Source organism: Lysinibacillus sp. CNPSo 3705 (genome assembly GCF_028674935.1).
Lineage (GTDB): Bacteria > Bacillota > Bacilli > Bacillales_A > Planococcaceae > Lysinibacillus.
This window is the reverse complement of sequence record NZ_JAQZSD010000008.1, coordinates 1-57,671: the sequence shown is the minus strand read 5'-3', so window position 1 is coordinate 57,671 and position 57,671 is coordinate 1. Positions and strand designations below refer to the sequence as shown.

Sequence of the window (57,671 nt, the reverse complement as noted above, 5' to 3'; positions counted from 1 at the left end):
TTTATCCTTTGTTTTCAAACAAAAAACATCTGTTGCTGCCGCTACGTTACACTACGCTTTCGTACAAAAAACATCTGTTGCCCCAAACGGCTCATAGGGCGCTCTTAGGAAAGCGTTCAATCGAAACGAAAATCAACCCTTCGTTTTGCCGAAGGGTTATATTTTTGCATTAATTTCATTGACACAATAATTTTCAACTTATGTGCCACAAAACGTTCGATATGGTTGGTTAGAAGGCGTTGGTAATGTTGCATATTCCTGCTGCTCCACACAATGTGCAAAAGGTTGAGCAAGAGCATCCATTAATCGCTCCATTACGCTATAGTCCCCCTGCTCAACAGCAGCCTCTAATGCTTCTTCTACACGGTGATTTCGTGGAATAACTGCTGGATTATGATCGCGCATTAATTGTTGAGACATGTCTTTTGTTTCTTGCTGTCTTTCTAGCCGTGCGAGCCAATTCTTATGCCATTCTTTAAATTCATTTGTATTAAATAACGGTGAGTCCCCAAATTTATTGAAGGTTAATGCGATAAATGTATTCGTATAGTCTGCTTGATGTTGATGCAGCAACTTCAGAAGCTCTTCAATGAGTGGACCGTCCTGATCTTCTTCGTTAAATATCCCAAGTTTTGCCCGCATACCTGTTAGCCAGTTTGCATAATACAGCTGAGGATATTGCTTTAAAGTTTCCTGAGCTAAATGTATGGCAGCTTCCTGATTTTCATGAATTAACGGTATTAATGATTCAGCCAGTCTTGTTAAATTCCACCCACCAATATTAGGCTGGTTTCCATAAGCATAGCGACCTTGTCGATCAATAGAGCTAAATACTGTCGCTGGATCATAAGTATCCATGAATGCGCAAGGACCATAATCAATCGTCTCACCACTAATGGTCATATTATCTGTATTCATGACGCCATGAATAAAACCAACTAACTGCCATTTTGCGATGAGCGATGCTTGTTTCTTTATAACTTCTTGTAGAAGGGTCAGATAACGATTTTGGGTTACTTCAGCATTAGAAAAATGACGGTCCAAAGCATAATCAGCCAAAGCTTTTAGTTCATCCTCCGTTCCAAAGTTTGCTGCATATTGGAAGGTCCCTACTCGCAAATGACTGCTTGCAATACGGGCGAGAACTGCCCCTGGAAGCTCTGTTTCACGAAGGATCATTTCGCCTGTCGTTACAACAGCTAGACTTCGGGAGGTTGGAATGCCAAGTGCATACATGGCTTCACTAATAATATATTCACGAAGCATTGGACCAAGTGCTGCCCTGCCATCTCCGCCCCTGGAATAAGGCGTTCTTCCTGAGCCTTTTAGGGCGATATCAAAGCGTTCATGAGTTGGTGTAAGTTGTTCACCTAATAACAGTGCCCTTCCGTCTCCGAGCATATTAAAGTGACCAAATTGATGTCCTGCGTATGCTTGTGCAATGGGCATGCCACCTGTCGGATTGTCGTTACCTGCAAAAATCGCTACCGCTTCCTCGCTTTGCAACGTATCGACGTTTAATCCAAGTGAATGGGCAACTGATTCATTTACCATTATTAACTTTGGTGAACGAACTGGATTTAAATTGATTGATGTATAAAAAATATTTGGTAAACGGGCATAGCTGTTATCAAAATTCCATTTTAGTGTATTTTCCATGTTTTCTCCTTCGTTACGTTTATCTTTATTTTTGCTACTTCATCATAAACAATTCATAGCCATTTTTACCATTTGCAATTATCTTCTTTCAGCAAATGTTTTTTATAACGTAAGTGAAACGGTAGTTATACCGTATCCGCTGAAATACGCCACGTCCTGTGGCAAACAGAGACAGCAACAACGACTGAGTGACCAACATCGGTGCTGTTGCCGCTGACGCTGCGTTAGCACTACGCTTTCGCGGCAAAGTACAAAGCTGATTCCAGACGTAATTATGTAGAGGCATAATTGATTGTGGGATAAAACAAAAAACGCTTAGAGTTTCTAAACTTAAGCGTTTTTGTTTCATTATTTTCGCATAAACTTGTGGGTGGAAATACAGCTATTATCATCCGTAAAGAACTTTACTTCAAAATACGTGTCTTCAACCTTTACAAGGGCAAAGCTTTTTTCTTTACGACCACGTGGTTTCAATAAGCTTCCGGGATTTAAAAATAACACATCATCAATCATTTCCGCTCCAAGAATATGAGAGTGACCAAAGCACGCAATTTGCGCGTCTACCTCTTTGGCACGATAGGATAATGACAAAATCGAGGTTTTTACATTGAATAAATGGCCATGTGTTACGAAGGCTGTGACGTCCGCTAAATCGAATACCACTTCATCCGGAAAGGCTTTATCGATGTCACAATTTCCGCGTACTTTCTTCATGCCGGCCAATGCTTTATGCGAGAAAGGAAGCTCACTATCTCCACAATGAATGACAGCATCGACATGTGGGTAAAAGCCACGAACTTTTTCAATTACATTACTATCGCCATGTGTATCACTCATGACCAGTATTTGCATGGATATCACCTCTTATTTTATAAGATTAGGTAATTGTTCCTTTAACTTACGAATCGCATTTCCACGATGTGAAATTGCTCCTTTTTCATCGGCTGTTAGCTCTGCCATCATACGGTTTAAGCTTGGGACAAAGAAGACTGGATCATAACCAAATCCGTTTGTACCACGCTTTTCGTGTGCGATAACACCTTCACAAGTCCCAAAAACTGTTGTCGTTTCAAAATCAGGACCTGCAATAGCAATGCAGCAGCAGAAGCGTGCTGTACGCTTTTCATCCTCGACATTTTTTAAGTTTTCTAGTAGTTTAACCATGTTTGCTTCATCATCATGATCGCCAGCATAACGTGCAGAATACACGCCTGGTTCACCATTTAATGCGTCAACAGCTAAGCCACTATCATCAGCGATAACAATTGTACCAAGCTCTTTTGCTAATGCTTCTGCCTTTAAAATTGCATTTTCCTCAAAAGTAGTACCTGTCTCTTCTATTTCCATATCCGGGGCAACATCAAACATCGTTACTACTTCATAACCAAGTGGACCAAATAACGCTTCGAAATCTTTTGCTTTTCCTTTATTTTTAGTTGCAATGACTACTTGTTTCATGTTATTCATTTCCTCCCACTTTGTTAGCCAATTCACCTAGTGTTTCTTTTTGAAGTGCAATCAATTGTTGAATGCCTGCTTCACCTAACGCCAGCAGTTCATTTAATTCTTCACGAGAAAAGGTTGCTTCTTCACCTGTTCCTTGTAGCTCAACAAAGCGTCCTGCTCCTGTCATAACGATATTCATATCTACCGCAGCAGCGACATCTTCAACGTAGTTTAAATCTAAAATTGCTCCGTGATCCTCTACAATACCAACACTTGTTGCAGCTAAATAGTCTGTGATTGGGAATTTTGCTAATTGTTTTTCTTCTGCGAGCTTTGCAACTGCTTGTGTCATCGCTACAAATGCTCCTGTTATTGAGGCTGTACGTGTTCCTCCGTCTGCTTGAATCACGTCACAGTCAATCCATACAGTACGCTCACCAAGTGCTTCTAAATCAACGACAGCACGTAATGCACGACCGATTAATCGTTGAATCTCCATTGTGCGGCCATTAACTTTGCCGCGAGATGACTCACGTGCTGTACGCTGTGCTGTTGCACGAGGTAGCATCGAGTATTCTGCAGTGATCCACCCTTTGCCCTGTCCACGTAAAAAGCCAGGAACCTTATCCTCAATCGTTGCTGTGCAAATTACTTTTGTATTGCCTACTTGAATTAACACTGAGCCTTCTGGGTGCAATAAATACTCACTATCAATTTTCACGGGACGCAGCGCATCTACATTTCTTCCATCAAATCTTGTCATAATTTTCGTTCCTCCTAAAATCTTTCGCGCACTCATCTTAACATAATTTTCACCTTCAAAAAAGTGCTCGGGCCCTTATGTACAATGCTAAAAACTGCAAAAATCAGCCTAGCCCATAGCTAAGCTGATTTTTTATTTTAATGTCAAACGTTTTATTTGGAGAGTACCTTGCTCAAGCCAACTTTCAGCAATTGAACGGAAAATAGGCACTGAACCAGTTGCATAAAATTTATGGGCAGGCACAGCGTCTGGGTCAGCCAATGTGCCATTATATTCAAGCATTTCTTGAACATCCTTTGCTGTTTCCTCTGCAGAAGAAAGCACAAAAACTTCTTCTCCTACAACAGCTTCAATTTGTTTTTGCAGAATAGGATAGTGCGTGCATCCTAGTATGACCGTATCAAATTGTTCATTTTTTAACGGCTTTAAGCCTTCCGCAATTAATTTATTTGCAAATTCACCTTTATATTCGCCACTTTCTACAAGTGGTACGAATGTTGGACAAGCAAGCGGAATAATATGAGCCGACGTATTCAAAGATAATAAGGCTTCCTCATACGCCCCGCTTTTAATTGTTCCTTCTGTTGCAAGCACAACGACTTCATGTCGCTTCGTTTTCTTTACAGCTGCACGTGCGCCAGCATTAATAACGCCTAGTACCGGAAAAGGCATATTTCTTTGTAAACTTTCGAGTGCTACAGCAGTCGCTGTATTACAAGCAATGACGAGCATTTTGATATTCATTTTCTCTAGTGCTTTTGCCATTTGCCAAGTGAAATTTCGTACTTCCTGACGACTTCTTGGACCATACGGACATCTTGCTGTATCACCAATATAATAGATTGTTTCGTTTGGTAATAGCTTCATTATTTCTTTTGCTACGGTTAAACCGCCTACTCCTGAATCAATAACGCCTATCGGGGCATTCATACTTTCCGCCTCAATCCTGTTTCATGTGTACATGTAGTTTTTCTAAATAGCTTGATAATTGCGCGACTTCTTGTTCGTTAAAACCAACAAGCTTCTCTTGCAAATATTGCTGTCTTTTTTCAATAACCTCTTGAATAATGCGTTCGCCCTTCTCGAGAAGATGAACAACAACGACACGACGGTCATTTTCGTCACGCATTCGCTTGACTAATTCATTTTTCTCCATTCGGTCCACTAGATCTGTTGTTGTACTAAAAGCTAAGTATAATCGATTTGACAAGTCACCAATTGTTATATCTCCAAGCTCTTCTAACCACTGTAATGCAACAAATTGTGGCGGCGTAATCGCATACTGTGAAACAATCTCTCTTCCTTTTTGCTTCACAATCGCCGCTATATAGCGTAATTCCTTTTCAACCGTTGCAACGGTTTCAGGTGAGTGCTTTGTTACTTTATCCGACATATAACTATTTCACTCCTAAAAATACGTTGAATAGTTCTATTTTGTCGTTTTTTTTCTGAAATAGCAAGTGTCCAATTAGTCTAATTTGAATTCTTCTAAGCGTAACAGCTCAATTAACGCCTGAGATCGATTCGTTACACCTAACTTTTGAATTGTATTGGAAATGTGATTTCGCACTGTTTTTTCACTAATACCAAGTTGCTCTGCAATATCCCTCGTTGTTTTTTCAGCTAATAAAAGCGCAAATATTTCACGTTCTCGGTTCGTTAAAAGAGAACGATGATGAGAGCCATTCATTTTCAGTTACACCCTCCTCCCCCGCACGTATTGTAACTTATGTTAAGGAATGAGGAGCGGTGACGGCTATTTTCATGAATATCTCGTGTTTCCTAAAAAAATTCGGAAATTACTTCCACCAATTAATGATTTTATGTAAAAATGCATCATCACCATAACGAGTGGTTGCTTTCTTGTTTCGCTTAGGCGCTTTCCCGGGGACGTCCTTATGAGCGCTGATCCCCAAGGAATTGCCCAGTTTCCACTTCAATCAACTTATATATATGGCATACGCTTACCAAATGTCAACTACAACTTTTTGTAATGAGCCGTACATGTGCAATTTCAATCGTCGAAATCATTGTTTATATTTATTTCCTCGAATTGCAATATTGTTGAAAAATATAACGCTCAAAATTTCTGTCTTTGGATAATTAACTTTCGCCATCCTTTTCCAATACTATAGGAACACCAAACTTGCTAGGTGAGTTTTTTCTTCTTCAGATAATGGTATACTCTTGCCAGTTCGAGGGTTCATTTGCACTACCGTACCACGACCCGTAAAGCAAACTTCATCATGTTGGTTTTTCGCTAAGTAATGAATGTCCAATGATGAGTTGCCTACTGTCGCTACTTTCGTATAGATTTTTAGTACATCATCAAAGAAAACTTGTTTCACGTAATCACACTGTAAGTCGGCTACAATTGGAATACCCTCAACATGTTCGTCAATTGCTGATGGCATGAGAACACCTAAATGACGAAAATAATCAATTCGTGCTTGTTCAAAATATGTAAAGCTAACTGTATTGTTCATATGACCGTACATATCCGTTTCTGAAAAACGTACACGAACCTCAATAAAAAATGCAAAATCCTTTGCCCATTTCTGAAAATCTCCGATATAATTTGCTTTCATCTTAGCCATCCCCCTAGTTTTCACTCGCTTCTTCCCAAAACAACAAACGGCATTAGCAAGTTATAAATGAATATAGATTCATTATAAAGGAAAACACTATATTATCATAGAAAATTCACATTTTCACTCGTTAAAACTCACTTTCTGTACACCCTGATAATTGCTATTTTATTCCCCAATTCAATCTTTTTAATAAAGACATCATATTTAGTTTATTACTCTTTCTTGAAAATGCCCCTATCTGAACTCCCTATTGTACGAAACTTTAATGGCGAATTGGATAATCAAGCATTTTCAAGTTTTATTCTACAAAATTATTTTTTATTTTTCATAGAAAAAACTCCCTCACACATGCAGTGTAAGGGAGTTTCGGAGTAAAGCTTGTACTATTAGTCTACGTAGTGGTCAGAACCGAAGAAGTTACGGAACATTTGCACTGTAGTTGCACGGTTTAATGATGCGATAGATGTTGTTAAAGGAATACCTTTTGGACAAGCAGCTACACAGTTTTGTGAGTTACCGCAGTTTGCAAGGCCTCCATCACCCATGATTGCATTTAAACGTTCGTCTTTAATCATTGCACCAGTTGGGTGAGTGTTGAATAAACGTACTTGTGATAATGGTGCTGGTCCGATAAATGAAGCTTTTTCAGACACGTTTGGACATGCTTCCATACATACACCACAAGTCATACATTTAGATAATTCATAAGCCCATTGACGTTTACCTTCTGGCATACGTGGACCTTCACCTAAATCATAAGTACCATCGATTGGAACCCATGCTTTAACTTTTTTAAGTGCATTGAACATACGTTCACGGTCAACTTGTAAGTCACGAATAACTGGGAAAGTTTTCATAGGCTCAAGTTTAATTGGCTCAGTCAATTGGTCAACAAGCGTTGAACAAGATTGACGTGGGCGGCCATTGATAACCATTGAACATGCACCACAAACTTCTTCAAGACAGTTCATATCCCATGCAACTGGTGTTGTTTTTTCACCATTTGACATAACTGGATTCTTTTGAATTTCCATTAATACAGAAATAACGTTCATACCATGACGGTAAGGAATTTCGAATTTCTGCCAGTAGCCATTGCCACCTTGTGTATCTTGACGTAAAATTTCAACTTTGACCATTCTTCCAGTATTAGCTGCGATATTCATAATTCTTAGTCTCCTTTCGCAGAGTAATCACGTTTACGTGGTGGAATTAATGAAACGTCGACTTCTTGGTACGTGATAATTGGATCACCAGTAGTTGGGTCAAATTTCGCCATTGTAGTTTTTAAGAACTGCTCATCATCACGGTTCGGGAAATCTGGCTTATAGTGTGCACCACGTGATTCGTTACGTAATAATGCACCCTTTGTCATTACTTTCGCAAGGTAAATCATATTTTTCAACTGACGCGTAAAGTGAGCACCTTGGTTACTCCATTTTTGTGTATCGTTGATGTTAATGTTTTCCCAACGTTTTTGGAATTCATCAAGTTTGTTCAATGTATCTTCAAGTTGGTCGTTATAACGTACTACTGTCATAGTAGCTGTCATCATTTCACCAAGCTCTTTATGAAGTAAGTAAGCGTTTTCTGTGCCATCCATTTTCATGATAGCTTCCCACTTAGCTTGTTCTTCTTGAACGCGTGCATCATAGATTTCTTGTGGAAGATCTTCCGCATGCTTTTTAAGATGTTTAACATAGTCTACTGCGTTTGGACCAGCAACCATACCACCATAAATAGCAGATAATAATGAGTTTGCACCAAGACGGTTTGCACCATGTTGAGAGTAATCACATTCACCTGCTGCAAATAAACCAGGAATTTCAGTCATTTGGTTGTAGTCAACCCATAATCCACCCATTGAATAGTGAACTGCTGGGAAAATTTTCATTGGTAATTTACGTGGATCATCACCTACGAATTTTTCGTAGATTTCAATAATACCACCAAGTTTCACATCTAATTCATGTGGATCTTTATGAGAAAGATCTAGGTATACCATGTTTTCACCGTTAATACCTAGTTTTTGGTTCACACAAACGTCGAAGATTTCACGTGTAGCAATATCACGTGGTACTAAGTTACCATATGCTGGGTATTTCTCTTCTAAGAAGTACCATGGTTTACCGTCTTTATAAGTCCAAATACGGCCACCTTCACCACGAGCTGATTCTGACATTAGACGGTTTTTGTCATCTCCAGGAATAGCTGTTGGGTGAATTTGAATGAACTCACCATTCGCGTAAGAAGCACCTTGTTGGTAAACGATAGAAGCAGCAGAACCTGTATTGATAACAGAGTTTGTTGTTTTACCGAAGATAATACCAGGGCCACCAGTCGCCATAATAACAGCATCTGCACGGAATGATTTAATTTCTTCTGTACGCATATCTTGCGCTACGATACCACGACAAACGCCGTCAGGATCGATTACTGCACCAAGGAATTCCCAGTGCTCATATTTGTTAACTAGACCAGCTACTTCGTGAGAACGAACTTGCTCGTCTAGTGCGTAAAGTAATTGTTGACCAGTCGTCGCACCTGAGAATGCTGTACGGTGGTGTAATGTACCACCAAAACGACGGAAATCAAGAAGACCTTCTGGTGTACGGTTGAACATAACACCCATACGGTCCATTAAATGAATAATACCAGGGGCTGCATCACACATACCCTTAACTGGTGGTTGGTTCGCTAAGAAGTCCCCACCGTATACTGTATCATCGAAGTGAATCCAAGGAGAATCCCCTTCACCTTTTGTATTTACCGCACCATTAATTCCGCCCTGCGCACATACAGAGTGTGAGCGTTTTACAGGAACTAATGAGAATAAATCAACTTCAGTACCAACTTCAGCTGCTTTAATCGTTGCCATCAGACCAGCTAGACCGCCGCCGACAACAATTATTTTGCTTTTCGCCATGATTATTTCTCACTCCTCTTAAAAAATTGCAATGATTGCCATATGCTCTATAGTAGCTTCTATTACATTAAGCAAAAGCTAAAATAGCAGCCACACCAACTACACTTAGAATTACGAAAATAATGTTTGTTACATAAGTAGCAATCTTTTGAGACTGAGGAGATTGTGTAATACCCCAGCTTACTAGGAATGCCCATAAACCGTTAGATAAGTGGAAAGTTGCTGATATAATACCAACAATGTAGAATCCAAGCATGAATGGATTTGAAACGATATTTGCCATCATGTCGTAATCAACTTCTGTACCAAGTGCTTTTTGAATACGAGTTTGGAAAATATGCCATGCAATGAAGATCACTAAGAATACACCCGTGAAACGTTGTAATGAGAACATCCAGTTACGGTATGTGCTGAAACGTCCTGTATTTGGTGTAGCAGTGAATGCAATGTAGACACCATAAAATGCGTGGAACATTAATGGAATATAGATGACAATCCATTCAACTAGGATAAGGAATGGAATCTTTTCCATATTAGCGGTAGCTGCGTTGTAACTTTCTGCTCCGCCTGTTGCTGTAAAGTTAATGAACAGGTGCATCGTTAAAAACAGACCTACTGGAATGATACCAAGTAGAGAATGTAAGCGACGCCATAAAAACTCTCGATCTTTCGACAAGACTGTTACCCCCCTTAGTACTTAAAATAGCACAACTAAAGAAGTCATCATTTTGTAACTGATACTTCATTGACTGTGTATTTCATCATGGTACAATATTATGACATGTTTATTGTACTCTCAAGAGCTACGAGCGTCAAGGCAACTTAAAGTTTTTCACACTCCTTATTAAAGAAGCAATCTAGTACATGATGCATCGTTTTTTCTCGAAAAATCTATCTTTACTTTATCAGTGTCAAATTTTAAGAAAATTCAAAGAAAGAAGGCTTTCAATGTTAAACACTTCATCTCCTACAATCTCAGCTTTTGGGTATGAGATAATTCGCGATTATATTTTATCTTCCATTCTTGGTAAACACGAAGGTGATGTCCTTTACTGGGCAGGAAAAGATCTAGCTCGGAAGTTCCCCTGTACAAGTCAAGATGAACTTATCGCATTTTTCGCAGATGCCTGTTGGGGTAATTTAGAGCTTATCAAAGAGTCGAAGGATGGACGCATATTTCAGTTGACAAATGATCCAGAACTGTTACAAATCGGTCTTCGTAGCTTTAGACTTGAAGCAGGGTTTATAGCTGAGCAAATCCAGCAAGCAAAAGGTTATTTAACAGAATGCTATGATGAAAAACGTGAAAAGCAACAAAATGTTACGTTCACAGTAAAATGGGACGTGAAAGAAAGAATCATGAACACCGTTCCTACTGAATAAAACGAAAAGGATTGTCATCCCTAATTTATGGATAGCAATCCTTTTTATATATAATATAGAAGTTATTCCCTACGGAGACTGAGCAACTCCTTGGATTATCGTTATAGACGCGACAGCAAAGCAGCTTCCTTGTTAACCTTTATTTATAATTGAGCATGTCTTTTTTTTAAAAGTACATCTATGAACGAAATAAATGCCTCCAAAATATTAAGTGAGTGTTGAATCATTTCTTCTATGTTATGAATTGACAGTTCATTCACTAACTTTTGGGCGGCCATATGTACTAATTCGTGTGGTTGTTCAATATTACGATATTCTGGTAAGTTTTGATATTCCTCATAATGTCCGTAATACCATTTTCCAAACATACATTGATGATGCGTTTTTATCGTTTCTTTTTGACCAGCCTTGTGAATAGCATTTCGTAAAAAACTAGCATGATCCATTAACCTTGCTGCCAATTGGCTAACTACCGTTTGCTCTGATGGCCTTCTGATTGTCGGTGCAATAGCTTTTAACATTTCAGATACTTGATTTTGTATTAGATCCGAGAAGTCACTAGTACGTGATAATTCCGTCGTTGTTTCCGCTAAACGACCTACAGCTATTACATTTTCTTCTGAGGCAGCTGTTATTTGATGAATACCATGTGCTGCTTCTTCAATATTTCTACTTGTTACAGTCAGATTAGCAATATTGTCCTTCATGATCCTTAAAAAGTCAGTTAAATAATGTTCGACTTGCTTAATATTTGTTATTGTATTATGTAATTTCTTATCAATGACTGTTCGAATTTTTGTCATTTCTTGCAATGAACCTTTCGAACTGTTGGCTAACTTCCCTACCTCCATCGCAACAACGTTAAAGCCTTTTCCATGCTCACCAGCACGTGCGGCTTCAATTGAGGCATTTAAAGATAGTAATTGTGTTTGATCGGCAATCCCAGTTACACCAGTACTAATATTGTCCATTTTGGTCATTTCATTCTTCAGTTGCTCTGTTGAATGAGCTCCTTTGGCCAACAACTCCTGAACCATTTCACCTTTTGAAATAGATGATTCCATTTCCTCTACAAGTAGTAATGAATGCTGTTTTATTTCTTGAATGTTTGCATTAACATTTTGTTCAACCGCAAGCATTTCCTCTGTATTTGACGACATTTCTTCACTCATTGCTGAAATATCCCCTACACTCGTAGAGACATTTTGAACCTTTAAAGCCGTTTGAAAATTAATTAACTCCATATGCGCTAGTACAAAATCTAAAACCGCATTTTTCACATCAATGCTTTCCTGCTCAAGTTCCAATTCCAGAATTCGCTTTTTTAATATTTGTATTTCTAAATCGTTGTGCATCTCAACACTTTCATCCATTGGTTTTTGAAATAAACCGAATAACCCCATACAAACTTCCACCTTCCCCTTGGTAAAACATGTCACATTTTATTATATAACAATAGAATTGGATAAAATATTAAATTGATGTGAACAAAAAAAGATGTGCATTTTACTGGCACATCTTTTTCAATATTATATGTAAAGCGCTTGTTCTACAATCTCTATCCGTCGCTTTGGCTGCTCTATCCACGCCCCGCTAAAAAAAGTGACTCAAAACCGCATTATCTTTGTACCTGTCGCTACGCTTTCGGTACAAAAGACACTTCCTGAAATAAATTAAATTCATCATGTAATGCATTTGCTGCACGAATCATTTCGTCCTGAGGTACAACAACAGACACTTTTATTTCAGAAGTACTCACCATTTTTACAGGGATATTTTCACGACGTAGACGATCAAACATCCTCGCAGCCACCCCTGGGTTAGATGCCATCCCTGAGCCAATAATGGAAACCTTCGCTAAGCCAATTTCAAAATCAGCAAAACTAAACCCTAGTGATAATTTACTATCTTCTAGAACACGTAATGCTTCAGCGAACTCCTCTTTTAAAATAGTAAAAGATACCGTCGGCTTTAAACCATCAATTATTGCCTGTACGATTATATCGACGTTTATGCGATTTTCTGCAAGTATTGTGAACATATTTGCTAACGAAGCATTAGAATAAGCATCATAACCAACAGTTAAGCGAATAACGTCTGCCTCGTAGGCAACACCACGTACAATTAAATTTTTTTCCATTTCAACTTCCTCCTTCAATAAAGTACCTACAGTATCTATTTCGCTCGAGCGAATGATAACTGGGATTTGAAATTTCTTTGCTAACTCTACAGCTCGCGGGTGTAAAACTTGTGACCCTAAGTTTGATAGCTCTAGCATTTCATCATAGGAAATTTCTTTTAGTTTTTGTGCCCCAGCAACATGACTTGGATTAGCTGTATAGACGCCATCCACATTCGTGTAAATATCTACCCGCTCCGCCTTCAATTTTGCTGCAATTGCTAGAGCCGACGTTTCCGCACCACCTTTACCTAACGTCGTAATATTCCGTGAATTATCGATACCTTGTTCCCCAGCAACGATAACGATTTTCCCCTGTACAAAATGCTCTTCAATTCGACTAGCATTCATTTCCTCAATACGGGCATTGCTATACATAGCATCGGTTTCAATGCCTGCCTGCCAGCCCGTTAATGACACGGCATCATATCCTTTCTCCTGTATAGCAATTGCCACTAATGTACTTGTGAGTTGTGAGCTTGTTGAAAATAGTGCGTCTAGTTCACGCTTAGATGCATGGTCTGATAATTCACGAGCCATCTTCGCTAATTCTTTAGCCATACCCCTCATAGCTGTAGTGACAACGACAACATCAAAACCTCTTTCCTTTTCTGCAATCGCCTTTTTCGCAACATTTTGAATGCACTCTGTTGATGCGAATGCAGCACCACCAAATTTCATCACAACTCTCGTCATCTTTATCATTCTCCTTCGTATTCAATCATTTCGCTGATAAAAGTAGCGATACTTTTGCAACTTTAATAACATGACAAAAGCAAACGCCTAACAGCCTTGAAAAAATGTTGTTTCGAGAAAAATCTAAAAAGGCAGCTTTCACATAACGTGAAAGCTGCCTATAACATGTACAATAAAGTAACTTGCGCATGTGTGATAGCTCTCCGAAACGTATAGAATCGACAGTCTTACATCTCTTAAATGTAAAACCAGCACAGCATCGGAAACAACGATGCTCCACTTCGGCAAGTTCCCCTTTCACACATTTTCACCGGACTTGTTCGTCCTCGTATGTACTACTCTTGAACCTTGCACCTCTATCATCACTAAATAGTGATCGTATTTAATTTGAAACTTAGTGAAGAAATTCCCATTTTAATAAATAGAAACTACTAAAAAACATTGCTATATTAAAAAGCTATGTTATATACAACCTTAGCATACGCCTAATCCTTTGACAATGGATCTTATTGAATATCGATTTTGCCTTGGCGTAATTAAGTTCGGAGGCTTTGACCAGCAGATATTTTTTGCGCGAAAGCGAAGCGGCAGCGGCAGATATTTTTTGCGCGAAAGCGCAGCGGCAGCGGCAGATATTTTTTGCGCGAAAGCGCAGCGGTAGCGCAACAGCAAAATGTTGGTCACTCAGTCGTTGTCACAATACGTGGGGTTTTTAGACTGTAATTGTTTATACACCCATTGAAAAGGGGTTCCATCTGCATTCATCCCATCACCTTTAGAGGTGGGAGTCTTCTACTGGATGAAAATAATCATAAATATTGCTAGCCAGATTAGCAGGCATCCCTGCTTCCTGTAATGCTTGCACATTTGCCTCACGAATCTTTTTGACAGAGCCAAAATACTTGAGTAATTGTTGTTTTCGCTTCGGACCAATGCCCTCTATATTATCGAGGACAGATTGTATTGCATGTTTCTCATGCTGTTGTCGTAAGAAGGTAATAGCAAAACGGTGTACTTCGTCCTGGATTCGCTGTAGTAAGTAGAATCCATCGCTAGTTCGCTTTAACGCAATTACTTCAGCTGGATCACCAAATAGAAGCTGTGACGTATTATGCTTTTCATCTTTTGCTAATCCGGCAATTGGAATAACAAGGCCGAGTTCATCCTCTAATACTTCTCGCGCGACTTCCATTTGCCCCTTGCCGCCATCTATTAGTACTAAATCCGGTAAAGGTAGACCTTCTTTTAATACGCGTGTGTATCGACGGCGAATTACTTCTTGCATCGCCCCGTAATCATCATGCTTGGCGGCTGTACGTGTTTTGTATTTTCGATACTCCTTCTTTGCAGGTTTTCCATCGATAAAGACAACCATTGCAGATACAGCATCTGTCCCATGCATATGACTATTATCGAAAGCCTCAATCCGTAAAGGTGCAGAAATGCCCATAGCTTCACCGAGCGCCTCACATGCTCCTATTGTGCGTTCTTCCTGCCGTTCAATAAGCTGGAATTTTGCCGCTACCGCAATTTCAGCATTTTTTGTCGCTAATTCAACTAGCTCTTTTTTTTGCCCTCGTTTTGGTGTTAGTACCTTAACTTCTAGTAATTCCGTTAAAATTTCTGCATCAATGGTTTGTGGGATAAAAATCTCCTTAGGTTTAATGTGCTCTAGCTTGTCGTAAAATCGTCCAACGAATGTCAAAAATTCCTCTTCTGCCTCTTGATAAATCGGGAAAATCGAGACATCTCGCTCAATGAGCTTCCCTTGACGAACAAAGAAAACTTGAACACACATCCAGCCCTTCTCCACGGCATAGCCAAATACATCGCGATTCGTTGTATCACTCGATACGATTTTTTGCTTTTGCATGACTGTATCAATATGTGCAATTTGATCACGAAATTCCTTTGCACGCTCAAACTCTAAATTTTCTGCGGCCGCTAGCATTTTTACCTCTAGCTCCTTTTTGACTTCCTCAACCCCACCATTTAAAAACTTTGTCATATCCTCAATCATATTGTGGTAAATTTCTGCATCTATATCTTTCACACAAGGGGCTAAGCATTGCCCCATATGATAATACAAACAAACCTTGGTAGGGAGTTGTACACATTTTCGAAGAGGATATAAACGATCTAACAGCTTTTTCGTCTCACTTGCTGCATACGCATTCGGATATGGACCAAAATATTTTGCCTTATCCTTTTTCACTTTTCGCGTTGTAATAAGGCGCGGGTGTTTTTCATTTGTAATTTTTAAATACGGATACGTTTTATCATCCGTCAGCATAACATTGTACTTCGGGTCATGTAGTTTTATAAGATTAAGCTCTAAAATTAAAGCTTCAATATTGGAGGATGTCACAATGTACTCAAAATCTTCTATTTCACCTACAAGCCTCTGTGTTTTCCCTTCATGCGAACCAGTAAAATACGAGCGTACTCGATTTTTCAGCACTTTAGCTTTCCCGACATAAATAATGGTTCCTTGTCGATCTTTCATCAAATAGCAGCCAGGCTGATCTGGTAAAATTTCAAGCTTTCGTTTCATTAAATCATTCATCGCCTACCTGCCCCTTTTTCTTAAAGTAGCGTTTGTCCCTTTATTTTCTCATATTTATAAGGATAACTTCCGCTTTTTCTCTATATTATATAACGAAAAAAAGCCAAGCACATCTTATTGATGGCTTGACTCTTTTTTTCTTACAGGATCAATTATGCCTCGGCATAATTGCGTCCGGAAGCTTTAACTTCTTTCAACGGGTGTTTGGACACCCCTGAAAAGAGCTTAAATTCGCATTCATCTCACCATCTGTAGAGGTGGGAGACTTCTGTACCTGTCGCTACGCTTTCGGTACAAGAGAATTTGCTGAAAGAAGTTAAGCATGTTTTGCGATAAACGCTTCTAATGCTTCTTTTGGTTGGAAACCAACTGTTTTATCTACTAATTCACCGTCTTTGAATAATAGTAATGATGGGATAGACATAATTTGGTATTGTGCTGCAGTACCTTGGTTATTATCTACATCTACTTTTACAATTTTAGCCGCACTACCTGCAGCATCCATTTCTTCAAGAACTGGTCCAATCATTTTACAAGGTCCGCACCAAGCAGCCCAAAAGTCTACTAGTACTAACCCTTCTTTAATATCATCTTGGAAAGTTGCATCTGTTGCATGTACAATTGCCATTTGAAATCCTCCTTAAGCTTACTATGCTTGTAGTATAGCATGGATAAATTCTCTTGAGCGAACAATCTGCCTAGTATGCGAAATTTATGAAAAATAAGGTCGAAAAAGGCAATAAGTTGTTATGTTATTTTGCTTAATTTTCATGAAAACGACCTTTATAGACATACGTTAACGTAATAAAAAGATAAATAACTAATGTGATACCTGTTACGATAATCGATGTTGTGAAAATAATGCCAATTAGAATTGCACTTAATGCAATAATAGCGATCCAAGTTGTGTAAGGGAACCATTTCACTGCATAGGAACTTGTTTTTTCCGGCTGTATTTTACGCGATTTCAGATGCGCAATCGCAATAATTAACCAAATAAATAACACGGTATATCCAAGTGAACCCATTAGAAAATCAAATGTTTTGCTTCCCGCAAATAAAGAAAAGATTACAGCTATATATAAAGCTAAAGTACACATTAATATGGCATATACCGGAACTTTCCTTTTTGATAAATGTGCAAAGATTTTAGGAACACGTCCGTCTACAGCTTGTGTATACAGAACTCGTGATGAACCATAAAGCCCAGAGTTCATTGATGAAATAATTGCTAGTAAAACAACAGCGTTCATAATATGGTCAGCACCAGGAATCCCAATCATTTTAAAGACCATTACAAACGGACTTTCCGGCACCCCGTTTACTTCATTCCAAGGAATCAAGCTAACGATAATAAAGAAAGGAACTAAATAAAAAGTCACAATACGTACTAATGTACTGCGAACAGCTTTTGGCACTACTTTCTCAGGATTTTTCGTTTCAGCTAATGTAATACCAATAATTTCAGTACCACCATAAGAGTAAATAACTACAAGCATTGCAGCAATCAATCCCATTGATCCGTTCGGGAAGAAACCACCATGCTCCGTTAAATTAGAAAAACCAACAGCTGTATGATTACCAAAAGTAACAAGCAATAAAATTAAACCGGCTATGATGAATACCACAATGACAGTAATTTTAATTAATGCCAGCCAATATTCCGTTTCAGCAAAAACTTTCACAGATAGTAAATTAATAGCTGTAACTAACACCGAAACAGATAATGCAAGTATCCAGATCGGGTAATCTGGCAACCAATATTGAATAAAAATGGCCGCAACTATAGATTCTGCAGCAATATTTAATACCCACATTTTCCAATAGATCCAATCTAGGAAATAAGCTGGATACTTCCCTAAAACGGCTTGCACTAAATCTCTAAATGTTCTGGCTTCGCTATTTCGGACTGCCATTTCTGCTAAACCTTGCATAACAAATAGCAAGATAATCCCGCCAATTAAGTACGCAATAAGTACTGATGGCCCTGCCATATCAATAGCTGCACTACTTCCTTTAAATAACCCTGCACCAATGGCACCACCTAAAGCCATCATCGTAATATGCCGTGATGTCATCGTTCTTTTTAATCTCTGATTGTCATTTTCCATATCCTTACCTCCTAAAATCAAAAAAGGCATATCGTCAGTTCCTTCATTATCAAATGAAAGAAGAGACGATATGCCATAAGCAAACCGCGGTACCACTCTAATTGGTTCTTTAAGAACCCTGCTTAAAAACCTAGTAACGAAGGTTAACCGTTCAACAAATAGAATATTTCGTAAATTCCATCTATCTTACCGCTCCTAGGCAAGTTCAAAGTCTTATTGGACTGCGTTGCACCAACCCGCAGCTCTCTTCACCAAATAATGAGCTTTTACTACTCCTAATCTTTGCGTTTCTTTATAAAAATCACTGACTGAGTTCCTCTATTTCAGCGGATTTCTTTTGTACCGAAAGCGTAGCGACAGGTACAGATGGTTGATCCACTGAAAAAAGTTAAATTAATATTCATCACTATACGTTCTAAAATTAATTATGTCAACATTTTATTTTGCAATAACTTCAAAAAGTCAAAAAATTTGAACGTAAAAAAGCGGGGAAGACATATCTTCCCCGCGCATTTATTAGGCATTCACTTTTAACGCTTTAAATTCTTCGATTAGCAGAGGCACTACCTCAAATAAATCACCTACGATACCGTAGTCCGCAACTTTAAAAATATTTGCTTCTGGATCTTTATTAATCGCAACGATTACTTTTGAGTTTGACATACCAGCTAAGTGTTGAATTGCTCCTGAAATACCAGCTGCAATGTAAAGGTCTGGTGTTACTACCTTACCTGTTTGACCAATTTGAAGTGAATAGTCGCAATATTCAGCATCACACGCACCACGTGAAGCACCAACTGCACCACCAAGTAAATCCGCTAGAGCTTTTAATGGTTCAAAGCCTTCCTCAGATTTTACGCCACGACCACCTGCTACAACTACTTTTGCCTCAGAAAGATCAACACCCTCTGAAGATTTACGTACTACCTCTTTAATGATTGTACGAAGGTTTGTAATATCTACAGTAATAGAAGTGATGTCACCTGATTTACCGGCTACTTTTTCTAATGGTGCAATATTATTTGGACGAACTGAAGCTAAAACCATACCGTCTTTTACTTTAACTTTTTCAAAAGCCTTACCAGAGTAAATTGGACGGATGAATACAACATCATCGCCAGCACCCTCAATTGACGTTACATCGGATACAAGACCTGCTTGTAATTTACTTGCAATTTTTGGTGATAAATCTTTACCGTTTGCAGTATGACCAAATACGATACCAGTTGGCTTTTCTTCCTCAATTACCGCTAATAAAGCTTGACCATAGCCATCAGATGTATATTGTTTTAAATGTGGATGCTCCACTGTTACAACACGATCCGCCCCATATTCAAATAATGGACCTGTTAAGTTTGCCACAGCATCCCCTAAAAGAACACCAACAACCTCACCACCATCTGCTATTTGCTTTGCAGCCGCAATTGCTTCGAAAGAAACATTACGTAAGCTTCCTTCACGAACTTCACCTAATACTAATACTTTTTTTGTCATAGTATATTCCCTCCGTTACCCTTTAAGATTCGATTTTTGTCATCAGATGACTTAAACTACTTTCGCCTCTGTATGAAGTAGGTTTACAAGCTCTTTTACTTGTGCAGAAAGTTCGCCTTCTAGAATACGGCCTGCTGCCTTTTGAGCTGGTAAGAAAATATCAACTGTTTCTACCTTAACCTCTACATCATCTTCATCGATATCTAAATCGTCTAACTCAAGTTCTGCAAGCGGTTTCTTCTTCGCTTTCATAATCCCTGGTAAAGATGGGTAACGTGGCTCATTTAAACCTTGCTGAGCTGTTATTAAAAGTGGTAAAGATGTCTCAATAACTTCTGAGTCACCTTCAATATCGCGTACAATTTTCGCAGATGTTCCGTCAATCTCAAGCTTTGTAATTGTTGTTACACAGTTAATACCTAGTAAATCTGCAACACGAGGTCCAACTTGACCAGAGCCTCCATCAATTGCAACGTTTCCTGTTAAAATTAAATCAGCATCTTTATCTTTTAAATATTCAGCTAAAATATATGCTGCTGCATTTTGATCCAGTTCATCTAGATCGTCTTCTGTATTAATAAGAACTGCTTCATCTGCTCCCATCGCAAGAGCTGTACGCAATTGCTTCTCTGTATCTTCGCCACCAATTGACACAACTGTTACTTTACCGCCAGCAGCGTCACGTACTTGGATTGCCTCTTCAATGGCATATTCATCGTAAGGATTGATGATGAACTCTGCGCCATCCTCCTGGATTTTACCACCCGACACAACAATTTTTTCTTCTGTATCAAACGTACGTTTAATTAATGCAAAAATATTCATATATCCATACCTCCTGCAACGTTTTTTATTTCTAAGTAAACTTATAAATATTATATATTTTCAGTGTCGATAACGTCGATAACACTCTTTCAAGTCGCTATCGACACTGATGGAATATTATTTACCAGTAAACACAGGCTCGCGTTTTTCAATAAATGCTTGAATTCCCTCTTTTGCATCTTCCGAAACGAATACTGTGCCAAAGGATTTTGCTTCTGCCTCAATACCTTCATAGAACGAAGCATGCTTTGCATATTGCAATGTTTGAATAGCTGCTTTTAAAGCAACCGGGCTCTTCTTCGCAATTTTCTTCGCTACCTTCAGCGTTTCTTCCAATAATGCTTCATCTGTAAATGCACGATTCGCTAAACCCCATTGTACAGCTTCTGTTCCAGAAATCGGCTCACTCGTAAACATCATTTCCGCAGCTTTTGCAACCCCTACATATCGAGGTAGACGTTGTGTACCCCCAAAACCTGGAATAAGACCTAATTGTAATTCAGGTAATCCTAATTTTGCAGATTCTGTCACAAAGCGCAGATGACAACTCATCGCTAATTCAAGGCCCCCACCTAGTGCGGCACCATGAATTGCAGCAATTATAGGTTTAGAGAACGATTCAACTCGTTCAAAAACTTGTTGACCATTGTTCGCTAGCTTTGAAAATTCATCACCAGATCCAACCTCTGTAAATTCTTTAATGTCTGCACCAGCTGAGAAGAAACGACCTTCGCCATGAAGTACAAGGACACGTACAGTGTCATCATTTTCTACTTCATCTAGCACAGCATTTACTTCGGCAATGATTCCGCGAGATAATGCATTGGCTGGTGGGCGTGCAATTGTAATAATCGCTACTCCATCCTCTGCTTTCCAACTTAGAAATTCCATTTCTCCACATCCTTTTAAGCTTTAATGCCGTTCAAGATTAATGCCTGAACTTTTGGAACCTGTTCTATCAAATCATATCGATAATCATTCATAACCCACGACGTAATGGTTTCGTCAATTGTTCCAAATACCATTTGGCGTGCCAAGCGTACATCCATCGTTTGACTGAACTCACCTGATAGCATACCTTCGATTAAAATTTGATCAAGTAATTGTAAATACTCTCTTAACACCGCATTAATCTTTAGTCGTAAATCTTTATTCGATTGTCGTAGTTCCAATTGTGTAACGGTTGCTAGGTATCGATCTGTCGCTAGAACATTAAAATGATTTTCAATCATTCGTGAAAGTTTATCCTTAGACGTACTTCCATTTTCTATTATATCTTGTAATGACTCTACAAAAACAGCCATTTTTTCATTAAAGACAGAAATTAATATATCTTCTTTATTTTTAAAATATAAATAGATTGTTCCGTCGGCCACCCCTGCCTGTTTTGCAATCTTCGATACCTGTGCTTGGTGATACCCATTCTCTGCAATAACGATGACAGCTGCATCAATAATTTGCTTATATTTTGGCTTATCACGTTTCACTTCTATATCACCACCTAAAAAAACTTGCATGCACACGTCTAAATTCATGCTCAATACACGAATGTCATCCTTCAATATCAGCCATCTCAAACTGATATATTGGTAAGGATATGACGTGGTCACCTAAAAAAATACGAAAATATGAATGGTCATTCATTCATATTTTCATATTATAATTTACATCTTTACTTGTCAATACTTTACCACGTATTTATTTTGCTTCTTTATTCACCAATTTTGTTTTTTCTTCGTCAACTAGTGAACGGCGCAAAATTTTCCCAACTGCTGTTTTCGGTAGGTCATCTCTAAACTCATAATAACGTGGAACTTTGAAAGCAGCTAAGTTTTGACGGCAATATTTATTTAATTCGTCTTCCGTAATCGAATATCCTTCTTTTAAAACAATATAAGCTTTTACGGTTTCTCCACGATACGGGTCAGGAATGCCCGCAACTATGCATTCTTGGATTTCCTCACGCTCATATAGTACTTCCTCTACCTCACGAGGGTAAATATTAAAGCCACCTGCGATAATTATGTCTTTTTTACGATCAACTACATAGAAATAGCCTTCCTCGTCCATATAGCCAAGATCGCCTGTTAAAAACCAGCCATCTACGAACGCCGCTGCAGTATCCTCAGGGCGATTCCAATAGCCTTTCATAACCTGAGGTCCCTTAACAGCTATTTCACCAATCTCACCAACTGGAAGCGCCTCAGCATCCCCTGTACGTAAAATTATTGAATCCGTATTTGGCCAAGGCAAACCAATCGAGCCCATAACACGCTTACCCCAAATAGGATTTGAATGTGTAACAGGAGAAGTTTCTGTTAATCCATAGCCTTCTACAAGTTTCCCCCCTGTTACCGCTTCAAATTTCTCCTGCACCTCTACTGGCAATGAAGCGGATCCACTTATACATGCTTTAATGGACGATAAGTCGTACTTTGCAATATCCGGGTGATTTAATAAACCAATATATAAAGTCGGTGCGCCTGGGAACAGTGTTGGTTTTTGCTTATCAATCGTTTTCAACGCTGTTTCTGCATCAAACTTTGGTAATAACACCATCTTATTTTGCGTGAATACGGATAATAAAATAACAGCGGTCATACCATAAACATGGAAGAATGGCAGTATACCCATAATGGTTTCCTCACCATGTACACATTTATACATCCATGCATCACACATTGTTGTATTTGCAATTAAGTTTTTATGGGTCAACATGACACCCTTAGGGAAGCCAGTCGTTCCACCTGTGTATTGAAGCAATGCTACGTCCTCTTCAAAATTAACGGGAATATCAATCATTTTGAGGGGCGCTGAGCGCATAATTTCTGTAAATAAATGATTTTGACCACTATGTTCAACCTTCACACTAAAACCAAACTGCTTTTTTTGAATATAAGGATAAACCAAATTTTTAGGAAATGGTAAATAATCTTTAATAGCCGTGACAATGACATTTTCAAGTGCAGTTTCTTTTATGATTTTCATAACACGTGGATACAAAATATCCATCAATAAAATAACTTTCGCACCTGAATCAGCCATTTGATATTGAAGCTCACGCTCAGTATAAAGTGGATTTGTTTGTACGACAATCGCCCCAGCATACATTGCCCCGTAGTAAGCGATTACACTTTGCGGTGAGTTCGGCAGCATAATAGCTACTCGATCTCCCTTCTCTATTCCAAGAGCTTGTAAATAGTTTGCGAACCTTAGCGCTGACTCATATAGCTCAGTGTACGTCAAATCCTTTCCCATAAAATGAATCGCAACTTTAGATGGATTCTTTTTATAGGCACGTGTCAAAAACTCTTGCACAGGAATTTCCTCAAACGTTAAAGACGATGGTACTTCTTCAGGATAATTTTTTAGCCATGGTTTTGTTGTCATACGTCCTCTCCCCTTTGCCCCAAACTTGTAAACTCTTATTTTAATTATAATGAAAATGAAATACTCTTTCAAACACAAAATAGAAAATAAATGCATTTTCGATTAATTATTATGCATTTGACAACATTTATATAACTGTATCCCTTATGATTTTAGATTGATAGAGCGTATGAATACTCATTCATTCTATCTTTTTTTATGCACAGGACTGCGTTAATATTTCTATATTCCAAAAATAATTTTTTATGATGGCTTTTTAGGTAGTTGAAGGAATATTAATAGGTGTTAGTAGTTTTTTATGACGGTTTGAAACGAGGATGATGTAACTTTTGATTTTTTTCGAGAGTATTTTAGTTTTTTTATTTCACTTTGACTTTTCTTTCCGTTGCCTCGACTCTTCTTTCCGTCACTTCGGCTCTTCTTTCCGTCACTCCGACTCTTCTTTCCGTCACTTTGACTTTCCTTTCCGTCACTCCAGCTATTCTTTACGTCGCCCCAGCTTCTTCCGTACTCCGATTCTTCTTTCCGTCGCTAGCTCCCTTAGCATATAAAAAAACGCATCCTCAAAAGGATGCGTTTTTTGCTTAAAGGGTCATCATATAATAGACACCGACTGCCAAAAATGCGATGCAGACAACGATTAGTACTTTTGCTAATTTTTCCATGTCATTACACTCCTATGCAATACTTGCCCCAATCACAAACGATAGACCGAGTGAAATGGTAAAGGAAATGAAACCGACTGAGCGATTATCGTTAGCAATTTCTTGATCAACATTAAAACGGGGTGTCATAAATTCAAATAAGAAATACGCCACAATTAGTAATGTAAAACCAAAAAGGCCCCAGCCAATCATTTCACTTAAAGTGCTGTGGCGCGCAATGGAAAAGCGAAAAATATTACAAATCCCCAGTATTTTCCCGCCTGTTGCAAGTGCCACAGCGATATTACCATTTTTAATTTCTTCCCAGTTTTTATATTTCGTAACGACTTCGAACAATGCCATCGAGACGACTAAACATAATACAACAACACTAAAATATCCTGCCGTTTCGATAATTGGATATCGCCAAAAGCTAGAATTCAGCATTTTTCTCCGTCCCCTTTACTGCTTATTTCAATTCCACAACCGTGACACCTAATCCTCCCTCACCCGCTTCACCAAAACGGAAGGATTTTACACGCTTATGCTTTTTCAAATAACTTTGAATTCCCTGACGTAATGCACCTGTACCGACACCATGAATAATTGATACACGCCCATAGTTAGCAAGCAAGGCATCATCAATATATTTTTCCGTACGTATGATAGCATCCTCATACCGTTCACCGCGTAAATCTAATTCTAATTTTACATGACTATTGCGATTTTTTACACCAGCCATACGTTGAACAGGTTCTTTTTCGGGTTTAATGTACTCTAGATCACTATCCGAGATTTTCATTTTCAGAATACCCATTTGCACAACCCATTCGGTATCCGATACTTTTTCGAGCAATGTACCCCGTTGTCCATAGCTTAACACCTTTACCTCGTCTCCGACAACTAAGTTTTGTGCACGAGCCTTTACTTGTGCTGCTTTTTTCAACACTTTATTGTTTTCAAGCGGAGTAGCTTCTTCCAATCGTTTACGTGCTTCGATGAGTTCATGCTCTTTAACAACTTGGTCTGCATTTTTGCGCATTTCTCGCAGCTCAGCAATAATTGATTCTGCTTCTCTTTTTGCTTCATCAACAATTTTACGCGCCTTTTCTTTCGCTTTTTTATCGAGTGCTTCTTTGCGTTCCTCGTAAGCTTGTAGTTTTCCTTGTAGCTCTTTACGAAGTTCTTCAGACTCCATAAGTAATTCATGAGAGCGTTCTGCATCATCTTCAGATTGGCGACGAGTCTCTTCTAGTGAAGCAATCATTGACTCTACCTCATGGCGATCTGTACCTGTAAAGCTTTTCGCACGGTCAATAATCGATTCTGGTAAGCCCAGACGACTTGAAATTTCAAATGCATTGGAGCGCCCTGGTACACCAATAAGTAGACGATATGTTGGACTCAAGGTCTCAATATCAAACTCTACACTTGCATTGGCAACCCCTGGACGATTATAGCCATATGCTTTTAGCTCAGGATAGTGCGTTGTTGCCATAACGCGGGCGCCACGACCATGTACTTCATCTAAAATGGAGATGGCCAGAGCTGCCCCTTCCTGAGGATCTGTCCCGGCACCTAATTCATCAAATAGAACGAGTGATTCCAAATCAAACTTTTGTAAGATATCTACTATGTTGACCATATGGGAGGAGAATGTTGACAGTGATTGTTCAATTGACTGTTCATCTCCAATATCTGCAAAAAGCTGCTTGAAAACAGCAAGCTCTGAACCATCAAGTGCAGGCACTGGTAACCCAGCCTGTGCCATTAATGTACATAGTCCAACTGTTTTTAAAGTGACGGTTTTACCGCCCGTGTTTGGCCCTGTAATCACAATTGCCGTAATGTCTTTCCCAAATTCAATATCGTTAGGAACCGCTGTTTCAATTGGTAAAAGCGGATGACGTGCACGAACAAGTCGAATATAGCCATCGTTATTCATTTTAGGCATTGTACATTTGTTCGCTTGCCCATATTTGCCTTTAGCTAAAATAACGTCTATCTCACCTAGTACTTTTACTAAATTAAATAAATCTGGGGCTACTTCCTCTACCATTGCACTTAAGGCAAGTAAGATGCGTTCAATTTCAGCTTGCTCTTTCATTTTTAATCGATGAATTTCATTATTCGCTTGTACAATCGAATCTGGCTCGATAAATAATGTTTGGCCCGAAGAGGATTGGTCATGCACAATTCCACCATAATGATGACGATACTCTTGCTTAACGGGAATAACAAAGCGATCATTACGAATCGTTACAAGTGTATCTGACAGCATTTTTGAAGCATTGCTCCCACGTATAAGGCTTTCCAGCTTAGAACGTACTTTGGCCTCCTCTGCGCGTAAAGACTGGCGAATTGAACGCAAAGTTTGGCTTGCAGAGTCTAGCACAGAACCGTTGTCATCAATACAGTTATTAATTTCATGTTGTAAGCCTGTCAAAACAGGCATCGCTTCTTTTTTTGCGATGAAATGAGGAATCTCAATCACTTCTTCTGATTGTATATCTTCGATAAAATTGCGAAGAATTCTACTAGCTCGAATTGTACTTGAAACTTCCATTAGTTCCATTGCTGAAAGCATGCCACCGATTTGTGCACGCCTTGCAGCTGGTCGCACATCAAAAATCCCACCCATCGGCACATTGCCTTTAACACGTAAAATGGATAGTCCTTCATCCATTTCTTCTAATAATTGTACAACTTTTTCATAATCTGTCTGTGGTACAAGCTCATCAACCGCTGATTTACCGATTGAAGAAGTACAGTATGTAGCCACTTGCTGACGTACTTTATCATATTCTAGTGTTTTCAATGCGCGTTCTGCGATCACTGAGAACACCTCCTCAATCTATTTATTTCGTCGAATAAACGCTTCAAATTGTTCTCGCGTCCATGTATTCACAATCATATCCTTTTTTAACCATGCTCTGTTTGCATAGCGCACCCCAATATCCATAAAGCGTAAATGAGCAATATCATGGGCATCCGTATTGATTGCTACGGGCACACCAGCTGCCAAAGCCATTTCTAAATGCTCAACACATAAATCAAGACGATATGGATTCGCATTTAACTCTAAAATTTTACCATATTCCTTTGCCCACGAAATTAATTGTTCCATATCAGGATTATAGCCATTACGATCCTCAATAATGCGACCAGTTGGATGAGCAATCATATGAACGTACGGATTTTGCATCGCCGTAAGTAAACGTGCCATAATTTTGTCCTGCGATTGTGTAAAGCTAGAGTGAATAGAGGCAATGACAAAGTCTAATTCTTTTAGCACACCATCTTCAAAATCTAGGGAACCATCCGGCAAAATATCCATTTCTGTCCCCGCATATAAATGGAAATCAGGATGTGCTTCATTAAACGCCTCAATTTCAGCACGTTGCTTTGTTAAACGCTCTGGCGTTAGACCATTCGCTACTTTTAAAAATTGTGAATGGTCAGTAATAACACTATACTGATAGCTACGCGCAATCAATGCTTCGCCCATTTCAGCAATAGAGTATGCACCATCAGACCAAGTCGTATGCATATGCAAATCTGCTTTAATATCTTCTATTTTCACTAGACTTTTAATGTCATTCGTTTTGTCAAATTCCGATGTTCCTGTACGCAAACTCGGTGGGATAAATGGTAAATCAAAATGCGCAAAAAATGCTTCTTCATCCTTAAACGGTAATACGGTGCCATTAGCCTGCTCTACACCATATTCACTAATTTTTTCACCACGGGCTTTAGCAATTTGACGCATGCGTACATTGTGATCTTTCGAGCCTGTGAAATGATGTAAAGCTGTTGCATATTCTACATCTTTTACTAATCGAAAATCTACACTTACAGGCTCATCTAGATCTAAAATAACTGAAATTTTTGTATCACCAGCTGCTATGACTTCTTGTACAGAAAGCTTATTCAGTAACTTTTCACGTACAGTTTCAACTGCTTCAGTTACAACAATAAAATCAATATCTTTACTTGTTTCAGCTGCACGACGGAAGCTTCCTGCAACAGAAAAACGTTCTACTTCTTCCATACTACCTAGAAGAGCTTCAATTTGTAAAACAACTGGCTCCAGCTGCCAAATCGGTAAACGTTCTGATCGATTTGCTAAATTTGCAAGTTCCTTTAAAATTTTTTCTTCAGTCTTAGCCGCAAAGCCTGCTAGCTCACGAACTTTACCTTCCTCACAAGCAGCCTTTAAACTGTCCGCAGAATCAACCCCTAACTCTTGATGAAGCTTAGCAATTTTTTTACCACCTAAGCCTGGAAGTTTTAATAGCGGGAGCAATCCTTTTGGTACAATTTCTTCTAATTCTTTTAATAAGCTTGATTCACCATTCGTCATTAAATCCTCAATAACCGCAGCTGTACCTTTACCTATACCCTTAAGCTTTGTGACATCTTCCATCTCACTTAACGAGCGCTCGTCCCCCTCAAGTGCGGCAGCAGCTTTTCGAAAGGCAGACACTTTGAATGGATTTTCCCCTTGTAATTCCATATACAATGCAATTTTTTCAAATGTGCGAATAATTGTTTTTTTGTTCATTGGGAATTCCTCCTATCGTAAAAACACTTCCCTCAAAACCGAGAGAAGTGCACAGTTTGCTATTGCATATAAATATACCACCAATTTTGGAACATACTTGTAATAATTGGGGTGTGTTCCAAAATGAGACCACTTAACAACGACTTCGACATTAAACTTTGAATAGAAGCAACTGGCAATAAAGCAAGAATGTACAGCAAAATAAACATAATTAAATAGTTTTCAATCATGCCAAACAATGCTCCAAGCCAGCGATTCACTGTACCTAACACAGGTAAATACGCTATAAAATCAAAAATCGATGCCACAATTTGCAATGTAATTTTCACCGCAAAGAAAATAACTGCAAATGCAATGACACGGTAAAAAGTGCGGTCTAAATCCAGGCTATCAATAACTACTCCAAGACTACCTGAATCCGTTACACCTGGATACGGAACCCAAAACACAAATTTTTGTGCTAATGGTTTATAATAGATATACGCAACTATTAGGGCAACTATAAAGCTAACGATATGCATCATCTGAACAATGAAACCACGTTTTGCACCAACGATGAGCCCGGCTAATAGCACCACTAATATGATTAAATCTAACATTCACTTCAACCCTTTAATTTTTTCAATTCTTCTTCTAGTTTTTCCATTTGTTCTTTTAATAGTAAATAATCATGAACGGTATTTACTGCTGTAAGAACGGCGAGCTTTGTGCTATCAAGAGAGGGATTATGTACATTCATTTCGCGCATACGGTCATCAACAATTGAAGCGACAAGTCGCATATGTCCCATGGATTCAGAGCCGACCATTTTATATGTATGACCGTAGATTTCCACAGAAATTTTATTCTTTTCTTGATTTTCCATAGTCGCACCCTCCTTTAAAAATTTTTGTGCTCACGAATTTTTTTATTGTGAGCTGCTTACACAAAAAAGCTATTTATTATCATAACATGAAAGGTATAAAATTGTGAACAACGAGGACAGAAAGGAACGAGTAAATGTCAAATATTGTACTTTCCATATCAACAAATAGACAAAAAGAGGTAATGTCATACTATGCCAACCATTTTATAGAGCGTAAAGCTCCAGGTGTAATCTTTGCCGCGAAGCTCCCGGATACAGCAATTACGATGTACAAATCAGGTAAATTAATGTTCCAAGGGGGAGGAGCTGAGCGAGAAGCTGCGCGCTGGGGAAACATAGAAGAACAAAATACACAAAAATCATCGTCGATAGGAGTAAAGGGCGACGTTCTTCCAGAAGGTTTTGCTACGATGTCCGTGCTAGGCTCAGACGAAACTGGTACTGGTGATTATTTCGGTCCAATAACAGTTGCAGCCGTATATGTCCCATCATCAAAAATTGCGCTTATAAACGAACTTGGTGTCAAAGACTCAAAAATGCTAACGGATGATTACATGCGTAAAATAGCCCCTGATTTACGTGCAGCTTGTGTCCATAGTGTACTTGTGCTACGCAATGAAAAATATAACGAATTACAATCACGAGGCTACTCTCAAGGTAAAATGAAAGCTATGATGCACAATCGAGCACTTAAAAATGTACTGGCGAAAATGGCGCCCGAAAAACCAGAACATATTTTGATAGATCAGTTTGCGGAACGCGGCGTTTATTACAATTACTTAAAAAATGAACGAGATATTGTTCGGGAGAATGTACTATTTTCTACGAAGGCCGAGCAACTACATCTTTCCGTAGCAACTGCATCGATATTAGCTCGTGCTGCATTTTTAAAAGAAATGGACCGTCTGAGCGAGATTGCTGGGATAGAGTTGTTGAAGGGAGCTTCAGCGAAAGTAGATGCGTTAGCAGCACGCATTTGGCGGAAACAAGGTGAGGAATTTTTACGTTCCATTACGAAATGGCACTTTGCGAATACTGAGAAAGCTAAAAAGATGAAATAATATTGGTCTATTTGACAAAAAAATTTCGCTATACTCCAGCAGAATTACAAGTTATACACAACTTGTTCTCTATTGTAGTTAGCGAAATTCTTTCTATCAAAAACTTATTATGATCAGATTTTTGTTTAGCCTAATATTTAAACTGTTTAATGGTTTGTTGTAGATTTTCAGACATTTTAGCAAGGGCTTCTGCCGATGCAGCGATTTCTTCCATAGAGGCTAGCTGTTCCTCTGTTGCAGCGGATATATTTTGTGCACTTGCTGTATTGTCATTTGTTCGCTGAAGCACACTTTCAATTCCTAGTGCCACTTGATTGGAGTGTTCAGAAATAACTTTTGCTGTCTCTGAAATTTGTCCTATTTCATAGGTTACGCTTTGCACATTATCACTAATTTCTTTGAATGACTTTCCTGCCATATTTGTTACATCAATTCCCTTTATTACCTCAGCTGAACCAGCAGCCATTGATTCAACCGCTAGTTTTGTATCGGCTTGAATATAATCAATGATATCTTTTATTTGCATAGTTGATTGTGCGGATTGCTCAGCAAGCTTTCGCACCTCATCAGCAACAACTGCAAAACCTTTTCCATGCTCACCTGCACGAGCAGCTTCAATTGCAGCATTTAGAGCTAAAAGATTCGTTTGATCAGCAATTTGCGTAATAGCCTCTACAATACGTCCGATTTCATTTGAACACTTAGTGTTTGTACGGTGTTTTCAAGTGCTTGGACAGTACTTTGAATCATTTTCATTTGGCCTATTGCTGTTTGAATAGTTTCGTCTCCTATCACAACAGCCTCCATTGCTTTATGCGACATTTCATTAACGGTATCGGACTTAACGGCAATTTGTTGAATAGATGAAGACATTTCAAGTACAGCGTTAGTGCTATCATTAATTGTTTCGGCTTGCAAATCAACCGTTTCAGCAAATGTTTGAATGGAATCAACAATTTGCGATGTAGCTCGTTTATTTTCTGATGTACTTGCTGTAAGTTCCTCCGATGATGCAGCTAACTGATTGGATTCCTCACTAATGTTACCAACTACATTACGTAAAGATAGAATCATTTTATTGAATATATCTGCCAATTTACCTATCTCATCATGTCTTTTAATATCAATTAAATTACGTAAATCACCATCTCCAACCTGCTCAGCTACTGTTGACAACTTATTTAATGGCTGAGTGATTGTTCTTATAATGAAAGCACCAATGATTCCAAATACGATTAGTGAAATGACAATAACGGTCATCGTGTTTATTAATATTGGTTTTGTGACAGCTGCTACGTCTGCTAAATCCATAGTACCAATAATTTTCCACCCAGTTAGTTTATTAGTAGTAAAAAACACTCGATGCTTTTTCCCATCTTCTTCAATGGTAAAACTACCTTCTTCTTTTCCTTGTATCTTTTCTATATACGACTTTTTGAGCTCCGTTCCTGCCTCTAATTGTGGATCAGCAATAATAAGATTATTGGCATTTACTAATGTAGCATAGCCATTATCACCAATCTCCACTGATTTCACTAGCTCGGAAATTCCGTCTAAATTTAGACCAATAGAAATAACCCCTGAACGATCTTGTAAACCAGCTGATACTGCTAATATTAATTCACCTGTAATCGTTGATTTATATGGATCAACCATAACGCCTTTACCTGGTGATTCAATAGCCTTTAAGTACCACGGTCGCGTAAATGGATCATAATCGGCTGAGGATTTAGCATATGGCTCACGCATAAATTTGTGCCCCTCAATTGCTAAATTGACAACAGAGACATTGCTATGTAAAGCATTATATTTTTCTAATTCCTTTAAAGCATCTGCATCTTGCACATTTTTATTAAAAGAAGCAGCTAAATACTCCGCATCACTTTGAATAGGTGATATCTCATTTGAAATTAGTGTATTTAATAAATCGACATTTTCGCGCGAGCTATTACTTAATTCCTTGTCATATTGATCAGAAGCCTTCAAATATGAAAACGTACCAATGGCAATACTGGGAATTAAAAGTGTCAAAGTAAACGCCCATATTAATCGGGCACGCATGGAAAAGCCTCTTCTTTTTCGATGATTTTTCATAATAACTACCACCCAATAGTAAAATTTTCTATCCAAATTATACTATACACAAATATAAATCAAAAATTTATTTTTTGTTATTTCTGAATATTGAGGAATGTTTAAACGTGTAAATTAACGTAAAGTCTTCTCTCCAGCTCTTTATTTCTCTCTGACTTCCAATAAAAATGACGTAAAAAAAACGAAAAGCTGCCTCCTTAAGAGACAGCTCACAAAAACATAATCAATAATGCCTCGGCATAATAGCTCCGGAGGCTTAACTTCTTTCAGCGCTTTAGAGGTACATCTGTACTTGTTGCTACGCGTTCGGTACAAAACCTATATGCTGAAAAGAAGTTAAAAATTAGCGTACTTCTGTACCTTCAATTGTTGCAATAGCTTTTAACACTTTGTTATGTGCTGCAACAACCTCTTCATCCGTTAACGTACGTTCTGGATCGAAGTATGTTAGGGAGAATGCAACTGATTTTTTACCAGCCTCCATTTTTTCACCTTCATATACGTCGAATACACGAATGTCTTTCAATAATTTCACGCTTGCTGAGCGAATCGCAGCAATAACCTCTCCAGCTGTTGTTGTACGGTCCATGATAAGGGCAATATCACGAGACATTGCTGGGAAGCGAGGCACTGGTGTATAACCAAGAGGTGCTTCTTTTGCATTAGCATTTAATAATGTTACTAGATTCATTTCCATTACATATGTGTCTTTGACACCCCATGCTTTTTGCTCTGCTGGATGTAATCCACCGATAATACCCACTTGTTCACCGTCTAAAAGAATGCTAGCAGTACGTCCTGGATGTAATCCAGCTACTTCAGCTTTCACAAATGAAATACGGTCCTCTAAACCAAGCTTACCGATAACACCTTCTACAATGCCTTTTAAGACGAAGAAATCTACTGCTTTTTTCTCCCCTTGCCAAGCATGGTCAAGCCATTTTCCTGTAACTACTGCCGCCACATGCTCTTCCTCGTATGGTAACCCCTCTTCTGATTGACCAAGGAATACTGAACCAATTTCATACAATGCAACATTGTCAGCTTTACGTGCAACATTATATGCAGCCGCTTCAATTAAATGTGGGATAAGACTTTGACGTAGTGTTGAACGGTCCTCACTCATCGGCATTAGTAAACGTGTTACTGGCTCGGCTTTCAATGCAAAGCGTTGTGACAATGTATCTGAAGTTAATGAGTAAGTGACAGCTTGGTAAAGGCCTGCCCCCTCCATATAGTTACGAACTACACGACGATTTGCTTGATATGGTGTTAGACGACCTACTTGGTTTGCTCCCTCTGGTAACGTCATCGGGATTTCATCATAGCCATATAAACGAGCAATTTCTTCTACAATATCTTCTTCAACTTTAATATCTTGACGACGTGTTGGTGCATCAACGATTAGTAAACCATTTGCTGCTTCTACGCCAAATTTAAGACGCTCTAAAATTGTCAACATTTCTTCTAATGAAATTTTCATACCTAAACGTTCATTAATAAAATCTGGAGAAACGACAACACGTGCCGGTGATTTATCTAGCTCATCTACGATGCATGTTCCCTCTAACACTTCCCCACCAGCTAGTTCAGCTAGTAGTGCAGCAGCACGTTCTGCAGCTGGTAATACACGGTTAGGGTCAACACCCTTTTCAAAGCGAGCAGAAGCATCTGAACGAAGTCCAAGATGACGTGATGTTTGACGTACAGTTAAACCATCGAAATAAGCAGATTCGATCACAACCGTTGTTGTAGAATCATTTACTTCAGAGTTAGCACCACCCATTACACCTGCGATAGCTACTGGCTCTTTGCCATTTGTAATGACTAAATCTGTTGCTTTTAATGTACGCTCTTGGTCATCTAAAGTAGTAATTTTTTCGCCATCTGTTGCTTTACGCACTACGATTTCACCTGTTGCAAGACTATCGTAGTCAAAGGCATGAAGCGGTTGACCGTATTCCATTAAAATGTAGTTCGTTACATCGACCACATTATTATGAGGGCGTACGCCTGCTGCCATTAGACGATTTTGTAGCCACATTGGCGATTCCGCGATTTTTACGTTTTTCACAACTTTTGCTACATACATTGGATTTGCTTGTAAATCTTCTACTCGAAGCTTTAACATGTCTGCTGCTTTTTCAGAAGATGTGCTGTAGGCGATTTCTGGATACTTCACTTCTTCAGATAGAATTGCGCCAACTTCATACGCCACACCTAGCATTGACAGTGCATCTGAGCGGTTTGGTGTTAAACCAAGCTCTAATACTGTGTCACGTAAACCTAAAATAGCAAGGGCATCTGAACCGACCTCAGCTCCCTCAGGAAGCACATAAATACCTTCAGAATATGCTTTAGGAACTAGTTTCCCTTCGATTCCTAACTCTTGTAATGAACAAATCATGCCGTTTGATTCATGTCCACGAAGTTTCGCTTTTTTTATTTTAATGCCGCCTGGTAAATGTGCACCAGGACGAGCGACAATAACTTTTTGACCAGCATCAACGTTTGGAGCACCACAAATAATTTGTTGTGGTTCAGCTTCACCAACATCCACTTGGCAAATATTTAATTTATCTGCTTCAGGGTGTTTCTCCTTTGATACGACATAGCCGACAACAACTTTATCCATTGCGTTAGCACGGTCAATTACTGCATCTACTTCAATTCCAGAGCGCGTAATTTTTTCAGCTAACGCCTCAGGTGTTAAATCCTGTGTATTTACATAATCTTTTAACCAATCTAATGATACTAACATTTGTTATCCCCCTTACGCTTCTGTTCGCTCGAATTGTGATAAGAAACGTGTGTCACTTGTATAGAAATGACGAATATCGTCGACACCATATTTCAACATTGCAATACGTTCAGCACCAATACCGAATGCAAAGCCTGATACTTTCTTCGGATCATAGCCAGCCATTTCAAGTACATTTGGATGCACCATACCAGCTCCTAAAATTTCAATCCAGCCTGTACCTTTACATACGTTACAGCCAGAACCACCACATTTGAAGCAAGAAATATCCATTTCAACAGATGGCTCTGTGAATGGGAAGAAGCTTGGTCGAAGTCGAATTTCGCGGTCCGCACCAAACATTTTTTTCGCTAATGTATCAAGTGTACCTTTAAGGTCACTCATGCGAATATTTTCACCGATCACTAACCCTTCAATTTGCATGAATTGGTGAGAGTGTGTAGCATCATCGTTGTCACGACGGAATACTTTCCCTGGACAAATAATGCGAATTGATTCACCCTTCTTCTCTTCCATCGTGCGAGCTTGCACAGGAGAAGTATGCGTACGTAATAATATTTCCTCGGAAATATAGAACGAATCTTGCATATCACGAGCAGGATGTCCCTTCGGTAAGTTTAATGCCTCGAAGTTGTAATAATCCTTTTCTACTTCCGGCCCTTCAGCAATTTCATAGCCCATACCGATAAATAAATCTTCAATTTCTTCAATAACACGTGTTAATGGATGACGATTGCCAACTTTAATTTCACGGCCAGGTAAAGTGACATCAATCGACTCACTTGCTAATTTTTCAGCAATGGCTGCTTCCTCTAGCACAGTTACCTTTTCCTCTAATACAGCCGTTACCTTTTCACGAACTGTATTGACTAAAGCACCCATTTTTGGGCGTTCCTCAGCGGATAATTTCCCCATACCTTTTAATAAATCAGTGATAGGTCCTTTTTTCCCTAGATATGCTACTCGCACATCATTTAATTCCTTTAAATTTGCTGCCGCTTCAATTTTAGCAAGTGCTTCTTGCTCTAATTGCTTTAATTGCTCTTCCATGTAATAAACCCTCCTTGTTCAAATCCATGCCAATTTTGTTGATGGCATAAAAAAACTCGCCCCTAAAAAAGGGACGAGGACATATTCGCGGTACCACCCTAGTTATTGCAGGAAAATTCCTAACAATCACTTCATTGACATAACGACTAGATTAAAGCCGGCATACCTTTACAGCGTTTCGCTGGTCCCGGTAGCTGCTCGCGGGATGAATTCAAAACTGCATTGGTACGGCACTGGCTCTCAATCTTCGGCCTGCACTCCCTGTCGTCCATTCACAATCTTTACTACTTCCCGGTCAAAGCATTTTCGTTTACATTTTAACAGTGATTATACAATACTATACCAATTCAAATCAAGAGCCATGTGCCTATTGCCATCGATAAAAATGGTTCTATCGGCAATTTTTAGGCTCATCGCCAAAAATTGCCGATGACATTTGTTAAACTATATTCCATATATTAGTTGATTTGGAGTGGAGACTGGGCAGGAACGAAGGCTAAAAGCATCACATCCTGTGATAACGCCTTTGTGACCAACATCGTGTTGGCTCGAGACCCTACAGCGAAGCGGCAGCAACAAATGTTTTTCTGTGCGAAAGCGAAGCGGCAGCAACAAATGTTTTTCTGTGCGAAAGCGAAGCGGCAGCAACAAAGCGCCCAGTCGGAACGGAAATCAACCACACTTTATGGTGATGACCAACAATTTTAACGATTTCACCATATTCTTGCAATTACAGTTGTCATTGCTTTTATTACCTACTTAACAAATCCATATAAAACGATTCCTGTTGCTACTGCTACGTTTAGAGACTCCGCTTGTCCCAAAATTGGAATAATAATATTTTGATCTGTCATCGAAAGTAGTTGTGGATGAATACCACTACCTTCATTCCCCATCATGATCGCGAATGCACCAGCATGTTCAACATCGCTATAGACAACTGCATCCTCATCTAAAGCAGTCCCAAATACTGGTACACCATTATTTTGTAGCTGCTCAATCCAATCCTCTAAATCGCCTCGAATGACCGGGATATGGAAATGTGAGCCTTGTGCAGAACGAAGCGTTTTAGGATTATATAAATCCGCACAGCCCTTACCGAGTATGACTGCATCCAAACCAGCTGCATCTGCAGTACGAATCATCGTCCCAATATTTCCTGGATCTTGCACGGCATCAATTAGCAGCACCTTGCGCCACGTGGCCATTACACCTTCGTCTAACAAAGGCTGCTTACAAACCGCAAATACACCTTGTGAAGTCTCCGTTTCAGCAAACTCCTTGGCAACAGCAGCCGTTACCTCAACGATGGCTACATTATCAATCGGCCAAAGCATTGGTAATTCTACACCTTCACGTACAATTAGTTGCATCACCTGTTCCGTATTTTTTAATGCTTCCTCCACCAAGTGGAATCCCTCTACTAGGAATTCTCCAGATCTTTCACGCTCTTTACGTGTTGTCGCAAGCTTCTTCCAATATTTCACTAACGCATTTTGCGTAGATTCAATTCTTTTCATCGTACCTCGTACCGCCTTTTTCCTATATATTGTTCATTATTATACAGTAGAAAACGACAATTACATAGTCATGCAAAAAAACAGTTTAATTGTTATTTTTCTATTACAAATGTTTTCTGTAGCGAAAGCAAAGTGACAGCTACAAATGTTTTCTGTGCGAAAGCGAAGCGGCAGCTATAAAGCGCCCAACCGTAACGGAAATCAACCACACGCTATGGAAATGAGCAAAATTATTCCCTACTCGACAATAGGGGATTTTTCAGTGATATATGTTATAATTTTCATTATTTTAAGAATGCACAATGGGGATGAAAATAAATGAAAAAAAATGTACATGTAGTCGGTGCAATTATAGAAAATGATAAGCACGAAATTTTTTGTGCGTTAAGAAATCCTAATATGGTACTAGCAAATTATTGGGAATTTCCTGGTGGTAAAATTGAAGAGGGTGAATCTCCTGATCAAGCTTTGACTCGTGAAATATTAGAGGAATTTAATTGCTCTATACAAGTCGGTGAAAAGGTTGAGGATACGATTTATGAATATGAAAAATTTATCGTACGCTTAGAAACATTTAAAGCGTCAATTACAGAAGGAGAGCCTGTCCTGTTAGAACATGCTGAAATTAGATGGGTTCCTCGAAATGAGCTGCTAAATCTTAATTTTGCTCCCGCTGATATTCCAGCGATCAATAAAATACTTGCAGAAAAATAAAGTAGAGCGAAAGTGAAACTTTAATCAGTGGGGGTTCTTTCCTCCCCACTGATTATTAGTCTTCACAACAGGCTTTTACGGGCAGTTCATCTTCCTCAATTAAAGCCATTTTTTATTTGGCGGAATACTTTGAGGAAAATGAAATACATTAAACGGATCGTATTTCCCCTTTACCTCTCTAAGCATTCTAAGATTACGACCATAATAGGCAGTTGGCCAATCTTTTATAAAACGATCCGGGAAATTCACATAATCGCCAGCAGTGTAAGGTGACAAAGCTCTTCTTAAATTCTCCACCCACTGAATATTTTTTTCTTCTTCTTTAGCTTTTTTCCATGAAGTATTATACTCCTGAGCAATCAAAGCATTCCTATAATAATAAGCTGTCCGGTTTGACGCAATTTGACTGATCGTACCTCTAAGAGATTGCTGCCAAATAGTCGTGTCTCTATTTGGCGTATTCGTTAAAAATTCTTTCATTTTTACAATAGCAGCATGAGGGAATGGCCTTTCAATAAAGGATCCTGACCTTTTACGGAAGGCTGGTTTGTTGCCGCTCGGTAAGTCAAAAAATTCTACCGCTTTAATATACGGTACTTCCTTTATCCATATATTCACTGGTGAACCTGTTTTCCTTAATGGACGGAGTAGTTTCTTTAACTCAGATGCCGTACCTATAAACTCACCTTGAGCAACAATTTCGCCCACTTCCTTAGATTTAAGCTCAATCTGTGAGGTCAAACGTTCATCTGTATATGGCGCCCATTTTTGCCATGTGTCAAAGGCTCGTTCAAAATCTTCCCAACCCCATGTAATGGCGAAAATCGATACGTTAGAAATAGGATGCAGTTTAAATGTAAGAGCTGTAACGATGCCGAAATTCCCACCACCCCCGCCACAACTTGCCCAAAATAAATCACTATTTTTCTCCTTGTCAGCCTGGATTACTTCAGCCCCTTCATGACCATTTGCAACAACCATTTCAAGTTCAAGTAAATTGTCACATGTTAGCCCAAACGGACGTGATAGCATGCCAATTCCGCCACCAAGTGTCAAACCAACAACCCCTACACTACCTTCAGTTCCTGCCGGGATTGTAAAACCATTTTCCCATAATATCCGATATACTTTTCCTAAATTAGCGCCCGCTTCAATTCTTGCTGTCATATCTTGCTGGTTAATAGTTATGTCATTCATATCACTAACATCTATAACGAGACCTTCATTTAATAATGAATAATTTTCATAGTTATGTCTCCCACTTCTGATTCGAAATAATTCATTATTTTCTCTTGCCCATCTTAATGCATTGATAACATCTTTCGTATGTCGACAAAATACAATGATACCGGGAAATTTGGGATCATTTAAGTTATTATTTGTTCTTGCTTGCTCATAGTCCGGATCTTTAGGGGTAACAATTCTTCCTGTGAGCTTTACTTTCTTCAACACACAGCTCCTCTCTCAAATGATGCAATACATATGTTTTATCCTATGCTTATCACTTGGAAAGAATATGAAAATCGGAATTTTTATCGCTTAAAAATGAAAGATAAATGCTCATTCTCTTTATTCATACATATGATGCTATATTGAAACCACTAAGGAGGTGTCCTTATGATTATCCATGTTGTAAGCGCTGGTGAAACACTTTGGCAAATTGCAAACAGCTATTCTGTACCTACCAATTCCATTATCCAATTAAACGCTTTATCTAATCCAGATCAATTAGTAATCGGGCAAGCACTCGTTATCCCTTCCCCTTACACAACCCATATTGTAAAAAAGGGTGACACCTTATGGTCGATCTCTCAACATTACGGGGTGACTATGCAATCGATTATCACAGAAAATCATTTAACCAATCCAGATGTTTTAACACCTGGAACTAGACTAATTATTCCACCCACTACACATATTGTGCTGCCAGGAGAAACTTTATCGCAAATTGCTACACAATTTGGAACGACTATTCAAGCAATCGTTTCAGAAAATGGAATTTCTAATCCAAATATGATTTATGCTGGTGCGCATTTAATTATTCCGAGAGCAAAGCCTACCATTGAAGTAAATGCTTATACGTATCAAGAGCCTAAAGAAGCCGTACAGTCGATTAACGCAATCGGTCATCTACTAACTTATTTTAGCCCCTTTGCTTATATGGTGAAGGAGGATGGGACATTACAACCTATAAAGGATAAAGAAATGATCGATGCAGCTATTGCTAAGAACATTACACCTATGTTAACCCTTACGAATTTCTCTTCCACAGAAGCCGGTTCCAACTTATCACATGTTATTTTATCTAGTGCAGATTTACGGGAAAAGGTTATCCACAATACTTTGCAAGTGATGCAGGAAAAGGGCTATAAAGTCCTAAACGTTGATTTCGAAAACGTTCTTCCAGCAGATCGAGAGAATTACAACACTTTCCTCCAATTAGCTGTTGATCGTCTTCATCCAAAAGGATTCCTAGTATCAACGGCACTTGCCCCAAAAACGAGCGCAACGCAGGCAGGAACTTTATATGAGGCTCATGATTATGAAGCACACGGAAGAATTGCAGACTTTGTCATTTTGATGACATATGAATGGGGATACCGACTTGGTCCACCACAAGCCATTTCACCCATTAACGAGATGAGAAAAGTTGTGGAATATGCTTTATCCGTTATGCCTGCTAACAAAATATTTTTAGGCTTTCAAATTTATGCTCGCGATTGGCTTCTACCACATGTTAAAGGCCAAGAAGCAGAAACATTCAGCTCTCAAGAAGCCCTTAACAGAGCTATAAAACATGGCGCAACCATTCAATATGATAGAACTGCTCAGTCACCGTATTTCCGTTATGTTGATAAACAAGGAAGAAATCATGAGGTATGGTTTGAAGATGCTAGAAGTGCACAAGCTAAGTTTGACATGACGAAAGAATATAATCTTCGAGGTATTAGCTATTGGGCGTTAGGTTTCCCATTCCCGCAAAACTGGGCGTTATTAAATAATGATTTTTCTATCAAAAAGGTTTCATTATAAATAAAGACTCATCGTGATGGTGAGGATGATTTCGGTCCTAAAGGATTTTCATTTGACCAAAAGGATGTTCATCATGAAGTCGTTCTTGGAGTTTAGCACGTATTACGCTTAGTATGCTCATTTAAGACGATCTATTAACACAAAAAGCACTAAACATATATACAATAAATTCTTACCTTTCCCTAGTTTTTCCCATGATAAAAAGATCAATTCAAAGCCATATTAAGAAATATCAAAAAGAAAGGAGAAACTGAACATGGGAAGAGACAATAAGCAAGGTCAAAGTGCCAATAAAGGGTCATTACCTCAAACGCCGAAAAACCAAAAAATAGCGCCTAACAAAGTTAGTGAAGAGTTTTCTCAAGAGTTTATGAACATGATAAATTCAGTCACTAAAGAAGGCAAAACAAAAAAATAAGGGGGCCTGCAAGTGGAATATACACGTGCACAAGAAATTGTTGCCTCACCAAAAGAATATGAAGTAAGCTATAATGGCGTATCGATTTGGATTGACAAACTTCATGATGATGGTAAAACTGCAACTGTCCATTTACGTCGGTCTTTAGAGGAACGCTCCGAAGTGGACATAGGAGAATTAAAAGAAGAGTACCTCGTACATTAAACTTTATCATCAAATATAAAACTGCTTACTTCCTGTGATGAAGTAAGCAGTTTTCCTATTTATTATGTCAATAAAATTCCTATTACCGTCAAATCGAGTGTTTGATTACCGTTCGGCCGGGCGATTTCTGGGGGCGTCTGATGAGCCACAAGGAGTCGACCAGCCTTGATTCCAATCAACCACTTCATCATTTTGACTTCTTTCCGTCGCTTTGATGGTTCTATCCACGACTTTGGCTGCTCTATCCATCGCTGTGGCCGCTCTTTCCGTCGCTTCGGCGGTTCTTTCCCTCTATCCATCATTTTAACGGTTCTATCCACGATTTTGGCTTCTCTATCCATCATTTTAACGGTTCTATCCACGATTTTGGCTTCTCTATCCATCGCTTCGGCGGTTCTTTCCGTCGCTTTGACTGCTCTATCCATCATTTTGACGGTTCTATCCACGATTTTGGCTGCTCTATCCATTATTTTAACGGTTCTATCCACGATTTTGGCTTCTCTATCCATCGCTCTGGCTTTTCCTTCCGTCGCTCGGATTTCTTTCCGTCACTTCGCCTCTGCTTTCCGTCGCTCTGGCTCTTCTTTCCGTCGCTTTGGCGGTTCTATCCATCACTGGCTGCTCTTTCCGTCGCTTCGGTTCTTCTTTTCCATCGCTTTGACGGTTCTATCCACGACTTTGGCTGCTCTATCCATCGCTTCATTCTTCTTTCCTTCACTTTGGTGGTTCTATCCATCACTGGCTGCTCTTTCCGTCGCTTTGGCGGTTCTTTCCGTCGCTTCGGCTCTTCTTTCCGTCGCTTTGGCGGTTCTATCCACGATTTTGGCTGCTTTCCGTCGCTTTGACTGTTCTTTCCGTCGCTCTGGCTTTTCCTTCCGTCGCTCGGATTTCTTTCCGTCACTTCGCCTCTGCTTTCCGTCGCTTTGGCCGTTCTATCCATCGCTTCAACTCTTCTTTCCGTCGCTTTGACTGCTCTTTCCATCGCTTCGGCGGTTCTTTCCATCGCTGACTGCTCTTTCCGTCGCTTTGGCGGTTCTATCCATCACTGGCTGCTCTTTCCGTCACTTCGCCTCTTCTTTCCGTCGCTCTGGCTCTTCTTTCCGTCGCTCGAATTTCTTTCTGTCACTTCGCCTCTTCTTTCCGTCGCTTCGCCTCTACTTTCCGTCGCTTTGACTGTTCTTTCCGTCGCTTTGACTGCTCTATCCGTCATTTCAGCTCTTCTCCCCATCACTTTTGCTGCTCTATCCATCGCTCTATTATTCACCCCTGAAAATTTCAACTTTAAATGACGAAATCCTCTTCATATTTTAACTCTGTTAAAATATCTTTTGCTCGACTGTTTATCTCGTTAAAGTTTTGGGAAATCTGTTCTGCTGAAATCGGCTTACTAAATAAATAACCCTGAATATAATCGCAATCACCGTCAATCAGGAAAGCAAGTTGCTCCACTTCTTCAATTCCTTCAGCAACAACCTTTAATCTTAAATGCTTTGCCATTGATAAAATCATAGAAACGAGCGCTTTATCATTTGAATTATGCTGTATATTTCGAACGAACGCCCGATCAATTTTTAAACAATCGATTGGAAAATCTTTTAAATACGAAAGCGACGAATACCCTGTCCCAAAGTCGTCAACAGCAATTTGTATACCAAGTGCCTTTAACTCATGCAGTAGCTGAGTTATTTGATCAATGTTCATTGTCATACTTTCTGTAATTTCCAATTGTAAATATTGCGGTTCTAAATTTGTACGTTGTAAGATTTCTTGCACCATATGCACTAAATCTTGCTGGAATAACTGTCCAATGGATACATTCACAGCAACCTTCATTGGTGGTAAGCCTTGCTCCTTCCATGTCTTCGCTTGAGTGCACGCCATTTCTAAAATCCATTTTCCTAAGGGAATAATTAGACCCGATTCTTCTGCAATTGGGATAAACAACTCAGGTGAAACAAATCCACGGGTTGGATGACGCCAACGTACTAGCGCTTCCACCGATTCGATTTTACCAGTTTTTAAATTTACTTGAGGCTGAAAATCCAAGTAAAATTCTTCATTAGCCAATGCTTTATGAAGCTCTTGCTCAATCAATATACGATCGGCAATGCCATTTGACATATACGGCTTATAAAAAAGAACTCTTTGAGGTATTTGACCCGCTTCTCTCATCGCTAACTGTGCATGCATTAAAAGCTCTTCACCTGAGCAGTCTTCTTCATTCAGGGCAATACCAATATTAAGATTTCCGTTAAGTGGAAAAAGTTGTACTTGTAATGGTTTTTTCATCGTACTCTTCAGGTTCAAGCAAAATTGTAGCAACTCTTCTCTTGTCTTCACATGATTAATATAAATAATAAACTGTCCCTCACGAAGCTTTGTAGCAAAATAATGAGGGGGTAATATAGCTTGAATTCTTTCAGCTACAAGCTTCATCATTGTATTAGAATAGCTAATACCTATAGATGAACGAATAGCAGCAAGGCGATCAATTTCGATTGCAATGATTGCTTTTTGACGACTATTGTCATGTGATTCCTCTTTTAAGGTTTTCAATAATAAATGTTCATTTGGAAGCTTAGTAATATCATCATGATAAGCTTGAAAATGAAGCTCCTGTTGCGAATGCTCAAGATCTCGCTTTATTTTTAAAAGTTGCGTATATGGTTTTTCAACAGTTGTATAATAAATAGCTTTTAGGAAAAAGAAGAAGCCAAAAAATTGATAAATTAATGCTGGAAAGCCCCAAATTGATTTCAAGTCTTTTATGAACGCAAAGAAAATATCACTAATAATTAAATAAAGCGCTGCGCTAATAAGCCACATAACTCGTTTTGGCAACTTTTTTATATATTTACTCAAAATTACTATCGTTACACCTTGTAAGGCAGCAGACATTAAATGAGCAATAGCGCTTGCTTTCAGCAACAATTGTTCTTCAAGTAAAAAATATTTTGAAGAGAGATACACTAGAAAAAGGCTCAGTAGTACAAATAATAAGGAACTGCCATATGTATAATTACGATCATTCATCGTTAAGCGTTTTTTTGGCTTTAAAATAATAAAAACAAAACCGATTGATAAGCATAAACGCATGATTAAATCCAACCATATTTCAAAATATAGTGTATCAGCCATTGGATATTGAGCGATAACCACGCTTACTAATTCAAACAAGGCGATGATAAAAAATAAATTACCTATGTATAATGTTTGACTCGATAATAAATGTGAAAAAACAAGCCAAGATTGAATAGCGATTGCCATTGTAAAAACAATAATTAGTATTTGTATAATCAAATTCAAACAAATATAATGTTCTTCCTTAAAGCCAAATATTTGATTACTTAAACCTAGTAGTGGCAACACTATTAATAGTGGCAATACTATATACCAAATCTCTTTCTTTTCTATCTCTAATTGTTTCAACCAATTCTCCAACAGAAACCCTCCATACCAATAATTAAATTAGATAGGTAATATGATCTACCTGAAAGAAATATAAAATTAAAAATTGTATTTTTCTTTGACTTCTTACAAATCATAGCATTTTTATTAGAATTTGTATGCAAATATAAAAAGTATGCCAATATTCAGTTATGATATTAGCATACCTTTGATGCTTAAAGTACTATTCATTTAATAACTCACGAAGCTTAATCATTATTCTTGTACGTCGTTTTTTAACAGCGTCCACAGATATACCTAGTTCTTTTGCTATTTCAAAGTAACTAAAACCTTCTACATAAAAAAGTAGTAATATTTTTCTTTCATCAAATTTTAAATGAGACATAATGCTTTCTATAAAAACTGGACTGCTTTCATTCATTTCATGATCTCTAATATAATTTATCGTGTCATTATCCATAGGTGTATGAATATTTTCAAAACGCTTTTCCTTTGAAAGCTCTTTTAAAATTTCTCCTTTTACGGTTGTATAAATATAAGCAGAAAACAGCCCTTTTGATTGATCCGCTTTACGCCAAGCATCCCACACGGCTATGGATGCTATATGACGATAATACTCAAAATCCTTATAAATACGGCACCTTAACAAAATCGACGTTATCATTGGTTGGACTAATTCTAATACTTCCTCAAATGATTGTTCAGGTGATAACTTTTGTTTATTATGCTGTGTTGTCATCCTATTATCCTGCCGACTGTGCACAGTCCATTATTCCTAGGTACCTTCATCTTAGTTACTATACAAGGAAGTGTCGAACCGCTCCTTTGTCAATATGATCAGAGAGTTTTTATAAGTCCTTTTTAATATTTATACATAACAAACGTATAAAATTTCAAAAATCATATGTTTTAACTTCTTTCAGCATTCATCTCCTACCTCTATAAGTGGTGAAATGAATGCCGGTTTAAGTTCCTTATTGACATCCGAGAGAGGAACTCAGTCTAAAAGCACCACATACTGTGGCAATTTATCTGGGCGAAAGCGGAGCGTCAGCAACAACAACAACTGAGTGATCATCATCATGCGTTAGCACTACGCTTTCGTGCAATAAAACATCTGTTGACCTAAAGCTCTGGCGGATGACACAGCAGCGGAAAGGAAATCTTCGGTGCAAGGACAAAGTAGATTCCGAACGCATTGTTTATCTACACGAAAGCATAGCGATAGCTACAAATGTTTTCTGTAGCGGCAGCGGAATTATGCCGAGGCATAATTGATTTGTCACACTATACATATTTCTTAAAAGGTTGGACAAAATTACTACTAAGGAGGCGAAATAGATGAATTTTCAAATAAGAGATGCGATTACGACAAATGTACATGGTCAATCAGCGGCCGAATTTAAGGATATTGTCGAAGATGCAATTAGCCGTGGTGAAGAGCATTTACTTCCAGGGCTTGGTGTGTTTTTTGAAAAATGGTGGCAGCAATCTAGTCCCACTGAGCAGGATGCATTTGTTCAAAAACTTGAAAAAGCCTTTGCTCACTAACTTTTTATAGACAGTTCATTCCATTTCCAATAAATGCATGATAAAGTTTAACTTATCAGAAAATTAGGGGGAATTGGAATGACTGTTGCTGTAGAATTAATAGTAAATCAACTAAAAAAGATTTTATCTGAAGAACAGGTGTCAACAAACGAAACGGTGCGACAGCTACATGGAAGGGACGAATCTCATCATGCAATGAGCTTACCAGATATCGTTGTCTTTCCTCGTTCCACGGCCGATGTCAGTGCCATCTTAAAAATTGCGCATGCGGAACGTGTACCAGTCGTACCTTTTGGTGTTGGCTCAAGCTTGGAAGGTAATGCAATTCCCATTGCAAATGGCATTTCTATCGATTTCTCTGAAATGAATGCTATTTTAGAAATTCGACCAGATGACCTGCTTGTGAAAGTACAACCGGGTGTAACACGTGCTCAATTGAATAAAGAATTAAAAAAACATGGACTTCAATTCACAGTTGACCCTGGTGCTGATGCTACACTTGGTGGAATGGCAGCAACGAATGCTAGCGGGACAACAGCAGTGCGGTATGGTGTTATGCGCGATCAAGTACGAGATTTAGAGGTTGTACTCGCAGACGGTTCAGTCATTCATACCGGTAGCTTAGCAGCAAAATCCTCTTCTGGTTATCATTTGAATGGCCTTTTTATTGGCTCTGAGGGTACGCTAGGTTGCTTTACAGAATTAACTTTACAAGTCTATGGAATACCCGAATTTGTAACGGCGGGACGTGCAGTTTTTACGACAGTTGGCGATGCTGTCAGTGCAGTAACCGCATTGTTGCAAGCGGGCATTTCAATTGGCCGTGTTGAACTGGTCGATGAAGCCTCTATCAAACAAGCAAATATTTATAATGAAACATCCTATGAAGAAAAACCGACACTATTTCTAGAATTTCACGGAAATAAAGAAGGTATGCTTGCCGATATAGATTTTGCTAGTGAAATTTTTGAGGACTTTGGCTGTCTTTCTGTTGAATTCGAACAAGACAATTCAGCACGGAATAAGCTCTGGGAGGCGCGCCATTCATTGGCCTATGCATATATCCATGCATATCCAGGGGAAAAAGCTTATGTCGACTGATGTATGTGTGCCAATATCTATGCTTGCTGAATCTGTTTTATATGCTCGTGAACAGCTTGAGGCAGTTGGTCTTGCAGGTGGAATTGTAGGTCATGTTGGAGACGGTAACTTCCATGCTTTGTTAATGTTAGATCCAAACGATGCTGAGGAGCAGGCAAAAGCAGACCTCTTCAATGAACATATTGTCCAATTTGCTTTACTGCGTGGTGGCACATGTACCGGTGAACATGGGGTTGGTATTGGAAAAATGAAATATCAATCTACAGAGCATGGAACATCTCTATTAGTGATGAAAAGCATCAAGGCAACACTTGATCCACATAATATTATGAATCCAGGGAAAATTTTCAACATGTAAACTAAATTATTACGTTAAAACATATAGAACCCGTTGATGTACAATATCAACGGGTTCTTTTTTATAAATCATAGCGGAAACTTTTTACAAGCTTATCCCCCTTATTAAACTCTTTAGATTCATCTCTGACAAAACCCAAGGATAAATAAAGATTAATAGCAGCCTGCATAATATCACCCGAGTGTAAGTATAATGCTCGATCCTGACGTTTGCGTGCAAAGGCGAAACTTTCATCCAATAACTTTTTAGCAACACCTAGCCCTCTTCCTTTAGGATGCACGCCAAGTAAGCGCACAATAGTAGACTTTATGTTAAGCGCTGGCAAACCATATGCTTTTTCAGAATCTGTAAATAATTGCAGTCCCCCTAAAATCTCATCACCCCGCTTTGCCACTAAAATTGTCTCTGCATTAGGGTTACCGACAGATGCCCGAATATCACTTAAGTAAGAAGCCCAGTCCTCTGGGTTTTCATATTCTTTTTCATATTGGGCATAACTCTCTACTAAAACCTCTAAATACCTTGCATAGTCTTCCTCTTTCAAATGCTCAATCACTATTTCAGCTACTGTCATCGTTCTTATCCCCTTTCTATATAAACGACTCTATTTAAATGCCACCCTTACTGTAGGCTGTTACTCTTTTTTCTATACGGTGTGCGAGCCATTCAATGATAGCTGAAACACCCCAATAAATTAGCCCTACGGCGATAAATGCCTCCAAAAACTTCAAATTAATAGAAGCAACAATATTTGCAACTCCTGTTAACTCTTTGACTGAAAGGAAAAAAGCTAGTGACGTGGCATGTAAGAAACCGATCAAGACATTTGTGAAGTTAGGAATGGATTTACTAAATGCTTGAGGTAATATATAGCGTCGCATCGCCTGTGAAAAAGTCAAACCGACTGCATATGCTGCCTCTAGCTGTCCCTTAGGTACACTTAAAATACCGGATCGAATTATTTCGGAGGTGTAAGCTCCTGCACTTAGCGTCAAAGCCAAAATAACAAAAAGTAAAATAGGGATAGAGCTTGATTGAAACTCAAGCTTAAAAGTTATTGAAATGACATCAACAACAATTGGTATGCCAAAATAAACAAGCATAATGTGCATAATGATTGGTGTACCTCTAAAAAAAGAAACGTAAAAATTCAACAAAGGTGCGAGAATTTTTGTTTGTTGTATCCGAACAAAAGCAACTATTATGCCAATAAAAATGCCTAATAAGACAGGTGTAACTGCCATGAACAAAGTTAACGGCAATACTTTACTAATTTCTATTAAAGCTTCAAAAATAAAAGCAATATCTATAGTCATAGCATTTCCCCCTAGCTAGATGTAGCTTCCTTTGGCATATATCGATTAAGATATCGTTCATTTAATTTCAAACCCTTTTCTAGTAGCATAACAATGACATAATAAACAATGGACAGCGCCAAATATATCTCTAGCGCCCTTGTTGTTGAAGCAATTAGTGTTTCTCCACGTCCCACCATATCCATGACACCAATTGAAAATGCTAAAGAAGTATCCTTTAAAGAACTAATCATCGTATTTGCCATATTTGGAAAGGCAACACGAATCGCCTGAGGGAGCACTATACGTAGAAAAGCCTGTATACCACTTAATCCAACTGAATAGGCTGCCTCCATTTGTCCACGATCAACCGTTAAAATAGCCGCTCTAAAAATCTCAGCAAACGATGCAGAATTGCTCAACGTATAAGTAATAATTACAAAATACATAGCATCCATTCTTGTTACATCAATATGTACAAGCTTTAATAATGCTGGTATACCATAAAACACTAAAAACAATTGCACTAAAACCGGCGTACCTCGAATAAACGAAATATAAATCGTTATGATATGCTTCAAAACTGGTATGTGTAGCAACTTTGGTATAGCGATTACGATACCAAGTAGCATGCCAAAAAAAGTAGCGAACACTAAAATTTCGAGTGTTACCGGTAAATACTGAAGCAATATTGGAAGTACTTTTGCAATTAGTGTGAAGTCAAAGTCATTAGCCATACTTCCTTCTTCCTTTCCTATATCGTTTAGAAGTCTACTGAATAATCGTCACCTAGCCATTTCTTACTTAACTTACTAATGACGCCTTCTGCCTTTAATTCTCGGATGGCATCATCAAGTCGCTCCTGTAAGACAACCTCGTCTTTATTTAATAAGAAGTACACTTTTGAATTTAATAAAGCATCTCCTACTACCTTCTCCTGTGCCTTATTGCTTTCGTTATAGTACTTTACTGCAAATGGTGTTGTAATGATTGCATCGATTCGACCTGTTGCAAGTTGATTGTGAACATCAACCGAACCTGACGAATAGACAATATTAGCACCTAAATTATGTTCCTTATTGTATTTCTCTATATAGACAGCAGAGTTACTAGTTGGCGAAACACTAACGTTTTTCCCTTTCAAATCATCAATAGAATGAATAGAATCGTTTTTTGTATTGACCGTTACTTTTAATGGAAATACATTATAAGGCTCTTTATTAAAGAGAAATTTCTCTTCTCGCTCACTATTGACTTCCATTTGATGGGCGATAAAGTCAATTTTCTTTGTTTCTAAACTTAGTAATAAATTTGAAAATTCCATCGTTTTAAATTCAAACTCATATTCTGGTAGCTTTTCGTCAATGGCGCGAACAAGCTCTACATCATAGCCGGTTAAATTCCCCTTGTCATCAATGAAACAAATATTTGGAAATTGGGTTCCTGTACCGACAATAATTTTTTGAACGCCTTTTCCACCTTGTGCAGTTTTATTCTCACTAGTATCCCCTTCGGACTTTTCAGAACTTGTACAAGCTGTTAAAAGTAGCACTAGCAACAATAGTAAATAAAACGATAATTTTTTCATAGAATCCCTCTCTTCTTATGCATGCGACGGTAAATCAACAGCAAGCGCTGCTTATAAATTCCCAATTTCTGTTACTGCTTTAAAGACCCATTTGCTCCAATTTCGACAACCGGAACATAACGGACACCATATTTTGCTTCTAAGATGTCACGGAATGCGTCTTTATGTGTTACATCTACGGTTTTGTAAGAAATACCTTGTTGTTACCAATTATGCCTTGGCATAATTGCGTCCGGAATCGGCTTTGTGCTTAGGCGCACCATGCAGGTCAGTTAGCCGTTATCGCATGGATGCGATGATTTTAGGCTAACATCCTCTGTGAAATCCTTTACGATTCCGTGATATCCGCGGAGGCCCTTATCTTCTTTTCACTTCATTACAATAACTGCAACCTTGCTTTGACCAAACTATTACATCTATATTTTTCGTCATATTCATTTCCTCCTTAGCTTACCGCTTCCTTTTGCTGTAAATAGACTGGACTCAATAGCTCAAATGATCGCTCCCGTTCAAATTCCTTCAACACAGGCGTATGCAAAATAAACTCATCAATTCGATAGCGCACATGGTAGTCATCTAATATCATTTTTATATCATCTGGAGTCCCACATAAAATATCTGCATCATATTGCTTCACCGTAAATGACTCCCCAGATTCCTGCCCAAATTTCTCTGCAAGTTCTACTGATTGTAATGTTAGACTTTTGCCACTCGCTAAATGCACCTTCGTAATTTTTTGATCACCAATTAACGCTATCGCCTCTTCTTTTGTAGGGGCTGCAAGTGCTGCGATGGAGACAGCAAAATGACCATTTGGATGATGCGTGCGATAAGCTGTAGCTGCTTGTGCTAATACATCATTATCACTATTAATAAATCGCGCGAAGACAAACGCAATGCCTAGTGTACCTGCAAGTGTGGCACTTTGTGGACTTGCCCCAAGTAAAAATAATGCTGGCTTTACCTTTGGGATTGGTGTTGCCTGAACTCCATATAACTCGTGCTCTGCTAGTACTGTTTGCTCAATTAATTGCTGTAAAAATGTTAATCTTTCCTCAAAATCATTTTCGTCATTATTGAGGGTGCCATATTGCAATGCCTTCGTAGAGAGAGGTAAACCACCCGGTGCTTTCCCTATGCCTAAATCAACACGCCCTGGCTCCAACGACGCGAGAACATGGAAATTTTCTGCTACCTTGTAAGGACTGTAGTGCTGTAGCATTACTCCACCCGATCCAATATTGATAGACTTTGTTTTTGCAAGGAGATAAGATACTAATACTTCCGGCGATGACCCTGCTAGTGTATCCGTATTGTGGTGCTCTGACACCCAAAAACGTGAGTAGCCCAATTGCTCTGCTTTTTGTGCTAGAGCCACTGTTTTTTGTAAGGTCTGCTCGTTTGTAGCATCCTCAATAATAGGGCTTTGATCTAATATACCTAATGAATAGCTCATACATTGCCTCCTTAAATACACTTATTCTTATATATTTACTCGGTTTTTAGACAGACTGTTTGACATAACGGCTTTCTTTAAATGGTAAACCTAAGTTACCACGTAATGTGTCAGCTTCATATTCTTCACGATATAGCCCTCTTGCTTGTAAAATCGGCACAACCTTGTCTACAAAATCATCCAGTGCTCCAGGTACAGTAACGCCTATAATAAAGCCATCAGCCGCCTCTTGCTTAAACCATTCCTGCACGAGGTCAGCAACATGCTCTGCTGTACCAAAGAATGCTGTTTTGGGGGTTGCCTCACGTAACGCTACTTGGCGCAATGTTAGCCCTTCTTGTTTGGCATATTTTTTAATATAATCAGTCGTACTTCTAAAGCTGTTTGCTCCAATATCACCAAGCTCTGGAAACAGAGCATCTACATCATATTGTGAAAAATCATGATGATCGAAATATCGACCAAGATAAGTAAGCGCGCGCTCTATCGAAACAAGCTCAACGATTTCCTGATACTTCGCTTCCGCTTCCTCAAGCGTATCGCCAATAATCGGAGAGATTCCTGGGAAAATTTTAACTTCATCTGGATTGCGTCCAAATGCCACAACCTCAGTCTTCACTCTTTGATAAAATTTCTGTGATTCTTTTAACGACGCACCGTGTGTAAAAATTGCCTCCGCATCCTTTGCTGCTAATCGAATACCTGCATCTGAAGAACCTGCTTGGAAAATAACAGGCTGCCCCTGCTTAGAGCGTGCAATATTTAGCGGACCTTGTACTGAAAAATAGTTGCCCTTATGATTTAGTGTGTGCAGCTTTTCAGGATCGAAAAATACATCATGTTCTACATCTGCTATGAAAGCATCATCTTCCCATGAATCCCACAAGCCCTTTACCACTTCTAAATATTCCTCAGCAATTTGATAGCGTTCTGCATGGCTAGGATGCTGTTCAATTGATTTATTGTAATTTAAGGCAGTACTTTCTAATGGCGTCGTAACAACATTCCACCCTGCACGGCCCCCACTTATATGATCCAAAGAGGCAAATTGGCGTGCAACTGTAAATGGTTCGCTATAGGAAGTTGATACAGTACCAACTAAACCGATGTTTTTCGTTGCTACTGCTAGCGCCGAAAGAATTGTTATTGGCTCGAAACGATTTAAAAAATGAGGAATAGATTTTTCATTGATGAACAAACCATCTGCAATAAAAGCAACATCAAATTTCCCCTGCTCAGCCTTTTGTGCTTGCTGAATATAAAACGGCAAGCTTACACTTTGATTGCTAGCTACCTTAGGATGACGCCAACCTGAAATATTACCACCCACACCATGAATAATAGCTCCGAATCGAATTTTGTCCTGTCTCACCATATTTGTTCCTCCTCAAATTTTATTTTTACTAAACATAGTGGTTAAGTATGTTTTATAATTAAAAAAATATTCAATTTATGAATACTCATAAATAAAATAGGGTTGAGGAAGATAATACAGTTCATTTATACAGTTTGCAATAGGCTACTTAATAGAAAAAATTTACTGACTTAAAAAAAATTTTATCAAATCAGATTTTCTTGAATGCTTTCAAATCGCTCAGCTGTTTCTACTATTGTTTTCCAAAAGGCTGGTGCCAGCGTCTGTTTATTTTTATACGTTAGAAAAATGTGTTGATTCATATCAAGTAAATGTTTGATATCAATTTCAACAAACTCACCGCTTTCAAGTTCTTTTTTCACACAAAGATATGGTAAAAAGCTTATATACTCCCTTGTACGGATAAATTCTTTCGCCACTTCTAAATGATCCGTTCGCACTTCTATATTTGCTGCTACGCCCTCTACCTCAAACATTTTATGCACATAATTCCAATCAAAGGCCCCACATTCAAAAAACACTATTTTCTGTTGTGCCAATTCCTTTGCTTTTATTAGATTTTGTTGTATAAAGGGATGCTCACGATGCATCACAAGTTTGACTGCATTACTTAGCAATAGCTCATTGCAAATTCCTTCCCTATGCACGTATTGAATTAGACCAAGATGAATTTGATGACTTTGTAATTTTTCTAAAATCACCGCTGTTGAACCTGTGATAATCTGAAAGCGTAAATGTGGAAAGTCTTTCTTCCATTTTGGCATTGCGTAAGCTAAAAAATATTGTGCTGTGACACCATTTGTACCAATGCACACTTCGTCAGACTCCTTCGATTCCTCTAATTGTTTCTTTCCCTGTTCGAAGGTTTGCACAATTTGTGTCGCAAAAGGTACAAAATCCTTGCCTTTATCCGATAATATTACACTTCGCCCATTGCGATGAAATAACTCTACATTTAACTCTCGCTCCAATGATTTAATTCTTGCCGTCACAGTCGGTTGAGATAAAAACAATGCATTAGCAGCCTTATGAATACTTTTATAATGTACTACATATAAAAACGCTTCGATATGGTCAATATTCATCTGAAGCCCTCCTCAAATAACTTATTTATCCTATTATATAGATAATCGTTTTAATTCTCTATAAAAGATTGGAAAACTAGGTATTAGAGTAAATGGGCAGTTAGCAAGAAAAAAGTAACCCAGCGTCTCCCAGGTTACTTTATTATGTAGCGATGTGGTCATCCATCTTGATAACATACATCACGCGTGGCTAACATCCCTCTGTCTGCAACCACTTTATGTTATTCATATTGACATCCCCTGTTGCCAATATGAACTCTGTCTATATAGTACTTTCTCAAATCGAGAAGTATAACTATAAAACATTACGCTTACTCAGGCGCAAAGTAATGCAAAGTTCTATGCTAGAATTGACGCAAGTATCGCTTTTTGCGCATGGAGTCTATTTTCCGCTTGCTCAAAAATATAGGAATTTGGGCCATCTATAACAGATGACGCTACTTCTTCTTCGCGATGAGCTGGTAAGCAGTGTAGGAACATATAATTTGGTTTGGCGTATGCGACAAGCTCATCATTAATTTGATAACCGGCAAAGTCTTGTAGACGTTTTGCCGTTTCCTCTTCTTGGCCCATTGACGTCCATACATCCGCGTAAACTACGTCCGCGTTTAACACTGCTTCTACAGGATCATTTGTAATGGTAATTAGGCTACCATTTGCTGCTGCGATAGCCTGTGCTTTTGCAATCACCTCTGCATCACATTCATAGCCAACTGGCGTTGCTACTGCCACGTTCATTCCTACGTGAGCAGAAGCGACTACTAATGAGTGCGCCACGTTATTGCCATCTCCAACATATGCTATTTTTAATCCTTTTAGGTGACCTTTATTTTCAATAATTGTTTCTAAATCAGCTAAAGCTTGGCATGGGTGATAAATATCCGTTAGTCCATTGATAACCGGTATAGATGCATGCACTGCAAGCTCCTTTACCATTGCATGAGCGTTCGCACGAATCATAATACCATCTAAATAACCTGATAACACATGTGCTGTATCATAAATCGATTCACCACGACCAATCTGTAAATCACGCGCATGCATAAACATACCTTTGCCACCTAATTGGTTCATACCAACTTCAAATGAAATACGAGTACGAGTTGAATGTTTTTCAAAAATCATGCCGAGTGTCTTACCTTCTAGCAGCTTCGGACATTTTCCTTCTTTTGTAATTATTTTCAACTGTGTCGCTAATTCAACTAATTGCTGAACCTCTTCACTTGTATAGTCTAGAAAGGTTAATAGGTCCTTACCTTTTAAACTAGATACTAACTTTAACTGTACTTCCTCGAGTAATTTCATAACCTTCGCTCCTTGTTAAATTGCTGTTGGGCTTAGTATAACAATGCATAAATATAAAATCAACTGAATTTTTATGTTTATTTTAAAAAGTTTGAATTTTATTTTCAGTTGTGTCTAAAATTCGAATCATCAAATATTTATGCATATTCCATCTTTGATCGCATAGTAAGAACATTGCATTATTGTTAATAC

The 57,671-nt window shown here is 38.6% G+C and carries 53 protein-coding genes, 1 pseudogene, 1 riboswitch and 1 other annotated feature; of the genes and pseudogenes, 9 read left to right on the top strand and 45 right to left on the bottom strand.

Annotated features, from left to right (window positions below; all coding sequences use genetic code 11):
* Positions 1 to 198: 198 nt before the first annotated feature.
* The 11 genes from PVA17_RS04865 to PVA17_RS04815 all read right to left on the bottom strand — a co-directional run bounded on the left by PVA17_RS04865 (position 199) and on the right by PVA17_RS04815 (position 10,061).
* Positions 199 to 1,659 carry a protein adenylyltransferase SelO gene (locus PVA17_RS04865; RefSeq protein ID WP_274067053.1) on the bottom strand — a complete coding sequence of 487 codons (1,461 nt, stop codon included), beginning with the start codon at positions 1,657 to 1,659 and terminating at the stop codon, positions 199 to 201.
* A gap of 348 nt (positions 1,660 to 2,007) precedes the next feature.
* Positions 2,008 to 2,511: a metallophosphoesterase gene (locus PVA17_RS04860; RefSeq protein ID WP_274067052.1), complete on the bottom strand. Its 504-nt coding sequence runs from the start codon at positions 2,509 to 2,511 to the stop codon at positions 2,008 to 2,010.
* A 12-nt stretch (positions 2,512 to 2,523) separates the two neighbouring features.
* Complete coding sequence (locus PVA17_RS04855) at positions 2,524 to 3,117, bottom strand: XTP/dITP diphosphatase (protein ID WP_132357124.1); 594 nt, start codon at positions 3,115 to 3,117, stop codon at positions 2,524 to 2,526.
* A gap of 1 nt (position 3,118) precedes the next feature.
* On the bottom strand, positions 3,119 to 3,868 hold the full coding sequence (gene rph, locus PVA17_RS04850) for a ribonuclease PH (RefSeq protein ID WP_132357125.1): 750 nt from the start codon (positions 3,866 to 3,868) through the stop codon (positions 3,119 to 3,121).
* A gap of 132 nt (positions 3,869 to 4,000) precedes the next feature.
* Positions 4,001 to 4,798, bottom strand: a complete 798-nt coding sequence (gene racE / locus PVA17_RS04845; RefSeq protein WP_248716758.1) for a glutamate racemase — start codon at positions 4,796 to 4,798, stop codon at positions 4,001 to 4,003.
* 10 nt (positions 4,799 to 4,808) lie between these two features.
* Positions 4,809 to 5,261 (bottom strand): MarR family winged helix-turn-helix transcriptional regulator, encoded by a 453-nt coding sequence (locus tag PVA17_RS04840; RefSeq protein WP_248716759.1) that lies wholly within the window; start codon positions 5,259 to 5,261, stop codon positions 4,809 to 4,811.
* A gap of 75 nt (positions 5,262 to 5,336) precedes the next feature.
* The gene (locus tag PVA17_RS04835) at positions 5,337 to 5,558 is read right to left on the bottom strand and encodes a helix-turn-helix domain-containing protein (protein WP_004226437.1); all 222 of its coding nucleotides are present in this window, start codon (positions 5,556 to 5,558) and stop codon (positions 5,337 to 5,339) included.
* Positions 5,559 to 5,997: 439 nt separating this feature from the next.
* Positions 5,998 to 6,456: an acyl-CoA thioesterase gene (locus PVA17_RS04830; protein ID WP_274067051.1), complete on the bottom strand. Its 459-nt coding sequence runs from the start codon at positions 6,454 to 6,456 to the stop codon at positions 5,998 to 6,000.
* A gap of 389 nt (positions 6,457 to 6,845) precedes the next feature.
* The gene (gene sdhB, locus PVA17_RS04825; RefSeq protein ID WP_132357129.1) at positions 6,846 to 7,625 is read right to left on the bottom strand and encodes a succinate dehydrogenase iron-sulfur subunit; all 780 of its coding nucleotides are present in this window, start codon (positions 7,623 to 7,625) and stop codon (positions 6,846 to 6,848) included.
* Positions 7,626 to 7,630: 5 nt separating this feature from the next.
* Positions 7,631 to 9,385 carry a succinate dehydrogenase flavoprotein subunit gene (gene sdhA, locus PVA17_RS04820; RefSeq protein WP_132357130.1) on the bottom strand — a complete coding sequence of 585 codons (1,755 nt, stop codon included), beginning with the start codon at positions 9,383 to 9,385 and terminating at the stop codon, positions 7,631 to 7,633.
* Positions 9,386 to 9,452: 67 nt separating this feature from the next.
* Complete coding sequence (locus PVA17_RS04815; RefSeq protein WP_132357131.1) at positions 9,453 to 10,061, bottom strand: succinate dehydrogenase cytochrome b558 subunit; 609 nt, start codon at positions 10,059 to 10,061, stop codon at positions 9,453 to 9,455.
* Between the two features lie 272 nt (positions 10,062 to 10,333).
* On the opposite strand from PVA17_RS04815, the gene PVA17_RS04810 reads away from it, so the two are divergent.
* Positions 10,334 to 10,768 (top strand): YslB family protein, encoded by a 435-nt coding sequence (locus PVA17_RS04810; RefSeq protein WP_132357132.1) that lies wholly within the window; start codon positions 10,334 to 10,336, stop codon positions 10,766 to 10,768.
* Between the two features lie 143 nt (positions 10,769 to 10,911).
* On the opposite strand, the gene PVA17_RS04805 is transcribed toward PVA17_RS04810, so the two are convergent.
* The 15 genes from PVA17_RS04805 to zapA all read right to left on the bottom strand — a co-directional run bounded on the left by PVA17_RS04805 (position 10,912) and on the right by zapA (position 30,102).
* Positions 10,912 to 12,171 (bottom strand): methyl-accepting chemotaxis protein, encoded by a 1,260-nt coding sequence (locus PVA17_RS04805; RefSeq protein WP_274067050.1) that lies wholly within the window; start codon positions 12,169 to 12,171, stop codon positions 10,912 to 10,914.
* 233 nt (positions 12,172 to 12,404) lie between these two features.
* Positions 12,405 to 13,643 (bottom strand): aspartate kinase, encoded by a 1,239-nt coding sequence (locus PVA17_RS04800; RefSeq protein WP_274067049.1) that lies wholly within the window; start codon positions 13,641 to 13,643, stop codon positions 12,405 to 12,407.
* Positions 13,644 to 13,831: 188 nt separating this feature from the next.
* Positions 13,832 to 14,010, bottom strand: a riboswitch (Lysine riboswitch).
* 408 nt (positions 14,011 to 14,418) lie between these two features.
* Complete coding sequence (gene uvrC, locus PVA17_RS04795; protein WP_132357135.1) at positions 14,419 to 16,209, bottom strand: excinuclease ABC subunit UvrC; 1,791 nt, start codon at positions 16,207 to 16,209, stop codon at positions 14,419 to 14,421.
* Positions 16,210 to 16,525: 316 nt separating this feature from the next.
* Entirely contained in the window at positions 16,526 to 16,837 is a 312-nt protein-coding gene (gene trxA, locus PVA17_RS04790; protein WP_004226420.1) for a thioredoxin, read from the bottom strand.
* A gap of 133 nt (positions 16,838 to 16,970) precedes the next feature.
* Complete coding sequence (locus PVA17_RS04785) at positions 16,971 to 18,320, bottom strand: amino acid permease (protein WP_274067048.1); 1,350 nt, start codon at positions 18,318 to 18,320, stop codon at positions 16,971 to 16,973.
* A 58-nt stretch (positions 18,321 to 18,378) separates the two neighbouring features.
* Positions 18,379 to 18,612: a binding site (T-box leader), on the bottom strand.
* 224 nt (positions 18,613 to 18,836) lie between these two features.
* Entirely contained in the window at positions 18,837 to 19,814 is a 978-nt protein-coding gene (locus tag PVA17_RS04780; protein ID WP_248716766.1) for an electron transfer flavoprotein subunit alpha/FixB family protein, read from the bottom strand.
* Positions 19,815 to 19,865: 51 nt separating this feature from the next.
* Positions 19,866 to 20,639, bottom strand: a complete 774-nt coding sequence (locus PVA17_RS04775; protein ID WP_132357138.1) for an electron transfer flavoprotein subunit beta/FixA family protein — start codon at positions 20,637 to 20,639, stop codon at positions 19,866 to 19,868.
* Between the two features lie 117 nt (positions 20,640 to 20,756).
* Positions 20,757 to 21,530, bottom strand: a complete 774-nt coding sequence (locus PVA17_RS04770; protein WP_132357139.1) for an enoyl-CoA hydratase — start codon at positions 21,528 to 21,530, stop codon at positions 20,757 to 20,759.
* A gap of 14 nt (positions 21,531 to 21,544) precedes the next feature.
* On the bottom strand, positions 21,545 to 22,126 hold the full coding sequence (locus PVA17_RS04765) for a fatty acid metabolism transcriptional regulator FadR (RefSeq protein WP_132357294.1): 582 nt from the start codon (positions 22,124 to 22,126) through the stop codon (positions 21,545 to 21,547).
* Positions 22,127 to 22,337: 211 nt separating this feature from the next.
* On the bottom strand, positions 22,338 to 24,029 hold the full coding sequence (locus tag PVA17_RS04760) for an AMP-binding protein (protein ID WP_274067047.1): 1,692 nt from the start codon (positions 24,027 to 24,029) through the stop codon (positions 22,338 to 22,340).
* A gap of 677 nt (positions 24,030 to 24,706) precedes the next feature.
* Positions 24,707 to 25,120, bottom strand: coding sequence for a DUF350 domain-containing protein (locus PVA17_RS04755; protein WP_132357141.1), 414 nt, complete (start codon positions 25,118 to 25,120; stop codon positions 24,707 to 24,709).
* A 22-nt stretch (positions 25,121 to 25,142) separates the two neighbouring features.
* Positions 25,143 to 27,509, bottom strand: coding sequence for an endonuclease MutS2 (locus PVA17_RS04750; RefSeq protein WP_274067046.1), 2,367 nt, complete (start codon positions 27,507 to 27,509; stop codon positions 25,143 to 25,145).
* A gap of 18 nt (positions 27,510 to 27,527) precedes the next feature.
* Positions 27,528 to 29,237, bottom strand: a complete 1,710-nt coding sequence (polX, locus tag PVA17_RS04745) for a DNA polymerase/3'-5' exonuclease PolX (protein WP_274067045.1) — start codon at positions 29,235 to 29,237, stop codon at positions 27,528 to 27,530.
* A 59-nt stretch (positions 29,238 to 29,296) separates the two neighbouring features.
* On the bottom strand, positions 29,297 to 29,836 hold the full coding sequence (locus PVA17_RS04740; RefSeq protein ID WP_132357144.1) for a CvpA family protein: 540 nt from the start codon (positions 29,834 to 29,836) through the stop codon (positions 29,297 to 29,299).
* Between the two features lie 5 nt (positions 29,837 to 29,841).
* Entirely contained in the window at positions 29,842 to 30,102 is a 261-nt protein-coding gene (gene zapA / locus PVA17_RS04735; RefSeq protein WP_132357145.1) for a cell division protein ZapA, read from the bottom strand.
* A gap of 134 nt (positions 30,103 to 30,236) precedes the next feature.
* Between zapA and rnhC the strand changes: the two genes are divergently transcribed.
* On the top strand, positions 30,237 to 31,163 hold the full coding sequence (gene rnhC, locus PVA17_RS04730) for a ribonuclease HIII (RefSeq protein ID WP_274067044.1): 927 nt from the start codon (positions 30,237 to 30,239) through the stop codon (positions 31,161 to 31,163).
* A gap of 130 nt (positions 31,164 to 31,293) precedes the next feature.
* Here the strand turns inward: rnhC and PVA17_RS04725 are convergent, their stop codons facing one another.
* The 4 genes from PVA17_RS04725 to pheS all read right to left on the bottom strand — a co-directional run bounded on the left by PVA17_RS04725 (position 31,294) and on the right by pheS (position 37,068).
* Positions 31,294 to 31,821: a methyl-accepting chemotaxis protein gene (locus tag PVA17_RS04725; protein ID WP_274067129.1), complete on the bottom strand. Its 528-nt coding sequence runs from the start codon at positions 31,819 to 31,821 to the stop codon at positions 31,294 to 31,296.
* A 14-nt stretch (positions 31,822 to 31,835) separates the two neighbouring features.
* On the bottom strand, positions 31,836 to 33,257 hold the full coding sequence (locus PVA17_RS04720; RefSeq protein ID WP_274067043.1) for a methyl-accepting chemotaxis protein: 1,422 nt from the start codon (positions 33,255 to 33,257) through the stop codon (positions 31,836 to 31,838).
* A 343-nt stretch (positions 33,258 to 33,600) separates the two neighbouring features.
* Positions 33,601 to 36,018, bottom strand: coding sequence for a phenylalanine--tRNA ligase subunit beta (gene pheT / locus PVA17_RS04715; RefSeq protein ID WP_274067042.1), 2,418 nt, complete (start codon positions 36,016 to 36,018; stop codon positions 33,601 to 33,603).
* 12 nt (positions 36,019 to 36,030) lie between these two features.
* Positions 36,031 to 37,068: a phenylalanine--tRNA ligase subunit alpha gene (gene pheS, locus PVA17_RS04710; RefSeq protein WP_132357149.1), complete on the bottom strand. Its 1,038-nt coding sequence runs from the start codon at positions 37,066 to 37,068 to the stop codon at positions 36,031 to 36,033.
* A 528-nt stretch (positions 37,069 to 37,596) separates the two neighbouring features.
* On the opposite strand from pheS, the gene PVA17_RS04705 reads away from it, so the two are divergent.
* A complete protein-coding gene (locus PVA17_RS04705; protein ID WP_274067041.1) occupies positions 37,597 to 37,776 on the top strand; it encodes a hypothetical protein in 180 nt (59 codons plus the stop codon).
* Positions 37,777 to 37,823: 47 nt separating this feature from the next.
* On the opposite strand, the gene PVA17_RS04700 is transcribed toward PVA17_RS04705, so the two are convergent.
* Complete coding sequence (locus PVA17_RS04700) at positions 37,824 to 38,588, bottom strand: TrmH family RNA methyltransferase (protein ID WP_274067040.1); 765 nt, start codon at positions 38,586 to 38,588, stop codon at positions 37,824 to 37,826.
* 318 nt (positions 38,589 to 38,906) lie between these two features.
* Between PVA17_RS04700 and PVA17_RS04695 the strand changes: the two genes are divergently transcribed.
* Positions 38,907 to 39,302: a (deoxy)nucleoside triphosphate pyrophosphohydrolase gene (locus PVA17_RS04695; protein WP_132357151.1), complete on the top strand. Its 396-nt coding sequence runs from the start codon at positions 38,907 to 38,909 to the stop codon at positions 39,300 to 39,302.
* A gap of 99 nt (positions 39,303 to 39,401) precedes the next feature.
* Here the strand turns inward: PVA17_RS04695 and PVA17_RS04690 are convergent, their stop codons facing one another.
* Entirely contained in the window at positions 39,402 to 40,751 is a 1,350-nt protein-coding gene (locus PVA17_RS04690) for an FAD-binding oxidoreductase (protein ID WP_274067039.1), read from the bottom strand.
* A 168-nt stretch (positions 40,752 to 40,919) separates the two neighbouring features.
* Between PVA17_RS04690 and PVA17_RS04685 the strand changes: the two genes are divergently transcribed.
* The 3 genes from PVA17_RS04685 to PVA17_RS04675 all read left to right on the top strand — a co-directional run bounded on the left by PVA17_RS04685 (position 40,920) and on the right by PVA17_RS04675 (position 42,957).
* On the top strand, positions 40,920 to 42,335 hold the full coding sequence (locus PVA17_RS04685; RefSeq protein ID WP_274067038.1) for a LysM peptidoglycan-binding domain-containing protein: 1,416 nt from the start codon (positions 40,920 to 40,922) through the stop codon (positions 42,333 to 42,335).
* Between the two features lie 256 nt (positions 42,336 to 42,591).
* Positions 42,592 to 42,753, top strand: coding sequence for a YfhD family protein (locus PVA17_RS04680; protein WP_248716778.1), 162 nt, complete (start codon positions 42,592 to 42,594; stop codon positions 42,751 to 42,753).
* Positions 42,754 to 42,765: 12 nt separating this feature from the next.
* Positions 42,766 to 42,957 (top strand): H-type small acid-soluble spore protein, encoded by a 192-nt coding sequence (locus PVA17_RS04675; RefSeq protein ID WP_132357154.1) that lies wholly within the window; start codon positions 42,766 to 42,768, stop codon positions 42,955 to 42,957.
* Between the two features lie 62 nt (positions 42,958 to 43,019).
* Here the strand turns inward: PVA17_RS04675 and PVA17_RS04670 are convergent, their stop codons facing one another.
* The 4 genes from PVA17_RS04670 to PVA17_RS04655 all read right to left on the bottom strand — a co-directional run bounded on the left by PVA17_RS04670 (position 43,020) and on the right by PVA17_RS04655 (position 47,104).
* Entirely contained in the window at positions 43,020 to 43,319 is a 300-nt protein-coding gene (locus tag PVA17_RS04670; protein ID WP_274067037.1) for a hypothetical protein, read from the bottom strand.
* A 242-nt stretch (positions 43,320 to 43,561) separates the two neighbouring features.
* The gene (locus tag PVA17_RS04665; protein WP_274067036.1) at positions 43,562 to 43,960 is read right to left on the bottom strand and encodes a hypothetical protein; all 399 of its coding nucleotides are present in this window, start codon (positions 43,958 to 43,960) and stop codon (positions 43,562 to 43,564) included.
* Positions 43,961 to 44,238: 278 nt separating this feature from the next.
* Positions 44,239 to 46,398: a bifunctional diguanylate cyclase/phosphodiesterase gene (locus PVA17_RS04660; RefSeq protein ID WP_274067035.1), complete on the bottom strand. Its 2,160-nt coding sequence runs from the start codon at positions 46,396 to 46,398 to the stop codon at positions 44,239 to 44,241.
* A 190-nt stretch (positions 46,399 to 46,588) separates the two neighbouring features.
* A complete protein-coding gene (locus PVA17_RS04655; RefSeq protein ID WP_274067034.1) occupies positions 46,589 to 47,104 on the bottom strand; it encodes a sigma-70 family RNA polymerase sigma factor in 516 nt (171 codons plus the stop codon).
* Between the two features lie 602 nt (positions 47,105 to 47,706).
* On the opposite strand from PVA17_RS04655, the gene sspI reads away from it, so the two are divergent.
* Together sspI and PVA17_RS04645 are read left to right on the top strand one after the other, a co-directional pair.
* Positions 47,707 to 47,916: a small acid-soluble spore protein SspI gene (sspI, locus tag PVA17_RS04650; protein WP_132357157.1), complete on the top strand. Its 210-nt coding sequence runs from the start codon at positions 47,707 to 47,709 to the stop codon at positions 47,914 to 47,916.
* 78 nt (positions 47,917 to 47,994) lie between these two features.
* Positions 47,995 to 49,375 (top strand): annotated as a pseudogene (locus PVA17_RS04645) (FAD-binding oxidoreductase).
* A gap of 61 nt (positions 49,376 to 49,436) precedes the next feature.
* Here PVA17_RS04645 and PVA17_RS04640 read toward each other — a convergent pair.
* The 9 genes from PVA17_RS04640 to argF form a co-directional block, all read right to left on the bottom strand.
* Positions 49,437 to 49,949 carry a GNAT family N-acetyltransferase gene (locus PVA17_RS04640; RefSeq protein ID WP_132357159.1) on the bottom strand — a complete coding sequence of 171 codons (513 nt, stop codon included), beginning with the start codon at positions 49,947 to 49,949 and terminating at the stop codon, positions 49,437 to 49,439.
* A gap of 34 nt (positions 49,950 to 49,983) precedes the next feature.
* On the bottom strand, positions 49,984 to 50,691 hold the full coding sequence (locus PVA17_RS04635) for an amino acid ABC transporter permease (protein WP_132357160.1): 708 nt from the start codon (positions 50,689 to 50,691) through the stop codon (positions 49,984 to 49,986).
* Positions 50,692 to 50,702: 11 nt separating this feature from the next.
* Positions 50,703 to 51,407, bottom strand: a complete 705-nt coding sequence (locus tag PVA17_RS04630; RefSeq protein ID WP_132357161.1) for an amino acid ABC transporter permease — start codon at positions 51,405 to 51,407, stop codon at positions 50,703 to 50,705.
* Between the two features lie 26 nt (positions 51,408 to 51,433).
* Entirely contained in the window at positions 51,434 to 52,258 is an 825-nt protein-coding gene (locus PVA17_RS04625) for a transporter substrate-binding domain-containing protein (protein WP_274067033.1), read from the bottom strand.
* A 71-nt stretch (positions 52,259 to 52,329) separates the two neighbouring features.
* Positions 52,330 to 52,452 carry a hypothetical protein gene (locus tag PVA17_RS25265; RefSeq protein ID WP_132357296.1) on the bottom strand — a complete coding sequence of 41 codons (123 nt, stop codon included), beginning with the start codon at positions 52,450 to 52,452 and terminating at the stop codon, positions 52,330 to 52,332.
* A gap of 251 nt (positions 52,453 to 52,703) precedes the next feature.
* Positions 52,704 to 53,714: an LLM class flavin-dependent oxidoreductase gene (locus PVA17_RS04620; protein ID WP_274067032.1), complete on the bottom strand. Its 1,011-nt coding sequence runs from the start codon at positions 53,712 to 53,714 to the stop codon at positions 52,704 to 52,706.
* 46 nt (positions 53,715 to 53,760) lie between these two features.
* Positions 53,761 to 55,089, bottom strand: coding sequence for an LLM class flavin-dependent oxidoreductase (locus tag PVA17_RS04615; protein WP_132357164.1), 1,329 nt, complete (start codon positions 55,087 to 55,089; stop codon positions 53,761 to 53,763).
* A 185-nt stretch (positions 55,090 to 55,274) separates the two neighbouring features.
* The gene (locus PVA17_RS04610; RefSeq protein ID WP_274067031.1) at positions 55,275 to 56,174 is read right to left on the bottom strand and encodes a LysR family transcriptional regulator; all 900 of its coding nucleotides are present in this window, start codon (positions 56,172 to 56,174) and stop codon (positions 55,275 to 55,277) included.
* A 339-nt stretch (positions 56,175 to 56,513) separates the two neighbouring features.
* Entirely contained in the window at positions 56,514 to 57,479 is a 966-nt protein-coding gene (gene argF, locus PVA17_RS04605) for an ornithine carbamoyltransferase (RefSeq protein WP_274067030.1), read from the bottom strand.
* Positions 57,480 to 57,671 lie beyond the last annotated feature (192 nt).

Excerpts from the sequence above, each read along its gene's own strand:
- PVA17_RS04740 (WP_132357144.1), bottom strand. The coding sequence starts at position 29,836 with ATGTTAGATTTAATCATATTAGTGGTGCTATTAGCCGGGCTCATCGTT.
- PVA17_RS04615 (WP_132357164.1), bottom strand. The coding sequence starts at position 55,089 with ATGGTGAGACAGGACAAAATTCGATTCGGAGCTATTATTCATGGTGTG.
- PVA17_RS04625 (WP_274067033.1), bottom strand. The coding sequence starts at position 52,258 with ATGAAAAAATTATCGTTTTATTTACTATTGTTGCTAGTGCTACTTTTA.
- PVA17_RS04830 (WP_274067051.1), bottom strand. The coding sequence starts at position 6,456 with ATGAAAGCAAATTATATCGGAGATTTTCAGAAATGGGCAAAGGATTTT.
- sspI (WP_132357157.1), top strand. The coding sequence starts at position 47,707 with ATGAATTTTCAAATAAGAGATGCGATTACGACAAATGTACATGGTCAA.
- PVA17_RS04810 (WP_132357132.1), top strand. The coding sequence starts at position 10,334 with ATGTTAAACACTTCATCTCCTACAATCTCAGCTTTTGGGTATGAGATA.
- PVA17_RS04760 (WP_274067047.1), bottom strand. The coding sequence starts at position 24,029 with ATGACAACAAAACCATGGCTAAAAAATTATCCTGAAGAAGTACCATCG.
- PVA17_RS04680 (WP_248716778.1), top strand. The coding sequence starts at position 42,592 with ATGGGAAGAGACAATAAGCAAGGTCAAAGTGCCAATAAAGGGTCATTA.
- PVA17_RS04780 (WP_248716766.1), bottom strand. The coding sequence starts at position 19,814 with ATGACAAAAAAAGTATTAGTATTAGGTGAAGTTCGTGAAGGAAGCTTA.
- PVA17_RS04865 (WP_274067053.1), bottom strand. The coding sequence starts at position 1,659 with ATGGAAAATACACTAAAATGGAATTTTGATAACAGCTATGCCCGTTTA.
- PVA17_RS04640 (WP_132357159.1), bottom strand. The coding sequence starts at position 49,949 with ATGACAGTAGCTGAAATAGTGATTGAGCATTTGAAAGAGGAAGACTAT.
- argF (WP_274067030.1), bottom strand. The coding sequence starts at position 57,479 with ATGAAATTACTCGAGGAAGTACAGTTAAAGTTAGTATCTAGTTTAAAA.
- PVA17_RS04775 (WP_132357138.1), bottom strand. The coding sequence starts at position 20,639 with ATGAATATTTTTGCATTAATTAAACGTACGTTTGATACAGAAGAAAAA.
- PVA17_RS04610 (WP_274067031.1), bottom strand. The coding sequence starts at position 56,174 with ATGAATATTGACCATATCGAAGCGTTTTTATATGTAGTACATTATAAA.
- PVA17_RS04665 (WP_274067036.1), bottom strand. The coding sequence starts at position 43,960 with ATGGAAAGAACCGCCGAAGCGATGGAAAGAGCAGTCAAAGCGACGGAA.
- racE (WP_248716758.1), bottom strand. The coding sequence starts at position 4,798 with ATGAATGCCCCGATAGGCGTTATTGATTCAGGAGTAGGCGGTTTAACC.
- PVA17_RS04685 (WP_274067038.1), top strand. The coding sequence starts at position 40,920 with ATGATTATCCATGTTGTAAGCGCTGGTGAAACACTTTGGCAAATTGCA.
- PVA17_RS04635 (WP_132357160.1), bottom strand. The coding sequence starts at position 50,691 with ATGACTATAGATATTGCTTTTATTTTTGAAGCTTTAATAGAAATTAGT.
- PVA17_RS04720 (WP_274067043.1), bottom strand. The coding sequence starts at position 33,257 with ATGAAAAATCATCGAAAAAGAAGAGGCTTTTCCATGCGTGCCCGATTA.
- PVA17_RS04630 (WP_132357161.1), bottom strand. The coding sequence starts at position 51,407 with ATGGCTAATGACTTTGACTTCACACTAATTGCAAAAGTACTTCCAATA.
- trxA (WP_004226420.1), bottom strand. The coding sequence starts at position 16,837 with ATGGCAATTGTACATGCAACAGATGCAACTTTCCAAGATGATATTAAA.
- PVA17_RS04805 (WP_274067050.1), bottom strand. The coding sequence starts at position 12,171 with ATGGGGTTATTCGGTTTATTTCAAAAACCAATGGATGAAAGTGTTGAG.
- PVA17_RS04855 (WP_132357124.1), bottom strand. The coding sequence starts at position 3,117 with ATGAAACAAGTAGTCATTGCAACTAAAAATAAAGGAAAAGCAAAAGAT.
- PVA17_RS04620 (WP_274067032.1), bottom strand. The coding sequence starts at position 53,714 with ATGAGCTATTCATTAGGTATATTAGATCAAAGCCCTATTATTGAGGAT.
- PVA17_RS04655 (WP_274067034.1), bottom strand. The coding sequence starts at position 47,104 with ATGACAACACAGCATAATAAACAAAAGTTATCACCTGAACAATCATTT.
- PVA17_RS04835 (WP_004226437.1), bottom strand. The coding sequence starts at position 5,558 with ATGAATGGCTCTCATCATCGTTCTCTTTTAACGAACCGAGAACGTGAA.
- PVA17_RS04800 (WP_274067049.1), bottom strand. The coding sequence starts at position 13,643 with ATGACGAGAGTTGTGATGAAATTTGGTGGTGCTGCATTCGCATCAACA.
- sdhB (WP_132357129.1), bottom strand. The coding sequence starts at position 7,625 with ATGAATATCGCAGCTAATACTGGAAGAATGGTCAAAGTTGAAATTTTA.
- PVA17_RS04755 (WP_132357141.1), bottom strand. The coding sequence starts at position 25,120 with ATGCTGAATTCTAGCTTTTGGCGATATCCAATTATCGAAACGGCAGGA.
- pheS (WP_132357149.1), bottom strand. The coding sequence starts at position 37,068 with ATGGAAGAGCAATTAAAGCAATTAGAGCAAGAAGCACTTGCTAAAATT.
- zapA (WP_132357145.1), bottom strand. The coding sequence starts at position 30,102 with ATGGAAAATCAAGAAAAGAATAAAATTTCTGTGGAAATCTACGGTCAT.
- PVA17_RS04700 (WP_274067040.1), bottom strand. The coding sequence starts at position 38,588 with ATGAAAAGAATTGAATCTACGCAAAATGCGTTAGTGAAATATTGGAAG.
- PVA17_RS04695 (WP_132357151.1), top strand. The coding sequence starts at position 38,907 with ATGAAAAAAAATGTACATGTAGTCGGTGCAATTATAGAAAATGATAAG.
- polX (WP_274067045.1), bottom strand. The coding sequence starts at position 29,237 with ATGAACAAAAAAACAATTATTCGCACATTTGAAAAAATTGCATTGTAT.
- pheT (WP_274067042.1), bottom strand. The coding sequence starts at position 36,018 with ATGTTAGTATCATTAGATTGGTTAAAAGATTATGTAAATACACAGGAT.
- rph (WP_132357125.1), bottom strand. The coding sequence starts at position 3,868 with ATGACAAGATTTGATGGAAGAAATGTAGATGCGCTGCGTCCCGTGAAA.
- PVA17_RS04770 (WP_132357139.1), bottom strand. The coding sequence starts at position 21,530 with ATGGAATTTCTAAGTTGGAAAGCAGAGGATGGAGTAGCGATTATTACA.
- PVA17_RS04785 (WP_274067048.1), bottom strand. The coding sequence starts at position 18,320 with ATGGAAAATGACAATCAGAGATTAAAAAGAACGATGACATCACGGCAT.
- rnhC (WP_274067044.1), top strand. The coding sequence starts at position 30,237 with ATGTCAAATATTGTACTTTCCATATCAACAAATAGACAAAAAGAGGTA.
- PVA17_RS04840 (WP_248716759.1), bottom strand. The coding sequence starts at position 5,261 with ATGTCGGATAAAGTAACAAAGCACTCACCTGAAACCGTTGCAACGGTT.
- sdhA (WP_132357130.1), bottom strand. The coding sequence starts at position 9,385 with ATGGCGAAAAGCAAAATAATTGTTGTCGGCGGCGGTCTAGCTGGTCTG.
- uvrC (WP_132357135.1), bottom strand. The coding sequence starts at position 16,209 with ATGAATGATTTAATGAAACGAAAGCTTGAAATTTTACCAGATCAGCCT.
- PVA17_RS04860 (WP_274067052.1), bottom strand. The coding sequence starts at position 2,511 with ATGCAAATACTGGTCATGAGTGATACACATGGCGATAGTAATGTAATT.